Annotated in this window: 52 protein-coding genes and 3 tRNA genes (2 of these 55 running past the window's edge); 45 read left to right on the top strand and 10 right to left on the bottom strand. The window is 43.1% G+C overall.

The window, feature by feature from the left end; translation table 11 throughout:
- The 10 genes from HUU49_02745 to HUU49_02700 form a co-directional block, all read left to right on the top strand.
- A protein-coding gene (locus HUU49_02745) for a type II secretion system protein (protein NUM25523.1) crosses the window boundary here: on the top strand, positions 1 to 30 show its final stretch. 456 nt of this gene lie to the left of the window's left edge; only the last 30 of its 486 coding nucleotides appear in the window; its start codon lies off the left edge, out of view; it ends in the stop codon at positions 28 to 30.
- 107 nt (positions 31 to 137) lie between these two features.
- Positions 138 to 887: a prepilin peptidase gene (locus HUU49_02740; protein NUM25522.1), complete on the top strand. Its 750-nt coding sequence runs from the start codon at positions 138 to 140 to the stop codon at positions 885 to 887.
- On the top strand, positions 884 to 1,489 hold the full coding sequence (locus tag HUU49_02735; protein NUM25521.1) for a type II secretion system protein: 606 nt from the start codon (positions 884 to 886) through the stop codon (positions 1,487 to 1,489). Before HUU49_02740 ends, HUU49_02735 begins: the two co-directional genes overlap by 4 nt.
- The gene (locus tag HUU49_02730) at positions 1,473 to 2,039 is read left to right on the top strand and encodes a hypothetical protein (protein NUM25520.1); all 567 of its coding nucleotides are present in this window, start codon (positions 1,473 to 1,475) and stop codon (positions 2,037 to 2,039) included. The genes HUU49_02735 and HUU49_02730 overlap by 17 nt, the downstream gene beginning before the upstream one ends.
- Complete coding sequence (locus HUU49_02725) at positions 2,026 to 2,781, top strand: type II secretion system protein (protein NUM25519.1); 756 nt, start codon at positions 2,026 to 2,028, stop codon at positions 2,779 to 2,781. Before HUU49_02730 ends, HUU49_02725 begins: the two co-directional genes overlap by 14 nt.
- Positions 2,782 to 2,784: 3 nt before the next feature.
- Positions 2,785 to 3,717, top strand: a complete 933-nt coding sequence (locus HUU49_02720; GenBank protein NUM25518.1) for a hypothetical protein — start codon at positions 2,785 to 2,787, stop codon at positions 3,715 to 3,717.
- Positions 3,718 to 3,719: 2 nt separating this feature from the next.
- Entirely contained in the window at positions 3,720 to 5,756 is a 2,037-nt protein-coding gene (gene ligA / locus HUU49_02715; GenBank protein NUM25517.1) for an NAD-dependent DNA ligase LigA, read from the top strand.
- Positions 5,757 to 5,818: 62 nt separating this feature from the next.
- Positions 5,819 to 6,109 carry an Asp-tRNA(Asn)/Glu-tRNA(Gln) amidotransferase subunit GatC gene (gene gatC / locus HUU49_02710; protein NUM25516.1) on the top strand — a complete coding sequence of 97 codons (291 nt, stop codon included), beginning with the start codon at positions 5,819 to 5,821 and terminating at the stop codon, positions 6,107 to 6,109.
- A 1-nt stretch (position 6,110) separates the two neighbouring features.
- Positions 6,111 to 7,577: an Asp-tRNA(Asn)/Glu-tRNA(Gln) amidotransferase subunit GatA gene (gatA, locus tag HUU49_02705; protein NUM25515.1), complete on the top strand. Its 1,467-nt coding sequence runs from the start codon at positions 6,111 to 6,113 to the stop codon at positions 7,575 to 7,577.
- 67 nt (positions 7,578 to 7,644) lie between these two features.
- On the top strand, positions 7,645 to 8,382 hold the full coding sequence (locus HUU49_02700; GenBank protein NUM25514.1) for a thioredoxin domain-containing protein: 738 nt from the start codon (positions 7,645 to 7,647) through the stop codon (positions 8,380 to 8,382).
- Positions 8,383 to 8,465: 83 nt separating this feature from the next.
- Here HUU49_02700 and HUU49_02695 read toward each other — a convergent pair whose 3' ends face one another.
- From HUU49_02695 to HUU49_02665, 7 genes are all read right to left on the bottom strand, one after another.
- Positions 8,466 to 8,822, bottom strand: a complete 357-nt coding sequence (locus HUU49_02695) for a tRNA-binding protein (protein NUM25513.1) — start codon at positions 8,820 to 8,822, stop codon at positions 8,466 to 8,468.
- Between the two features lie 63 nt (positions 8,823 to 8,885).
- Positions 8,886 to 9,332: a hypothetical protein gene (locus tag HUU49_02690; protein ID NUM25512.1), complete on the bottom strand. Its 447-nt coding sequence runs from the start codon at positions 9,330 to 9,332 to the stop codon at positions 8,886 to 8,888.
- 39 nt (positions 9,333 to 9,371) lie between these two features.
- A tRNA-Ser gene (locus HUU49_02685) sits at positions 9,372 to 9,459 on the bottom strand.
- Between the two features lie 17 nt (positions 9,460 to 9,476).
- Positions 9,477 to 10,031, bottom strand: a complete 555-nt coding sequence (locus HUU49_02680; protein ID NUM25511.1) for a hypothetical protein — start codon at positions 10,029 to 10,031, stop codon at positions 9,477 to 9,479.
- Position 10,032: 1 nt separating this feature from the next.
- Positions 10,033 to 10,827 carry an SDR family oxidoreductase gene (locus HUU49_02675; GenBank protein NUM25510.1) on the bottom strand — a complete coding sequence of 265 codons (795 nt, stop codon included), beginning with the start codon at positions 10,825 to 10,827 and terminating at the stop codon, positions 10,033 to 10,035.
- Positions 10,828 to 10,881: 54 nt separating this feature from the next.
- Positions 10,882 to 13,419 carry an HAD-IC family P-type ATPase gene (locus HUU49_02670; GenBank protein ID NUM25509.1) on the bottom strand — a complete coding sequence of 846 codons (2,538 nt, stop codon included), beginning with the start codon at positions 13,417 to 13,419 and terminating at the stop codon, positions 10,882 to 10,884.
- An 86-nt stretch (positions 13,420 to 13,505) separates the two neighbouring features.
- Positions 13,506 to 13,593, bottom strand: a tRNA-Ser gene (locus tag HUU49_02665).
- A gap of 95 nt (positions 13,594 to 13,688) precedes the next feature.
- Here HUU49_02665 and HUU49_02660 point away from each other — a divergent pair.
- From HUU49_02660 to HUU49_02615, 10 genes are all read left to right on the top strand, one after another.
- Positions 13,689 to 15,476: a DNA primase gene (locus tag HUU49_02660; protein ID NUM25508.1), complete on the top strand. Its 1,788-nt coding sequence runs from the start codon at positions 13,689 to 13,691 to the stop codon at positions 15,474 to 15,476.
- 23 nt (positions 15,477 to 15,499) lie between these two features.
- Positions 15,500 to 16,732: a sigma-70 family RNA polymerase sigma factor gene (locus HUU49_02655; protein ID NUM25507.1), complete on the top strand. Its 1,233-nt coding sequence runs from the start codon at positions 15,500 to 15,502 to the stop codon at positions 16,730 to 16,732.
- A gap of 25 nt (positions 16,733 to 16,757) precedes the next feature.
- Positions 16,758 to 16,829, top strand: a tRNA-Asn gene (locus HUU49_02650).
- A gap of 133 nt (positions 16,830 to 16,962) precedes the next feature.
- Positions 16,963 to 18,348, top strand: a complete 1,386-nt coding sequence (locus HUU49_02645) for a hypothetical protein (protein ID NUM25506.1) — start codon at positions 16,963 to 16,965, stop codon at positions 18,346 to 18,348.
- A gap of 4 nt (positions 18,349 to 18,352) precedes the next feature.
- The gene (locus HUU49_02640) at positions 18,353 to 20,776 is read left to right on the top strand and encodes an ATP-grasp domain-containing protein (GenBank protein ID NUM25505.1); all 2,424 of its coding nucleotides are present in this window, start codon (positions 18,353 to 18,355) and stop codon (positions 20,774 to 20,776) included.
- Between the two features lie 11 nt (positions 20,777 to 20,787).
- On the top strand, positions 20,788 to 22,122 hold the full coding sequence (locus tag HUU49_02635) for an ATP-grasp domain-containing protein (protein NUM25504.1): 1,335 nt from the start codon (positions 20,788 to 20,790) through the stop codon (positions 22,120 to 22,122).
- 4 nt (positions 22,123 to 22,126) lie between these two features.
- Positions 22,127 to 23,446: an alanine racemase gene (locus HUU49_02630; GenBank protein NUM25503.1), complete on the top strand. Its 1,320-nt coding sequence runs from the start codon at positions 22,127 to 22,129 to the stop codon at positions 23,444 to 23,446.
- 83 nt (positions 23,447 to 23,529) lie between these two features.
- Positions 23,530 to 24,288: a hypothetical protein gene (locus HUU49_02625; GenBank protein NUM25502.1), complete on the top strand. Its 759-nt coding sequence runs from the start codon at positions 23,530 to 23,532 to the stop codon at positions 24,286 to 24,288.
- A gap of 5 nt (positions 24,289 to 24,293) precedes the next feature.
- Entirely contained in the window at positions 24,294 to 24,659 is a 366-nt protein-coding gene (locus tag HUU49_02620) for a hypothetical protein (protein ID NUM25501.1), read from the top strand.
- 8 nt (positions 24,660 to 24,667) lie between these two features.
- Complete coding sequence (locus tag HUU49_02615; GenBank protein ID NUM25500.1) at positions 24,668 to 25,579, top strand: DMT family transporter; 912 nt, start codon at positions 24,668 to 24,670, stop codon at positions 25,577 to 25,579.
- Between the two features lie 355 nt (positions 25,580 to 25,934).
- On the opposite strand, the gene HUU49_02610 is transcribed toward HUU49_02615, so the two are convergent.
- On the bottom strand, positions 25,935 to 27,092 hold the full coding sequence (locus HUU49_02610) for a hypothetical protein (GenBank protein ID NUM25499.1): 1,158 nt from the start codon (positions 27,090 to 27,092) through the stop codon (positions 25,935 to 25,937).
- A 187-nt stretch (positions 27,093 to 27,279) separates the two neighbouring features.
- On the opposite strand from HUU49_02610, the gene HUU49_02605 reads away from it, so the two are divergent.
- From HUU49_02605 to uvrB, 14 genes are all read left to right on the top strand, one after another.
- Positions 27,280 to 27,660: a response regulator gene (locus HUU49_02605; protein NUM25498.1), complete on the top strand. Its 381-nt coding sequence runs from the start codon at positions 27,280 to 27,282 to the stop codon at positions 27,658 to 27,660.
- Positions 27,660 to 29,342: a type II/IV secretion system protein gene (locus HUU49_02600; protein ID NUM25497.1), complete on the top strand. Its 1,683-nt coding sequence runs from the start codon at positions 27,660 to 27,662 to the stop codon at positions 29,340 to 29,342. The genes HUU49_02605 and HUU49_02600 overlap by 1 nt, the downstream gene beginning before the upstream one ends.
- A gap of 10 nt (positions 29,343 to 29,352) precedes the next feature.
- A complete protein-coding gene (locus HUU49_02595) occupies positions 29,353 to 30,579 on the top strand; it encodes a type II secretion system F family protein (protein NUM25496.1) in 1,227 nt (408 codons plus the stop codon).
- Positions 30,580 to 30,592: 13 nt separating this feature from the next.
- Positions 30,593 to 31,048, top strand: coding sequence for a type II secretion system protein (locus HUU49_02590; GenBank protein NUM25495.1), 456 nt, complete (start codon positions 30,593 to 30,595; stop codon positions 31,046 to 31,048).
- The gene (locus HUU49_02585; GenBank protein ID NUM25494.1) at positions 31,035 to 34,526 is read left to right on the top strand and encodes a hypothetical protein; all 3,492 of its coding nucleotides are present in this window, start codon (positions 31,035 to 31,037) and stop codon (positions 34,524 to 34,526) included. The genes HUU49_02590 and HUU49_02585 overlap by 14 nt, the downstream gene beginning before the upstream one ends.
- A complete protein-coding gene (locus HUU49_02580) occupies positions 34,526 to 35,026 on the top strand; it encodes a type II secretion system protein (GenBank protein ID NUM25493.1) in 501 nt (166 codons plus the stop codon). The genes HUU49_02585 and HUU49_02580 overlap by 1 nt, the downstream gene beginning before the upstream one ends.
- 4 nt (positions 35,027 to 35,030) lie before the next feature.
- Complete coding sequence (locus HUU49_02575; GenBank protein ID NUM25492.1) at positions 35,031 to 35,405, top strand: hypothetical protein; 375 nt, start codon at positions 35,031 to 35,033, stop codon at positions 35,403 to 35,405.
- A gap of 7 nt (positions 35,406 to 35,412) precedes the next feature.
- Entirely contained in the window at positions 35,413 to 37,239 is a 1,827-nt protein-coding gene (gene pilM, locus HUU49_02570) for a type IV pilus assembly protein PilM (GenBank protein NUM25491.1), read from the top strand.
- 47 nt (positions 37,240 to 37,286) lie between these two features.
- Positions 37,287 to 37,712, top strand: coding sequence for a hypothetical protein (locus tag HUU49_02565; protein ID NUM25490.1), 426 nt, complete (start codon positions 37,287 to 37,289; stop codon positions 37,710 to 37,712).
- A 14-nt stretch (positions 37,713 to 37,726) separates the two neighbouring features.
- The gene (locus HUU49_02560; protein ID NUM25489.1) at positions 37,727 to 37,804 is read left to right on the top strand and encodes a type II secretion system protein; all 78 of its coding nucleotides are present in this window, start codon (positions 37,727 to 37,729) and stop codon (positions 37,802 to 37,804) included.
- Positions 37,776 to 38,198, top strand: coding sequence for a hypothetical protein (locus HUU49_02555; GenBank protein ID NUM25488.1), 423 nt, complete (start codon positions 37,776 to 37,778; stop codon positions 38,196 to 38,198). The genes HUU49_02560 and HUU49_02555 overlap by 29 nt, the downstream gene beginning before the upstream one ends.
- 92 nt (positions 38,199 to 38,290) lie before the next feature.
- Positions 38,291 to 38,803: a DJ-1/PfpI family protein gene (locus HUU49_02550; GenBank protein NUM25487.1), complete on the top strand. Its 513-nt coding sequence runs from the start codon at positions 38,291 to 38,293 to the stop codon at positions 38,801 to 38,803.
- 7 nt (positions 38,804 to 38,810) lie between these two features.
- On the top strand, positions 38,811 to 39,800 hold the full coding sequence (locus HUU49_02545) for an FAD-dependent oxidoreductase (GenBank protein NUM25486.1): 990 nt from the start codon (positions 38,811 to 38,813) through the stop codon (positions 39,798 to 39,800).
- 101 nt (positions 39,801 to 39,901) lie between these two features.
- Positions 39,902 to 41,836 (top strand): excinuclease ABC subunit UvrB, encoded by a 1,935-nt coding sequence (uvrB, locus tag HUU49_02540; GenBank protein NUM25485.1) that lies wholly within the window; start codon positions 39,902 to 39,904, stop codon positions 41,834 to 41,836.
- Between the two features lie 69 nt (positions 41,837 to 41,905).
- Here the strand turns inward: uvrB and HUU49_02535 are convergent, their stop codons facing one another.
- Positions 41,906 to 42,787 (bottom strand): hypothetical protein, encoded by an 882-nt coding sequence (locus HUU49_02535; protein ID NUM25484.1) that lies wholly within the window; start codon positions 42,785 to 42,787, stop codon positions 41,906 to 41,908.
- Between the two features lie 116 nt (positions 42,788 to 42,903).
- Between HUU49_02535 and uvrA the strand changes: the two genes are divergently transcribed.
- Positions 42,904 to 45,729, top strand: coding sequence for an excinuclease ABC subunit UvrA (gene uvrA / locus HUU49_02530; GenBank protein ID NUM25483.1), 2,826 nt, complete (start codon positions 42,904 to 42,906; stop codon positions 45,727 to 45,729).
- A 37-nt stretch (positions 45,730 to 45,766) separates the two neighbouring features.
- Here the strand turns inward: uvrA and HUU49_02525 are convergent, their stop codons facing one another.
- Entirely contained in the window at positions 45,767 to 46,129 is a 363-nt protein-coding gene (locus HUU49_02525; GenBank protein ID NUM25482.1) for a hypothetical protein, read from the bottom strand.
- A gap of 34 nt (positions 46,130 to 46,163) precedes the next feature.
- On the opposite strand from HUU49_02525, the gene uvrC reads away from it, so the two are divergent.
- From uvrC to HUU49_02475, 10 genes are all read left to right on the top strand, one after another.
- On the top strand, positions 46,164 to 47,789 hold the full coding sequence (uvrC, locus tag HUU49_02520) for an excinuclease ABC subunit UvrC (GenBank protein ID NUM25481.1): 1,626 nt from the start codon (positions 46,164 to 46,166) through the stop codon (positions 47,787 to 47,789).
- 317 nt (positions 47,790 to 48,106) lie between these two features.
- On the top strand, positions 48,107 to 49,333 hold the full coding sequence (locus HUU49_02515; protein NUM25480.1) for a peptidoglycan DD-metalloendopeptidase family protein: 1,227 nt from the start codon (positions 48,107 to 48,109) through the stop codon (positions 49,331 to 49,333).
- A gap of 47 nt (positions 49,334 to 49,380) precedes the next feature.
- Complete coding sequence (gene rsmI / locus HUU49_02510; GenBank protein NUM25479.1) at positions 49,381 to 50,046, top strand: 16S rRNA (cytidine(1402)-2'-O)-methyltransferase; 666 nt, start codon at positions 49,381 to 49,383, stop codon at positions 50,044 to 50,046.
- Positions 50,047 to 51,477, top strand: a complete 1,431-nt coding sequence (locus tag HUU49_02505) for a methionine--tRNA ligase (GenBank protein ID NUM25478.1) — start codon at positions 50,047 to 50,049, stop codon at positions 51,475 to 51,477.
- 4 nt (positions 51,478 to 51,481) lie between these two features.
- Positions 51,482 to 51,991 (top strand): CvpA family protein, encoded by a 510-nt coding sequence (locus HUU49_02500; GenBank protein ID NUM25477.1) that lies wholly within the window; start codon positions 51,482 to 51,484, stop codon positions 51,989 to 51,991.
- The gene (locus tag HUU49_02495; GenBank protein NUM25476.1) at positions 51,988 to 52,788 is read left to right on the top strand and encodes a TatD family hydrolase; all 801 of its coding nucleotides are present in this window, start codon (positions 51,988 to 51,990) and stop codon (positions 52,786 to 52,788) included. Before HUU49_02500 ends, HUU49_02495 begins: the two co-directional genes overlap by 4 nt.
- 8 nt (positions 52,789 to 52,796) lie before the next feature.
- Positions 52,797 to 52,916, top strand: coding sequence for an SEC-C domain-containing protein (locus HUU49_02490; GenBank protein NUM25475.1), 120 nt, complete (start codon positions 52,797 to 52,799; stop codon positions 52,914 to 52,916).
- 275 nt (positions 52,917 to 53,191) lie between these two features.
- A complete protein-coding gene (locus HUU49_02485) occupies positions 53,192 to 53,884 on the top strand; it encodes a phosphoribosyltransferase (GenBank protein NUM25474.1) in 693 nt (230 codons plus the stop codon).
- 25 nt (positions 53,885 to 53,909) lie between these two features.
- Positions 53,910 to 54,752, top strand: coding sequence for an orotidine-5'-phosphate decarboxylase (pyrF, locus tag HUU49_02480; protein ID NUM25473.1), 843 nt, complete (start codon positions 53,910 to 53,912; stop codon positions 54,750 to 54,752).
- 258 nt (positions 54,753 to 55,010) lie between these two features.
- Positions 55,011 to 57,671 carry the 5' portion of a UvrD-helicase domain-containing protein gene (locus HUU49_02475; protein ID NUM25472.1) on the top strand. It continues 381 nt past the right edge of the window, so only the first 2,661 of its 3,042 coding nucleotides appear in the window; it begins with the start codon at positions 55,011 to 55,013; its stop codon lies beyond the right edge, outside the window.

Raw genomic sequence — 57,671 nt, 5'->3', positions numbered from 1 at the left:
CACACGGCTACTCCCGATGGTATTCAGTAAATAGCCTGACAATGGTTTGACTTTCCTAAATTAGGGCCTTGCTAGATAGCAAGGCCCTAATTGTTTCTTATTTGCTTGAAAGGTGGTTTTTAGGGTAAAATATGAGTATGTTTGAGTCTATATTATTTATTTTTGGTTTGATTATCGGTAGTTTTTTGAACGTTGTTATTGCTCGGCTTGGCAAAAAAAAATCTTTTTGGTCCGGACGGTCAGAGTGCCCAAAATGCAAATATCAGATAAATTGGTATGACAACATCCCGGTTATTAGTTTTATCATTTTGCGCGGACGGTGCCGAAATTGTCATCAATCAATTTCTTGGCAGTACCCCATGGTTGAATTAGCCACTGCTTTGATGTTTGTTTGGATTTATACAGTGTTTGGTTTGGGTGCTAAATTTTTTATTTATTCAGTTTTCTCCTCTTTTTTGATGGTTTTATTTGTTTATGACCTGAAGCATTATTTGATTTTGGACCGGGTGAGCGTTCCGGCGATGATTGTGGCATTTTTGGGGAATATCTATCTTGGGGCCGGGCTTGCGGATTTGCTATTGGGGTCCGCAATAGGTGCCGGTTTTTTTGCAGCCCAGTATTTTATTTCAGGCGGACGATGGGTTGGTGATGGAGATATCAGGCTCGGTGCAGTAATGGGATTAATGCTTGGCTGGAAATTTGTACTTGTTGCCTTGTTTATTGCTTATTTGACTGGCGCGACAGTTGGCGTCTTTTTAATGATGTTGAAAAAAAAGAAAATGTCTTCGGAAGTTCCATTTGGTCCGTTTTTAACATTAGCAACCTTTATTACCATGCTGTACGGCCGGGAATTAATTAATTGGTATTTTAATTTATTCTATCGATGAAACAGACTACTTCGCGCGGATTTACGCTTATTGATCTGATGGTGGCGGCTGTTATCATCATTATTATGTTTAGCTATGTGCTGGCTAATTTTCGGACAGCGCAATTCAGCGGCGAGATTGACGTTTCAAACAAGCGGCTAGTTAATCTTTTTAAAGTCGCTCGTAACTACAGTTTGGGGGGTCAGCTATTAGCTAATCAGTCTTTTCCTGACGGTGGATATGGTGTTTATTTGAATTTGAATTCGCCTAGTACGGCGCAGATGTATGCAGCTTTAGATCAGTCAGCAAACGGTTTTTCGGATGGTGAATTGATTCCAGCACAAACGCTTAATTTTAAAGATATTACCCTCATTGATTTATGTGGTGCGGTTACTGACGAGATTACGACATTACCGTGTCAAAGCGGCTGGGAAGACGCGGGCAATTATTTGGAAGTAATTTTTGACGAGACTGGCGGCGCAGTCGCCAATTATGACGCCGGCAGCGATTTTAAGCATATTGGAGGGGTAATAAAAAGTTCCCGTACTAATCAGCAGGCATTTTTTATGGTTTCATTGTTGAGCGGGGGCGTAACCGGAAATTTATATGACCGTCGGGATTAAACAGCAAAGAGGCCAGGGATTATTAGAAGCTGTTTTTGCTATTGGAATTATGGTTATGGTTGTTTCGGCGGTATTAGCTCTGACGACCTCAAATGTGATTGGCCAGCGCCAAAGCGAACTGCAAGTTGTTGGTAATAATTTGGCGCGTGAAGGTCTTGAAGTTATTAGAAATATCAGAGATTCTAATTGGCTTTCCGGCACTAATTGGGATGCTGGTCTTGTTGGCGGTTCGGAAGCGCTGGTCGTTTTTAGTGAGGCTAATAACAGCTGGGAGCTAGATTTTAATATTGTGCCAGGTAAAGATCGGCTGTACCTCTCAACAAGCGGTGTTTACAGCCACGATCCGGCGCTTGGTCAACCTTCCTTATTTTCTCGAAGAATTGGTTTACAATCAATTTGTCAAAATAGTGATGGCGAAGATTTAATTAAAACCAGTTGTGACAGCGGCGAACAGAAAATTGGCCTTAAGGCGCGGTCAGTCGTGACCTGGCAGGAAAGCGGTCGAAACCGCCAAGTCGCCGTTGAAGCTTTGATGTATGAGTGGAAATAAACAAAAAAACCAAGGGTTCACCCTGATTGAGATGCTAGTTGTTCTTGGTATTTTTTCGATACTAATGGTGGTGATTGTAAATGTTTTTTTATTGGCGCTTAATTCTCAGCGCCAGTCTTCACTTCGCCAGCAGACCCTGGCAAATTTGCGGTATGTTGCCGAGACGATTGTCCGTAAAATCCGGACATCGGAAATTGATTATAGTTATGTATATGACGGCGATGGTGAAACCGGGATTGCCGGTTTTGAACAAGAATTGTCGTTGATTGATCAGGACGGCAATAATTATATTTTTTATTTATCCGGCGGCGAAGTGAAATTATTAGCAAATGGCCAGGAGTCGGCAATGACTGATGTTAATGAAGTAAAAATTGTCAGCCTGCGTTTTTATATTGATCCGGTGACAAATCCGTTTGCCGAGGAAAGGTGCAACGACTCATTAAAACCGGCGGCGAATGGCTGTTTGAACAATACAATCAGTTGTACGGTCAATGATAATTCCGGTCTGACGGGATTTTGCATTTGTAACCCGGACGCTGATGTGTTGTCTTCATGCGGGACACAAAGCTGCGATGACGCCGCATTGGGAGGCGCCGACGACAACCTCGGTCTTTGTTTGCCGTTTGATGTCCAGCCGAGGGTAACAATGGTTTTGGGGTTTGAATCAGTTGGCGGCAAACCTGAAGATCAAAAAAGAATTTTCCTTCAAACCACGACATCAAGCCGTGTGTATAAGCGTTAAGCTATGGCAAGAACAGAAAAAAAACAATCGGGCATGGTATTAATTCTGGCTATCTTAATTATCGCCTCGGTATTAGCGACGGCGGTTGTTTTTAGTAATTTGATTATTAGTGAAATTCGGCAATCCCGACTGATTGATCAGTCGATTCAATCATATTATTTGGCCGAAAGTGGTGCCGAACGCGCGCTATATGAAACAAGACGCAAGGAAGCGGTCAAACCCGAAGACTGCTCAAAAATTCAGTCCGGCTCCACTTGCCAGATTACCGGGTACTGTTCGTTGACTACGCCCAGTAATTCGGTGCCATGTATTAGTTTAAACGAGGGCAACTTATCCGGCTTGCCCGGGCAGTGGGATATTGCAGTAACTAATGAAAAGCAAGTCTCAATTTTTTTGAATATTGGCGAATCATTCCAAATTGATTTATTCAATCCATATCAGGTGGCTGGTTTTGAAGTCGGAATGGAATCTTTTGAAATAACCGGCACGCCAGGCAGTACGCTGGCAGCTGAATTAAGCAATGTCACCTGGCTAGTCGGCGGGACGCTGGACTGCAATCCAAACGTATTTACGCCGCCTGAGCCGGCGATTACTCGCGGAGATATTATTATCAACAGTAGCGGATCTTCAACCTATTTAGTGAATGTTTATAGCGGCGACCCGTCGATTAATCCGAATTGTTCATATATTCTAAGGGTAAGTAATTCAATTTTGCCGGATGCCGCGGCCGGGCAGTTTAACTTGTCAATTTTTAATAAGGCAACTGATGTTGATCCGATTAGTAATCGGCTTGATATTCCAAGCCGGTTGATTATCAACTCTCAGGCTGATTTTGGCAGTTCGCACCAAGAGCTTAAAGTGCGTACGCCGATTAGGCCGCCGCTTTCCGGACTGTACGACTTTGTGATTTTCTCAGAAGAAGAAATTGTGAAATAAGTATGGATAAACAAACGGCAAAAAAAAGAATTGATAAGCTGGTTGAGCAGATTGATGATTTGCGTTACCGCTATCACGTTTTGGATGATCCGACAGTTACTGATGCAATTTATGATTCATTACAGCGGGAATTGGCAGGATTGGAAAAACAGTTTCCGGAACTCAAGCGTGATGATTCACCGTTATCTCGAATCGGCGGCAAGCCGCTGGACAAATTTACTAAAGTGGAACATCAAGTTCGACAATGGTCTTTTAATGACGTGTTTTCAGAAAGTGAGTTACGCGATTGGGAAGAACGTAGCTTAAAAATTTTAGAGAAATCTGGCAATTCCGGTTTGGAGTTGGAGTATGTTTGTGAGTTAAAGATTGACGGATTGCACGTGGTGTTAACATACGAAAAAGGTTTGTTGAAGGTTGCGGCCACCAGGGGCGACGGTTTGATCGGCGAAGATGTGACTCAGAATATTAAAACGATTCAAAGCATTCCGCTTAAACTTACTAAGCCTGTTGATGTGATTGTTGAGGGAGAAATTTGGTTGAGCGAAAAACAATTGGTGGAAATCAATAAACAGCGCCTTCGCGACGGTCTGCCTGAGTTTGCCAACCCGCGCAATGCGGCTGCCGGAACAATCCGTCAACTTGATCCGAAAGTGGTTGCTCAGCGCAAACTTGATTGTTTTGTCTATGATTGGTCGGGCGGCAAAGAATTACGACCAACAACCCAGCGCGACGAACTTGAGGCATTGAAAAAATTGGGTTTTAAGGTAAATCCACATTATAAAATTTGTAAAAATTTAAAAGACGTTTTGGCGTTTCATGATCAATGGCAGCACCGCCGTGCGGCCGAGCCGTATTGGATTGACGGAGTTGTCGTAAAAATTAACGATGTTGATTTACAGCGGCAATTGGGATATGTCGGCAAGGCACCGCGTTGGGCGGTGGCGTATAAGTTTCCGGCCGAGGAAGTGACTACGGTTATTGAAGACATTCAGGTTCAGGTTGGCCGCTTGGGCACTTTGACGCCGGTAGCTCATTTGCGCCCGGTTAAATTGGCCGGTACGACGGTTAAGCGGGCAACACTTCATAATGAAGATCAAATCAAGCGCTTGGGCGTAAAAATTGGTGACACGGTGGTTATCAGAAAGGCCGGCGATATTATTCCCGAAGTTGTTTCGGTTTTGGATAAAATGAGAACCGGCGGTGAAAAACCGTTTAAGATGCCTCGGCGGTGTCCGGAGTGTGGTTTTGCAGTAGAGCAAAAAAAGATTTCTCAAAAAGGTGAAACTCAAAGCGTTGATTGGTACTGTAGCAATCCAAAATGTTTTGCTCAGCAGCAGCGTCGCATGGTCCATTTTGTGTCCAAGAAGGCATTTAATATTGATGGCCTGGGGGAAAAGATTATTGCTCAGTTAATGGAGGAGGGTTTGTTAAAAACCCCGGCCGATATTTTTCGGCTGGAAAAAGACGATTTGGTTAGTCTAGAACGCTTTGCTGACAAATCGGCTGACAATCTGGTTACAGCAATTAATCGGGCAAAAAATATACCATTAGCTCGGTTCATCTACGCGTTGGGTATCCAGCATGTCGGCGAGGAGACCGCAATTGATTTGGCTAAGCATTTTGGTTCGATTGAAAAAATAGCGTCTTCCAAGCGGCAGGACCTTGAGGCATTGCCGGATATTGGTCCGGTAGTGACCCAAAGCATCTATCAATGGTTTCAGGAGAAAGAAAATCAAAAATTAATTTCTGAATTGTTGGCTTTGGGTGTAAAAATCACTTCGCCGGAAAAGAGAGTAACCGCCACAAAGCTGATGGGTAAAAAAATTGTGGTCACCGGGACCCTCGCTTCAATGAGTCGCGACGAAGTCAAAGAACGAATCAGGGCCGCGGGCGGTGACTGGGTGTCGGCTGTTTCTAAACACACCGATTATGTAGTGGCTGGCGAGGCGCCAGGCTCAAAATTGGCCAAAGCTAAGGCCTTGGGAGTTCGGGTGATTTCCGAGGATGAATTGCTTGATTTGCTTGAATCTAGAGCCTAAAAACAGGCTTGCCAATCCAGGTATTTGTCTATATACTATAGAGGTAATAAAAAGCTTTATTTATGTCTTTAACGGCCCAAGAAGTAAAACACATCGCTCATTTAGCCAGACTTGGTTTGAATGATCAAGAGGTTGAGAAGTTTACTGCTCAGCTTTCTTCGATTTTGGAGTATGTTGAACAGTTGCAAAAGATTGATACAACCGGCGTTGAACCAACCGCCCAGGTGACCGGTCTGGAAAATGTGATGCGCCCTGATGAGGTTAAAGAGTTTGATAAAAAAGCCCGGGGGCAGATGATTCAGTTGGCACCGGACTCTGAAGATAATTTGATCAGAACTAAATCAGTTTTTTAAGATGAAGCTTAACGAATTAACAATTGCTCAAGCAAGCAGTGGTTTGCAAAAAAAAGAATTTAGCAGTGTTGAGCTGACTAAAGCTTGTTTTGACGAAATCAAAAAGACCGATAAAAAAATTGAGGCTTTTTTGACGTTGACTGAAGATTCGGCATTGGCGCAGGCTAAGGAGGCCGACCAGAGGGCAGATTTTTCAAAACCGTTAACGGGAATTCCGTATGCCGCCAAAGATATTTTTTGCACCAAGGGCGTGCGAACGACTTGTAGCTCAAAAATTTTAGAGAATTACATCCCGCCATATTCCGCGACCGTGATTGAAAAAATTCAGGAGCAATCTGGCGTGATGCTAGGCAAGGTCAACATGGACGAATTTGCCTGTGGTTCTTCAACAGAAACTTCATATTTTGCCAAAACGAAAAATCCTTGGGATTTGGAGCGGGTACCAGGTGGTAGCTCCGGCGGTTCGGTTGCGGCAACAGCCTCCCATCAATGTATTTATTCGCTTGGTACTGATACTGGTGGTTCAATCAGGCAACCGGCTGCTTTAACGAACTTAGTTGGTTTAAAACCGACATATGGACGAGTATCGCGCTATGGAGTTATTGCCATGGCTTCTTCACTTGACCAAGTCGGACCGCTAACCAAGACAGTCGAGGATTCAGCGATTTTGTTGGGTCAGCTGGCTGGTCGCGATGAGTATGATTCAACCACTTTGGATGTGCCGGTTCCTGATTACGCTTCAGAAATAAAACGTGATATTAAAGGCCTTAAAATTGGTGTACCGAAAGAATATTTTATTGATGGTATGGATCCAGAAGTGGAAAAAACGGTTCGTAAAGCAATTGATAAGTTAAAAGATTTAGGTGCGGAAATGGTGGAAGTCAGTTTGCCTCATGCGATGTACGGTTTAGCAGTGTACTATATTATTATGCCATCTGAGTTAAGTTCTAATCTCGCTCGGTATGACGGTGTTCGCTACGGGTATTCGGCCAATGCTAAAAATTTACTTGATAATTATTTAGAAACTAGAGCCCAGGGTTTTGGTGCGGAAATCAGACGGCGAATTATGCTTGGAACATATACGTTGTCTTCCGGTTATTATGATGCGTATTATTTGAAGGCGCAGAAAGTCAGAACGCTGGTTAAACAGGATTTTGACCGGGCTTTTGAGCAAGTTGACTGTTTATTGACGCCAACTTCACCGACGGTTGCGTTTAGGCTTGGAGAAAAAACTGCTGATCCACTGACAATGTACCTGGCCGATATTTTTACGGTTTCGGTTAATATTGCGGGCGTTTGTGCTGTTTCGGTGCCGTGTGGATTTGTTAAGCCTAAAGACGGGGCGGTGGAACTGCCGGTTGGACTCCAGTTGATTGGCAAGCAATTTGATGAAACAACAATCTTAAAAGCTGCGTATAATTATGAGCAGGCGTGCGATTGGTACAAGCGAAAGCCAAAAATTGACTAGCTTTTAATGGTTTTGGTACAATTAAGTAACTTATAATTAATTAACTAACCAAGTTAAGAAAAAAATTATGCCAGACAAAAAAGATTTTTTTGATATGTCGTCTAAGCAGAGTTTGGTTTTAGGGCTTGGTTGGGGGATTGCCATTGTTAGCGTTATTGGTTTCGTCGTCCTTTTGGCCGGCGGATCACCAAGCAATAACGCTCCGGCCAAAAATACTAACGTTGCAGTTAACGCCAACGTTAATCCGACCCCAACTCCGACCCCAACTCCAGAGGCTTCTGGAGATGTTTCAAAAACTGCTCCGGTCACAGACAGTGACCATATCAAGGGCAATAAGAATGCAAAGATCACTTTGCTTGAATACTCCGATTTTCAGTGTCCGTTCTGTCAGCGCCACGTGCCGACGCTAGAACAGGTTCTTGAACAATATGGTGATGACGTTCGATTGGTCTACCGCCATTTCCCGCTCAATTCAATTCATCCGCAGGCCCAGAAAGCTGCTGAAGCTTCCGAATGTGCTGCTGAACAAGGTAAGTTTTGGGAAATGCATGATTTAATGTTTGCTAACCAAAGTGCTTTGGATGTGACCAGTCTTAAGGGTTATGCCAAGACGCTTGGTTTAAACCAGTCTCAGTTTGACAGCTGTTTAGACACTGGTAAATTTGCCGGAAAAGTTAACCAGCAAGCCGCTGAAGCGCAAGCCGCTGGTATTACTGGTACTCCGGGAACCTTCGTTAATGATCAGTTGGTCAAGGGAGCTTATCCAATTGCCACCTTCCAGCAAATTATTGATTCAATGCTTTAAACCGTATAAGGTTGTATATCATTAAAGCCCCGCTTGCTAGCGGGGCTTTTTAAAACGAAAATACGTTTGGGTGTCTGATGAAGTCAAGCTAACTTACTTCCCAGCGTTATGGTGTCACTTTTTGGTTCAATCAGAACCCAGCCGTCACCGGCGGTATTTTTAAAGCCAAGAGTAAGGACCTGCGACTGAAACGGACCCACTTGTTTGGGCGGAAAATTTACCACGCAGCACACTAGCGAATTGAGAAGATTTTCTTTCGTATGAGCGCCCACTGCCTGTACACTTGATTGTTTGATCCCGATTTGCGGACCAAAATCAATTTTGAGCTTGTATGCCGGTTTGCGCGCTTCGGGGAAATCAGAGATTTCAATAATTTTCCCAACGCGAATGTCCACTTTTTCAAAATCTTCAAAAGTTATAGTTTTAGTGCTGTCATTCATGGTGATTGATAAGAATTTTCAGGAATAAGGCAGAATAGGTTGGAAATTTTAGAATTTAGACAGCTACTTTTCAAGTGCCTTTTTTAATTCATTTATCACAGCTTTTTCCCAATACTTCATTGAATACCAGCGGATCAATGGCGTCGCAACTATTCTTAGCCATGCCTTATGAATTGAAACACGATAGGTGTAATCAATTAAGGTACCGTCTGGATGTTTGGAAAGCAATAACTCTTCATGCCCAGAAGTTCCAAACTTAAAACTATCATTGTCTGAAATAAACCCTTTGCCGGAAAGGATTTCAGTTTTCATTCTTACTGGAAATTCTTTGCCAAATGACCCCACGATTGCATCCATCTCTAAATAATTTCCCTCTTGTTTTTTGATTTGTATTGATTTGGCAACCTTCGGGAAATGCTTTGGAAATTGTTCGAAGTCTGTTATTAGTCTGAATACATCTTCGACAGGCGCTTTAACAAGCCACTGATTATGAAGCGTAGTTTTTTTCATATGTATAATTCTGCCCCGACTCCTTTTAAAAAATTGTCCTGGCGGAGAGAGGGGGATTCGAACCCCCGAACCCTTGCGGGTTACACGCTTTCCAAGCGTGCGCACTAGACCACTATGCGATCTCTCCAGATTTATTTACTTACACTATTCAAAACGGATTGGGATTATTAATTCATCGTCATATTCTGGTAAACCCGACGGGTTATCTTTTTTTAGTATCAGCAATCCGTTTTTGGTGGTTGGTTTGGTGAACACTACTTCTGACTCAAACGCTACAAAATTTTCAGTCATCCAATCGGTTTTGGCTTGGGCGAAATGCTGGACAACAACATCACCGTTACCATCCAACAGGACAATGGGAAAGCTGGCTTCAAAAAACCAAGTGCCGCGAGCGTCGCCGGAAATTTTTACCGGACTAGTAATAAGATCATTTGGCCGAGGTGAAGAAGCCCGAATAAGACTTTCTTTCTCAAGCGCGTTGCCGATATCTTCGGTGAAACTTCGGCCGTCAGTTGTTTTACATTGTCGGGGGTATGATTCCAACACGATATTGCCGGCCTCGGCGCAAGACGAAAAGTCGTTGACAGTAACGTCATAGCGCATTTCCGGTTCGTCGGCTTCTTTTTTAAGCAGAACAAAACTCGTGATCAGTAGTCCCAGAAAAACGGCAATAAATAGGGCAATCTTATAGATTCTCATATTAGGTCAATAAATAACCGCCGTCAACTACGACAATGCTGCCGGTCATATAACGTGCGGCGTCAGAGGCTAAAAATAAGGTGACACTAGCGATGTCGTCTGGTATACCCATGCGGCCCATCGGAATTCTGGCGGCAAACTGTTTGATCGTATCACTTTGAGCGTCAGATACCTTGATTGCTCCTTGGGTCATTGCTTCAACGCCTTCGGTGACAATCCCTCCCGGAGCAATGGCGTTAACCCGGATATTTTTTGGCGCCACCTCCAGGGCAAAATTTTTGGTGAAACCCCAAACGCCGTGTTTTGAAGCGTCGTAGGCAGAAAGTCCCGGCTGGCTTGGGTGGAGTGCGTCAATAGAAGCAATATTAACGATGACGCCGCCTGATTTGGCGACCATAATTTTAGCAGCTTCTTTACTGCAAAGAAACACACCGCGCAGATTAACGGCTTGAATTTTTTCCCACAGTTCAACATCCATGTCCAGAGCCGGCATCGTCGGAAAGATCCCGGCGTTATTAACAAAGACATCAAGACTGCCAAACCGTTCAACGGTTGTTTTAATTAAATTTTGAACGTCAGATTCTTGGCTGACGTCGGTATGGATGTAGGCAACTTTTTTTCCTAATGATTTTGCTTTGGTTTCACCAGTTTGGTCGTCAATATCGCTGATGACTACATTCGCGCCGGCTTCAACGAAACGTTCGACAATACCATAGCCGATTCCTTTGGCGCCACCGGTTACGACAACCGTTTGTCCTTTGAAATCAAACATTTCCTTGATTGTCTTTAGTTTCATATATTTATAGTTAAATACTCTTTAGGTGATTAAGACTTCATTATTATAAATAATTTAGGCGGTTTTTTCAAGCTGGTTGTTGAAGATTCGCTGGTAAAACAGTTTAACGATTTCGTTAACCATAAAGTAGACGGCGGTTAAAATAAGGATCGTGGCCAGGTGATTAATCGACGGTGAAACAAAGTGGAAGACATCGTGTCCGATGGCGGTAAACGGTATAATCAACGTCGCCATAAACGCCAGGCTTGAAAGCCAAATAATCAACGGTGCGGGACGCGGGGCCGTTAATGCAAATTTTTTGGTCCGAATTGAAAATAAGAATACGAGTTCGGTGATAATGCTGGCGACAAACCAGTTGGTTTGCAGTACGTCGGCGGAAATGCGAAAGTATAGGGCAAAGAAAATAAAATCAAAGACGGTGCTAATAATGCCGTGTAGGCTTGAAGTCATCGCCAACTCTTTAATGTTGTAGCGCTGGGGTCGGGCAACATCCTCAGGGCCGGTAGTGTCAGCGGCAATACTGATCATTGGGAAATCAGACAATAGATTTAACAGTAGGATTTGGACAGGAAGCATCGGTAGAAAATCAATAAAAAGCGAGCTGATAGCAACCGCATAAAAATTACCAAAGTTTGAGGAAAGCGTCGCCCGAATGTATTTAAGAGTGTTGGCAAAGACTTGTCGGCCTTCCTGAATGCCATCAATAATCACCGCCAGACTTTTTTGTAGCAGGATGACGTCGGCGGCTTCGCGTGAAATATCCGAGCCGCTTTGAACAACCAGGGAAACGGTTGCGGCTTTGAGTGCGGGAGCGTCGTTGACTCCTTCGCCCAAAAAGCCGACGCTACGGGTCTGATCCAATAATGAAACAATCTGGTGTTTTTGTTCCGGTGAAATTCGGGCAAAGACTGCGTATGTTTCGGCGGCGTGTTTTTGTTGTTCCGGATCTAAATCATTAAACTGGTCGCCGGTAATAACTTTTGTCGGGTCGTCAATTAGCCCAATATGAACGGCTACGGCGCCGGCTACTTCCGGTGCGTCGCCGGTAATAATTTTAACCTGAACTCCCAAATCACGGGCCTTGGTTACCGCCTGTTTGGTGGTAGATTTGATTGGATCTTCAAAGGCGATAAAGCCAGCCAGATCAAGATCGTGTTCTTGAGCAAAGAGATCAACGGTTTGATTTTCGCCAAGCTCTTTGGTGGCCAAAGCTAAAACGCGGCGACCGAGCTTGCCTTGATCTTTAATCCAAGCGTGGTATGCGCCAGATTTTTTTTTGATGCTGAGTTTGATTAATTCCTCCGGAGCGCCGCGGACGATCAAAAGATTTTTGTTTTCATGTTTTACCAAGACGCTGTTTCGCCTTCTAATCGGATCAAATGGGATTTCTTCAACTAGTTTGCAGGATCTGATAAATTTTTTATCCTCAGCAGTTAACGCCAAACTGAAGGCGGTATCAAATGGGTCGGCTGATTTTTTAGTTTTTAGCTCAGGAGCACTCAGCGCGCCATAGGCCACAAGATGGTTATGATTTTGAGCCTTTAGTTGATCAACGATGGTTAGGCGGTTTTCGGTGATGGTACCGGTTTTGTCGGTACACAGCACATCAATGCCGCCCAAGTCTTCAATCGCTGACAGTCGTTTCACAACTACCTTCTTTTTTGCCAGTAATAATGCGCCGCGCGATAGCGAAAAAGTGGAGACAACCGGCAGTGCTTCAGGGATGACGGATACGGCTAAGGCGATGGAGAAAACCAAAAGCTGGCCAACGTTGACTTGGTCACCTTTGACGATAATGTTTGCCAAAAAAACGATTACAATCGTCAAAGATACTAAGCGCAGGATAAATGAGCTTAGTTTGCCGATGCCCTTAGAAAATTCACTTTCCTTGGCGGTTTCGGCCGTTAGTTTGGCAATGGAGCCAATTGTGGTCGCACGGCCAATACCGACGACTACGGCTTTCACTGATCCGGACGCAATTGTAGTACCGGCAAAAATGATATTTCTTGCTTGATAAATTTCAGTCGGTTTTTGGTCTAAGACTTCCGGAATTTTGTTGACGGTTATTGATTCACCGGTCAGGATTGATTCATTGACACTTAAGCCTTCCGTTTTTAAAACTCGACAGTCGGCCGGAACAATGTCACCTGATTTTAGATCAACGACATCGCCGACGACGAGTTGCCGAACATCAATATTTTCGTGGTGGCCTGAACGAATAACAGTGGTGTGAGCTACTAAATAATTCTTAAGTAGTTTCAGTGATCGATCGGACCGAAATTCTTGGTAGAAACCAAGTACAGTATTAATAAAAATAAAAATAAAAATAAACGCGGCATCAAGCTGCCCGCCCAGTGAGAACGCCACCAGCCCGGCGGCGATTAGTAAGTAGATAAAAGGAGATTTAAACTGTCTGCCTAAAATATGCCACCATTTTGTTTGATGATTTTCCAACTGGTTGGGGCCCGCCTGAGAAGACCTTTTTTTAGCTTCTTTGCTGTCAAGACCTTTGGTTTGACTGGTATTAAGGACACTAAGCAATTCCTTAATATTGATGGTGGCGTATTCAAAGGGCGAGGTGTTTTTTTCCATAGAGTCGTAAGAGTAATACTGATTTAATTTTATCAAAAAACCCGACAGAATGATATCAGTCGGGTGTTTGGAGATCTTCTGCAGGACGGAAGGGGTGGGATTCGAACCCACGGAGACGTTTTGCGCCTCAACGGTTTTCAAGACCGTCACATTCGACCACTCTGTCACCCTTCCGTTCTGCAGGAGATACTAATGTATTAAAGCAAAAAAGTCTTGATTAGTCAATTTCTTGCTTAAATTAGGTCAATTCAGTAAAATGAGTATGCTCTATGCCAGGACAAATTGAAGAAATAAAGGCCAGAATTGACATCGTTGAGCTGATTTCTGAATATATCAGGCTCAAACCAGCCGGGCCGAATAATTGGAGGGCTTTGTGCCCTTTTCATAATGAAAAGAGTCCGTCTTTTATGGTGTCTAAAGATAAGCAGATTTGGCATTGTTTTGGTTGTAATGAGGGTGGCGATATTTTGAGTTTTGTTCAAAAGATGGAAAACATTGAATTTATTGAAGCCCTGCGAATTCTTGCCCAGAAGGCGGGTGTGACGTTGGTGGCACAAGATCCGAAACTGGAAAGCCAGAAAAATAGACTGTTGGATATTTTGCAATCAGCCAGCCGATTTTGGCACCAAACGCTTTTGGAATCGGCCCAAGCTGTTAAGGCTCGCGAATACCTTAAACGCCGCGGGGTGAGCGAACAGATGGTTAGCGAGTTTCAAATCGGGTATGCTGTTGATTCCTGGGACGCGGTAATACAATTTTTAAAATCAAAAAAGTTTACGGATCAAGATATTTTTTTGGCCGGGCTGTCGGTAAAAAAGGAGCGGGGACAAGGATTTTATGATCGATTTCGCGACCGTCTGATGTTTCCGATTAACGATTTGCATGGCAGTACTATTGGTTTTTCCGGTCGGACGCTTAAGGCGGATGAAAAGGGCGGAAAATATATCAATACTCCCCAAACAATAGTGTATAACAAAAGTTTAGCCTTGTTTAACCTGGACAAAGCCAAAAATGAAATTAAAAGCAAAGACTCGGCTATTATTGTTGAGGGACAAATGGACGCCCTGTCGGCGTATCAGGCCGGAACCAAAAACGTGATTGCTAGCTCCGGGACAGCGCTGACGCTTGATCAGATCAGAATTTTAAAACGCTATACTAAAAATTTGGCAATGGCTTTTGATGCCGATGCCGCCGGCCAGGTCGCCGCTAAAAGAGGTATTGACTTGGCTTTGGCAGAAGAGATGAGTGTTAGGGTGATTATTCTACCCAGCGGCAAAGATCCGGATGCGTGTATTAAAAACAATCCGCAAGACTGGTTTAAGGCCGTGACTGAAGCCAGATCAATCATGGATTATTATTTTAGTCAGACTTTTGCGAATTTAAGTTTGGAAAAAGTTGAGGATAAAAAACAAGCAGCCAAAATTTTATTGCCGGTTATTGCAAAAATTGGCAATAAAATTGAGCAAACCCATTGGCTGCAAAAATTGGCCGGCCGGCTTAATGTTGCTGAAAACATTTTGCGCGATTCTTTGACACCTGGTGAACCAAAACCGCAAACTCGAACCATTCAAGAAGCTAAAGCCAGGGTTCGGAGTCGATCATTGATGCTGGTTGAACAAATTATCGGTATCGCCTTAAAGTATCCTGACAACCTTGAATATTTGGTGAATAACCTGAGTCCTGACATTATTGAAGAAGCAACTCTACAAGACCTTTACAAACGATTGATAATTTATTATACTGAAAACATTCAAGGAGATGTTAAAGCATTTGATTATTCCAGTTTTCAGGCAGTGCTTAAAGAGAGTAAACTGGACCAACTAGCAGATAAACTCGTTCTCTTAATTGAGAAGGATTTTTTTGATTTTGATTCTGATGCCATTAGTCGGGAACTTATGACATCAATTAATTTTGCCAAAAAAGCGTATTACTCAGAAAGCTTGAGGCGCATCAGCACCCAGATTAAGCAGGCGGAAGACGATAAACAGGATGAGAAAGTTAAAGCCTTGATGGCGGAATATACCCAGGTGCTCACCAAACTTAATATATTGGGCTAAATTTTAAAATAATTTTTTATTTCATGTCACCTAAAAAGAAGTCGACAATAAAAAAACCAGCTGCCAAAAAAGCAGCCAAAGCAAAACCGGTGGCTAAAAAAGGCAAGAAGGCCGAAAAGGTTTCAAAAAAGAAAGTTGACCTTAAGGGTGTGCGTAAAAGTAAGTCGCGGCCAAACGAGCAGCTTATTGAAAAGCTGCTTAATAAGGGTCGAACCAGAACGTTTATTACGGAAACGGAATTATTGTATGCTTTTCCGGAAGTTGAAGAATATTTGGACGAGTATGAATTCTTTTTGTATAAAGTTGATCAGTTGGGCGTCACAATTATTGAATCAGAAACTGGGCTGCTTGATAGTGATGAAAAGCGAAATGAGATTTTAACTAAGGTGGGCTTGAATAACAAGCAGAAAAAGCGGATTGATATTTCCGATATTTCTGCTGATTCAATCCAAATGTATTTGCGTGAAATCGGAAAAGTGCCGCTATTGAAGCCGGAAGAAGAAATCACTTTGGCCAAAAAAGCCGAACGTGGCGATAAGGAAGCTAAACGCCGATTGATTGAAGCCAACTTGCGGTTGGTTGTTTCAATTGCCAAACGGTTTACCGGTAAGAGTTTATCCTTATTGGATTTAATCCAAGAGGGCAATATTGGTTTGTTTCGGGCGGTTGAGAAATTTGACTACCGTCGCGGCTATAAATTTTCAACTTATGCCACATGGTGGATCAGACAGGCAATCACCCGGGCCTTGGCCGACCAGTCGCGGACAATCCGCATTCCGGTGCATATGGTTGAAACAATTAATAAGTTTAAGCAGGCTGAACGCCAGCTGATTCAGGATTTAGGCCGCGAGCCCTTGCCGGAAGAAATTGCCGCTGAAATGGGTGAAACGCTTGACAAAGTTCTTCATATTATTAAAATAAGTCAAGACACCATTTCCATTGAGACTTCGGTTGGTGAAGACGATGAGGATAGTACCTTGGAAGACTTTATTGAAGATGTTCGAACCGTTACCCCGGATCGGGCGGCGGCATTACAGCTGCTTCGCGATTATGTTAACGAGGTAATCCAGAACCTGACGCCGCGTGAGCAGAAAATCTTGGAAATGCGGTTTGGCTTGAAAGACGGAGTGTCTCATACATTAGAAGAAGTCGGTCAGGAGTTTGATGTTACTCGTGAGCGCATTAGACAGATTGAGGCTAAGGCTCTGGAAAAAATTGAAAAGCATCATTTGATTGATAAATTAAAAGACTACTAGTTATTTTAAAGAAAGAGCCATGTGCTCTGGGGTAGCTCAATGGTAGAGCAGTGGACTGTTAATCCATTGGTTGTGGGTTCGAATCCCACCCCCAGAGCAGATGGCTCTTTTATTATATTTAAATTTGGTAGTCAGGCCATTTTTGGGCCAAAAGCTATTGTTTTATTTTTTAATAACTCTTATAATTTAAGGACTAAAAGCTTTTTATTTCAACGATTGTACAGGTTTTCATGACAACTGATCAGGGTCAACGTTTTGAAGTTGAGGGAACAGACATCTCTTATCATATTGATGAAGATGGTTTTCGTGTTGAAATTTTGGGCAGAGGGTATACGGTTAAATATCCTCTGGCCATCTATCGGACTTTGGACCAAAAGGCTAAACGGGTTTTGGCAGAGAATTTTATTTATTGCCGGACCAAATCGCTTTCATTGCAGACTGACGAAGTTTTGCCTTATCGATTGTCTAGACCGATAAATAAAGAATTGGTCAGCTACGGTATTGTGGGAGACATTCCGCGCTTAGCTTATTTAAGTAATGTTAGCATTGCTGAGCTACTAGACATGTATCGGGATAACGAAGAAAAAGAAATTTTTAAACAAACTGATTTAACCAACGGGACAATTGCGGTTACTACTGAAAACGACAAAGCGATTTTAGCTTTGTCGTTTGGTAAAGACAGCTTGTTGTCGTATGGTCTGGCTCAGGAATTAGGACTCAGCTTCCGATTAGTATACGTTAAAGAAATGGAGGAGTTAAACAGCGCAGAAGAAAAATTCAAGAATGCCATCATAGCTGATTTCACCGCGGAGGAAAATGTTTCAATTGATTTTCTGACTGACAATATTGATGAGATATTTTTTGATCTAAAGTTCGCGCGAAAAGTTGAAGATTTGGAGAACACCAACGGTATGCTGGCATTTGCACTGGAGTTGGCGCCGTTTGCCTGTTACTATCGCGCCAAATATTTATTATTTGGCAATGAGGCTAATTTTAGTGATTACTATCCGGACGGTTCATATAAGATTTATCCGTCATTTGATCAGAGTATTTTATACGCTAAAGAAGAAAATCGTCTTTTTGATTGTTTGACATCCGGCAAGATTCAGATTGCAAGTCTGGTTGAACCAATTTATAACATCGTTGAAATGGCACTTTTGGTGAATCGTTATCCAAAACTGTTAAAGTACATGATGTCGTGTTCGCCTAAAGAAACTGACCCTGACAAATGGTGCTATGGCTGTCCAATGTGTGCCAAAGCATTTTTGTATCTTGTCGCCGTCGGCGGTCGGGCAGAGCAGATTGGTTTCAATCGTGATTTCTTTAAGCAAGAATATAAAGACTTGTACCCCTTATTTAATAAAAATGTTAAACGGGTGTATGAAAAACCGACAGCAGTTCGTGATGAACAGTTACTGTCGTTTTTGTTTGCATATCGCCGGGGGGCGCGGGGAGCACTAATTGATTTATTTAAAGAGGAATATTTGGTTGAAGCAGAAAAACGGGAGCCAGAGTTGCGTGAAAAATTTTTGACTATTCATGAGACGGCCACTATTCCTGAATTTATTAAAGAAAAATTGATTCATATTTATCAGGAGGAGATAAAAAAGCTTTAATCGTATGAAAAATATTTCCACGCTTCAAGATAAGACGATTTTACTGGTGAACACCGGTTCAATCAAAAAGCGATTTATTTTGCAGAAATTAAAAAAACTTGGTTTAAAAATTGTCTGTTTGAATAAAGAAAAAAACTGGGCTCAGCCGTATGTTGATCATTGGATTTTAACCGAAAAAAATAGTTATGCCGAAGTCGCCGGCGCCTTGAAGGCTTTCATTGCCGACCATCCTGAAGTAAAAATTGATGGGGTTGTAACTTTTTGGGAAGATGATGTCTTGTTGGCTTCCCGGATTGCCGACAGGTTTAATTTTATAGGCATTCCTTACGCCGTGGCGCGCAAGGTGCGAAATAAATTCCTGTTCCGAGAATTTTGCCGCGAAACCGGTTTGCCGGCGCCAAAACATATTTTGATCAAATCGGCCGCCGATATTCATAATTTACCTGAAGATTTGCGTTTCCCATTGGTGATTAAGCCGGTATTTGGTGCGAGCAGTGCGTATGTCGTCAAAGTTGAAAACAAAGAAGAAATGCTTCACACCTATGATTACATTCGTAAGAATATGTCTACTCACGTGGAGTCGGCATTGTCTGACGGTTTTGATATTTTAGCTGAAGAATATATCGCCGGAGATGAGGTAGATATTGATATTGTGCTACAAAACGGCAAAATTAAATTTCATTCAATTTCTGACAACTACCAAACTAAAGAGCCGTTTTTTATTGAGACTGGCCAGTCAATTCCTTCGGGGTTATCAGAAAAGATCAAAGCTGATTTGGTTTCGCTGGCGGAAGAAGTGCTGGAAAAAATTGGTGTTCAAAACGGCGTTATTCATTTTGAGGCGAAATCAACGCCAACCGGACCAGTGCCGATTGAAGTCAATTTACGCATGGGTGGCGACGAGGTGTATTCATTTGTAAAGGGTGCCTGGGGGGTGGATCTGATTGAGAATGCCGTCAAGATTGCCTTGGGGATGTATATCCCGAAAATTGAACGGCCGGAAATGCCAAAGAAGTATATGGCCGGTTCATATTTTTTGTCCGATTATTCAGGCATTTTGTCAAAGCTGGAAGTAAAAGCCGAGTTGAAACAGTACAAATTTTTAGAGGAAGTTCATTTCTTTAAAAAAGTAGCAGACGCAGTTTTGGTGCCGCCGGAAGGGTACGAATATTTGGGCTGGGTTACCGTTTCCGGATACAGCATGCCGGATGCTCAAGACAATCTGAAAAAAGCACTGCGCTGCGTGCAGTTTGAAGTTGCGCGATTTGCTTCAGAGTCTTCAATCGGAAAAACATTGCGTAAAAACAGTTTTTCTCAAGCCTCGTTGACCTCAAGTCTTTTGATTCATGCTGCAAAAATCGAAAAATTCCGCCGCATTACTCCTGAAGATAAGCGCAAGCTTCACATTGGCATTGCCTGCAACATTTATGATGAGTCGGACGGCGCGGTTGAAAACGAATTGGCGACTGTTGGCCGAAATATCCAAGATGCGTTGGTGCAGCGCGGCTACAAAACAACTTTTTTCAATTTTAATGATATTGAAAAGGCATTTAAAGAACTCAGCGCCAGCGATGTTGATTTAGTTTTTAATGTCTGCGAACGAATTAATAATTCAAGTCTGCTTGAACCTCATGCCGCTTCATTATTCGATATCCTGCAAATTCCATATACCGGATCAAATCCCTCAACATTAAGTTTGTGTATTGATAAGATTAGAGTTAAAAAGCTTTTAGCATACCATAAAATTCCAACCCCGCGCTGGGATTATGCGTATACTATTGATGACGATATTGATGAAAATTTACGCTACCCCTTAATTGTCAAGCCGGCGAATACCGACAACTCAATCGGTATCAGCAACGATTCAGTCGTGACAACCAAAGAAGCGTTGCGCGAACAGTTAAAAAAAATCATTGTTGATGTCGGCAGCCCCGCTTTGATTGAGGAATATATTGAGGGAGATGAGTATGATGTGTCAATTTTAGGCAGTGAAGACAATGATTTGGTGGTGTTGCCCTTGTCTCGGTCGATATTTAAGAATATGCCTGAGGGGCAATGGCATATCTACACGAATGAAATGAAGTTTGGCCAGAAGAAAGTTGAAGATTTCGGGGTTGTTATTCAACGCCCGCCAAAAAATATCAGCAAACGGCTTGAATCGTTACTAACAGAGATTTCACTTGACACTTATAATATTTTGGATTGCCATGATTACGGACGGGTAGAAATTCGAGTTGATGAGTATGATAACCCGTATGTTTTGGAACTCAATCCTAACCCTTCAATTAATATTAATGATTGTGTTTCCTCGGTGGCACATCTAAGCGGCTTGGAGTATGGTGATTTTTTGGAACAAATTATCACTATGGCAATTAGCCGATATCGTAATCGGCCACCGTACTATCATCTTAAGAGTAATCCGATGTAAAGGTAATCGCGGTGAAACATAAAACAATAAAAATTGGCCTGATGCCCGGCGGAATAGACGGCCTGGTAATTGAGCGCCGGAGCAGGATTCCTGAAATCAGGTTTAAATTTTTAGTTCCGCGCGATAAGGCGGAAGCGGTTTGGGCAAAAAAATTTTTGCCTCAAAAAGACTTTATTTTTTATGATTTGATTAATAGCCGCCTGTCTATGGCGGATCTAGATTTGGCAGGCGTGGCCAAAAAATCAAATTTATCACAACGCTTGAAAACAGCCGGAGTCACTCATCTATTGGTTCACCATGGCATTGAGCCGTCATTTTACCGCTGGGCTCAAGACAACGGCATTACGCTGATTGCCCCTGATTTCAGATTAGCCAAGCAGTTGGAAGATAAAATTTGGTTTGATAATTTTTTAGCCAAAAATAATTTACCAGCGCCGCTAAGCCAAATTATCCGTCCTGGCAAAACCGCTTTGAAACTAAAAGGTAGAGTTGTTTTGCAGGAACCTTCATCTCGGGGCGGTGAAGGGACGTATTTTGTTTCAACTGCCGCTGAAATAAAAAAATTAATTTCAGCCGGGCGGATTATCGGGAGTCGGCGATATTTAGCACGAATGTTTGTGCCGGGCCAATCGTATGGCATTACTATTTTTGTCAGTCCGTCTTTGACAGCATTATCGGCATTGCGCCGTCAGCAGTACGGTAAAAAAAACCGCTACCAGCAAAAAGATTTTTTGGGGATTCAGTGGGTTGGCGCTAAAGAAATCAATTCAAAATTAACATCAGAGATTAATTCGGTATTTTATCATTTAGGGGAATGTTTGCGCCGCCTCGGCTTTGTCGGATATGCTAATATTGATTTTATCGCCACTCGTTTAGGCGTTAAGATTTTAGAAGCTAATCCAAGACTCGCCGCCTCAAGCTGTCAGTTGGTGTTGTTCCCGGAAACTATTTCCCAAATCAATACGGGTCGGTTGTACCTTGAGGCAATGTTATCGGCCTCGCGCAAGCCGGCGGCAAGATCGACGTTTGCGGCGTTTCCTCGCCAATCAAATTTTTATGGTGCAACCGTGTATATCCAAAGCCCCCAAGACAAATTTTTAATTCGTCAGCAGTATCCGGGCGGTGTGTATGTAATCGACGGCAAGAAAATAAGGTTTGTGACGCCAGATATCACAAAAATTAGCCGTGGCGGCAGATATTTTATCTTTTATTCTGATACTCAACCAGGAGAGGTGTTAGCTAAAGGTGTGGTGCTGGGTACCGTAATTTCCAATTTTCGATTATACGATCATCATGGGCAACTTAATAAATATGGTAAGATGATATTACAACATTTCACCTACTAAATATATGCTCACCAAAAATCATGCTGTAAGTAAAAAAGTAGTATCTAAGTATTTGGATCAACACTTAAAATTAAAGCGCGGCAGTTTGGCGCCGGTGGTAAAAACCAGCCTTAAAAAGCGGCAAGCGATTTTGAAACTGGCTAAAAAACACGAAACCCCTTTTTATCTTTTTGACCGTCAGTCGGTTCGAGCCGATATTAAAAAGTTTAAGTCGGTTTTCACTAAACAAATTCCGCGCCTAGAAATTTTTTACGCGGTTAAATCAAATCCCCATCCATTTTTACTCAAAGAGGTTGTTAGACAGGCTTTGGGCTTGGACGTTTCTAGTGGCCGCGAACTTGAGCTAGCCATCAAATATGGCGCTAAAAAAATTATTTTTACCGGTCCGGCAAAAACTGATCGTGAGCTTAATTTAGCGATTAAATACCGAAAGAAGCTGATTATTAATCTGGACAGTTTTACAGAATTACGGCGGCTAGGAGTGCGTTTGCGCCAGGAAAAAACGACTATCCGAGCAGGGGTTAGGATTGCCACCAAATATCATAATACCTGGAATAAGTTTGGCATCCCTTTGACCGACCTAAAGCGGTTTTTAAATGAAGCTAAAAAATATCCGGAAATCCAGCTGCAGGGCATTCAGTGTCATATGAGTTGGAATAAGGGAGTTGAGCCGTATCAGAACCTGATTAAAGAAATAGCTAAATATTTGAAACTGCTTAGTGAAGAAGATCGGTCACAAATAAAATTTATCGATTTTGGCGGCGGGTTTGAAACCTACCAGCTTGAGGGGTATTTTCCCTGGACCACGTCGCAGGGGGAAGTGATTAAGGCGGCCGCTGAACATTTTGGCCGGCAGGCTGATTTTAAAGACAAATACTATTTGACTGAAACGGTGCCGCTGGCCGGTTATGCGCAGGCAATCGCCAAATCAATCAAGTTGCACCTAGACCCTATTATTAAACCAAAATACTATTGCGAGCCCGGCCGGGCGATCTCCACTAAATCAATGCATTTGATTTTGAAAGTTATGGATGTCAAACGCTCAGACCTAGTAATTTTAGACGGCGGTGTGAATATGGTTGGATATGAATTATTTGAATATTTTTATTATCCGGTTGTTAATTTAACCCGACCGGACACCAAAGAGTTGTCGTGTCATTTGTACGGCTCATTGTGCACTCCGTATGATCTGTTCGGATATTACTGTTATGCCAAGGCAATTAAAGAGGGTGATATTATCATGATTCCTAATCAGGGGGCTTATACATATACTTTGGCCCAAAACTTTATCAAGCCGATTCCGGAAACCTACGTTTTGGATTAATTTTCTCCTGTTTATAAAATCTATCTTTTTTTGCCATAAAATGGTATAATAGATTTGCTTGATTTTTTTATTTTGTTTTTTAAATGAGAAAAATTGCCAACAAAATGTCGGGACATTTTTCTTTGATTATCGCGTTGATGGTCGAAGCGGTATTGTTGATTTTGATTTTTTTAGTGATGATTGTTGGGATTATGGGAGTGTTTCTGCCGTTTTTGCCGGGATTATTTATTTTTGGATTGGCGGCCGGCATTTATTCGTTGTTAGTAAAGAAGGGCTACGGCCGAGTAACGCCAAAAATCCACCTTCGGGTTGTACGGATTGGGAATTTTTTAAGCAATTTAGAAATAATCAAAAAAATTATGTTTTCAATCAATATTTTTAAAAAGAAAAGACAGGTTAAGGCTCTTGAGGAAATATTGAAAAATGGTTTGATTTTATTCGGCTTTAATTTAGCGCTGATTCTGATTTTTTTGTTTGGATTTTTTGGAGTTTCGCTTTTAATAAAAATTTTTGATTGGCAGGGTTTAGCGGTGGCATTTGTGCCGTTATTGTCGTTATTTATTTTTGCCGCCAGCAGTGCCCTGGTTTGGTTTCGGTTTGGCCAGCTACTCAGCGGCCATTTTAAGGATAAAAAAGTGGTTAATGGTTCATTAGTAGTTTTGATATCCGTGCTACCAATTTTGGCATTAATTATTTTGTTTTCATCAGCGATCGGTCTAGTTGGTGGTTTCGCTAATGAGTTTTTGGCAGTTGCCTTTTTATCTTTCTTTTTAATGTCAGTGTTAGCAGCAGTGTTTGAAATGCTTGTGGTCAGTTTGGGAATAATTACGACAATTAAGTAATGTTTTTGACGATTACAGGAGAAGTAAAAACCGGACAGCGCCGAGGCAAGAGGATCGGTTTTCCAACAATCAATGTATCTGTCCCCAGGGGTTTGAAAAAAGACCAATGGGGAATTTATTTTTCTTTAGTTAATATTGATGGTAAGGTGTATCCCGGAGTAACTCACCTGGGCCCGGTGAAAACGTTTAGTCTGCGAAACAAAACTTGCGAGACATATTTACTGACTTTGCGTGATGATCTGTACGGCACGCGGGTTCAAAAAAAGCTTATTTTTAAATTTCGCGATATTGAAAAATATCCAACTGTTGCCGCTTTAAAGCGACAGATTAAAAAAGATGTAACGGCGGCCAAGAAATTTTTTGGCCTATAAATAAATTTATGAAACAATTTATTAATTACGGACCCCTGTTTATTATTGTTGCTGCATTTTTTTGGGCGTTAGACGGCGTGGTGTTGCGTCCGGCGCTATACACTTTACCCGTGCCTTTAGTGGTGTTGGTTGAGCACGCGCTGGCGTTTATGTTTATGCTGCCGTTTTTTATCAAGGAGTTTGCTGAAGTAAAAAAGTTACGACGCAGTGACTGGGGAGCGTTTGCCTGGGTGGCGCTTTTTGGTGGAGTAATCGGAACAATGTGCATCACGAAAGCGCTATTTTATGTTAATTTTGTCAATTTGTCGGTTGTGGTTTTAATTCAAAAGTTACAACCGGTGTTTGCCTTGTTGCTGGCCGCTATTGTTTTAAAAGAAAAGCTGCCAAAGAAATTTTTTAGTTGGGCGAGCCTGGCAATTGTGGCCACATATTTCATAACGTTTGACGGTCTGGTGCCGAATTTTAATACCGGCGATAAAACTTTGGTTGCAGCACTGTTTGCTCTTGGTGCGGCGTTTGCCTGGGGATCGTCTACAGTATTTGGCAAGCGAGCTTTGGCACAGGTGAATTTTCGGACCGGGACGTATTTACGCTTTGGTTTGACAACGGTGATTATGCTACTGATTTCTTTAGCAACAAAAGATATTTTTAAATTGCCAGCCATTGCGCCGCAACAGTGGCTAACGTTTTTTATTATTGTATTTAGTTCCGGCGGACTAGCGATGTTTTTATACTACTATGGTCTTAAGCGGGTAACAGCGTCAGTTTCAACCATCTGTGAACTGGCATTCCCGCTTTCGGCGATTATTTTGGAATTTATTTTGCGGGGTAGATTGCTGAGTGTTACTCAGCTGGTTGGCGCGGCAGTGTTGCTGTTTGCAATTTATCGAGTGTCGTTGTTACCTCAACCCCAACAATAATTTTTTTAAATAAAAAAAGCTCTGTGAAATTCCAGGGCTTTTTAGTTTCCACAACCGCAGCAGCCGTTGAGGGGTTTTTTCGCAATGATGGCAAAAACCCGTAGAATTCTGTCGGTTGTGGTCGTTTGGCCTTGGGGCCAGCGGTTGAGGTGACGGTTTGGTTCAAAGATCGCAGTTGTAGCCGGCGCTAGTTTTCGTGGTGCGTTGAGTTTGGCGTCATACATGGCAAAATCCTCCTTACCCTAAAAAATATCACAGTAAAAATTTTGAGTCAAAAAAAAGAGCACCAGGTCTTTTCCAGAGAGGAAATGACTTGGTGCGTGGGGGTTAAGGTACGATGGAGGCGACTGTTAGACTAGTCGCCGAGTTTGCCGCCGTCGGGGTCGCCCAGGGGCGGTTCGTTGGCCGCGACCAGGACGGGTTCGTCGGCCATGAAGGTTCCGGGAGGAACCACGTCTTTGCCGTTGTTTTCGGCGGCCGCGCCTTCGTCGCTGATGGCGTCGGGAGAGGTGATGGGTCCGACCGGCAGTTCATCCGACACCGGCGGCAGTTCGGGAGTATTCAGGCCGAGAAGCTTGGCCACGGCGGGGGGTAGCGCGCGACCGCTGGGGTGATGCTTCTGCATCACGGCCATCATGTCGCGGATTTCCTCGGGCACGCCGTCGGTCTGCTCGTTGATGTCGACCATCGCAGAGATGCCGAGCTTGCCGGTTTCGTCGACGTGGAGGAACGCGCGGTCGGTCATGAGCTGACGCATCAGCTCGCGGTTGCCGGTCTGGCGCAGGTAGTTGAACAGCGCCTCTGTGGCCTCTTCATGCATCACCCTCGCCAGCTCCGGTTGGTGCTTGGCCTCGCGCTCCAGGGTTTCGGCTTCGCGGTTCTTGTCGCGGATGGTGCCACTCATCTGTTCGATGGCGTCTTGCTGGGACATCAGTTGCTGACCCAGTTCGCCCTCCACGATGCAGATGTGGTCGCCGCGGCGGCTGATGCGAACCGTTTCTTCGCCTTCACGCCCGATCTCGAGCTGGTCGTCGCCATAGTAGCGTCCGTCGACCTGGCCCCAGAGCGAATGCTTGAGGCGGGTTTCGGCGCGACGGAGGTTACGCTCCAACAGGGAGACTTCGCGCCGTAGCTCGGATGCCTTGCTGGACTTCTCGTCGACGAGGCGGTCGAAATTGGCCACCTCTTCGAGTTGCCGGATCACGTCCGGATCGAACGCCGAAAGGTCGACTTCTTCCAGGCGCGAGCCGCGCGTCAGGGTCTTGACTTCGCCGGTTTTGGGGTTGATCATCACCGTGGTGGTTTCGACATCGACTCCGGGGATGCCACCGCCAAGCCCGCCGCTCAGCAGTGCGCCCAGCAGGCCCGGAAGCATGCCCATGCCTTTCATCTCATTCGCCGTCACCGGGTTTTCGTGGACCACGCCGCATATGGCGCAAGGTTCAACGTTGTTGCCGGCACCCGAATTATCGTCCTGACGTCCGAATCCGAAAAAACCGCGTTTTCCAAACATGTGTCCTGCTCTCCTTCTTTATTGTGAGTTGTGGACCTTTGCGGACCAATTCCGCAATAATACCGCCTTACTCCTGTTTCAGACGGTATCATTGTTTTATATCATAAATAGCTTTTTTTGTCAATATCTGATAGTAATGGACTAAGAAATGTGGTATAATATAGTTATTAATAATTATTTTGTATTCATGGCTACCGGAAAAAAAGTTCTTATCGTTGAAGATGATAAATTTTTGGGGAAAATGCTCTCCAAAATGCTTGAAGCAAGCAACTATCAAATTTCAATTGCCAGTAGCGGCAAAGAAGGGTTAACTAAGGCAGCTTCAGAAAATCCTGACTTAATCTTATTGGATATTATGTTGCCGGATATAGACGGTTTTGAGGTGTTAGAATCATTAAAAAATCAGGAGATAACCAACAAAATCCCGGTGGTAATTTTGTCCAACTTGGGCCAACCCGAAGATATGCAGCAGGGTCGTAAATTGGGGGTGTTGGATTACATTGTAAAAAGTGATTTAAGTCTTGATGACGTGGTTGATAAATTAAACAAACTTTTACCAAAGAAATAATGAAAGTAACCAACGAGCGTTTAAAATTGCTGGTTGAAGAATTGGATTTAATTCCAAAAGAGCGGCTAGACGCGGCATATCGCTTTGCGGAGCAAAACAATAAGTCGCTTGGCGAAGTGTTGGTGGCAAGCGACTTGATTTCCGATGATCATCTGGGCCAGGTGGTAGCCGGACAATTGGGGTTTGACTTTGTTGACTTGGATCGTCAGCCAATTGACCCGGAAGTATTAAATTTGATTCCGCGCGTCATGGCTAAAAATCAAAAAGTCATTGCCTTTGAGCGCGACCGAGATACTATCAAGTTGGCTATGGTTAACCCCAGTGATTTGCGAGCGATCAATTTAGTGGAGAAAAAAACCGGCCAGCGAGTGATTCCTTATTACACTACTTGGCAAAATATTGAAAACACTTTGCCGAAATATCAAAAAGGACTTAAGAAAGAATTTGCTGATATTATTCAAGAAAATATTTCACAGGCCACCGGCGGTGCTAAGGCGGAAGATGTACCAATTATTAAAATTGTGGACACTATCTTGCAATATGCCTATGAGAATAAGGCGTCAGATATCCATATTGAACCGATGGAAGAAAAAACGCTGGTACGTTTTCGCATCGATGGGATTTTGCACGACATTATTGATTTGCCAAAAAGTTTTCATGAATTAGTGGTGACCAGGATTAAAATCATGTCCCAGTTGCGAACTGATGAACACCGTAGCGCTCAGGACGGTAAAATCAGAATGAAGTTTGAGGCGGAAAATTTGGATATCCGTGTTTCTATTATCCCGGTGGTTGAAGGAGAAAAAGTGGTATTGCGTTTGTTGTCAGAAAAATCTCGCCAGCTAAGTCTGGAGGATTTGGGTTTTAGTAATGAAGATTTGGTAAAACTGAAAAAAGAATATGCAAAGCCGTACGGGGCAATTTTAGCAACTGGCCCGACCGGCTCAGGTAAAACCACAACATTGTACGCCGTATTAAAAAATTTGAATCGTCGGGAAGTTAACATTGCGACGATTGAGGATCCGGTGGAGTATGATATTGAGGGGGTCAACCAAGTCCAGGTTAATCCGAAAACCAATTTAACGTTTGCCCAAGGGTTGCGGTCTTTATTACGGCAAGATCCGGATATTATTATGGTCGGTGAAATCCGTGATCAGGAAACAGCCGATATCGCTATTAATTCGGCGATGACCGGGCACTTGGTGTTGTCGACATTGCATACCAATGACGCGGCGACGGCGCTACCGCGATTTTTAAAGATGGGGATCGAGCCATTTTTAATTGCCTCAACGGTTAATATTATTATTGCTCAGCGCTTAGTCCGCCGGATTTGTTCAAATTGTATTGTGAGTGAAAAAGTGACCACGGAACAACTAGCACAACATTTTTCCCGAGAATTAATCGATAAACATTTTGGAACCGAAAATAAAGAATTTCGGATCTATCGCGGTAAGGGGTGCGAATTATGCGGTCAAACCGGTTATCGGGGTCGAGTGGCAATTTGTGAAATTTTGGTAATGTCAGAAGCAATCAGAGATTTAATTATGAAGCGCGCCAACGCCGATCAAATCAAGCAACAAGCGATCACTGAAGGAATGAAAACCATGATTGATGACGGCATTAAAAAAGTTTTGTCCGGTCTTACGACCATTGAAGAAGTTCTTCGCGCTACCAGAGAATAAAAATAAAAATATGAAATTTAGTTATCGTGCTTTTGATGCGCTTAACCGTGAACAAAAAGGTGTTCTTGATGCCTCATCGCTTCGAGAAGCCACAGAAATTTTGATTAGTAAGGGTTGGTTTGTAAAAAAAATTTCTCCGCGGGGAAAAGTAAAAGAAAACATTCTTGAATTAAATTTCGGCCGGGTAGCACTGGTTGATAAAGTGTTGTTTATTAAACACTTATCAACGATGATTAAATCTGGGATTAATCTCCATGAGGCGTTGGAGGTAATTGCCGAGCAGACCGCCTCGAAGAAATTTAGTTCTGTTATTAAAGACGTTTTAGCCAAAGTGAGATCGGGTCAGAGCCTGGGTGGTTCACTGGCAAAATACCCAAAGGTATTTGATCCGCTATTTGTTAACATCATTAAGGTTGGTGAATCAAGTGGCACCCTGGAAGAAAATCTTGATTATTTAGGAAACGAACTCGAGTCGCGTCTAGAATTACGTCGGACCATCAAAGCCGCTTCATTTTATCCGGCGATCATATTGTTTGCTACTTTCGGCCTAGGGCTAGTGTTGTCTTATTTTGTGTTGCCGAAAATTTCAAAACTGTTTGTGTCGCTCAATTTTGAATTGCCGCTAAGTACCAGAATTTTACTCTGGGCGGCTGATCTAATGGATAAGCACGGCGGTTTGATTGTGCTGAGCTTGCTTGGAACACTAATTGCACTGCGAATTTTGGTTGCCCAGAAATTTGCAAAACCATACTGGCACCGGTTATTAATTGCGTTACCGGTAATCGGACACTTGGTCATTAACTACAATATGGTTTTAATCACCAGAACCTTGTCTATCTTATTGAAAAGCGGACTGACAATTGATCGTAGTTTGGAAGTTGCCATAACCACGACCAATAATTATGTTTACCGGAAACTTTTAAACAACGTATTGCCGGAAGTGCGCAAAGGTAAGAAGATGTCTGATGTTATTAGTATGTTGAATCAATCAAAGCGAAAACCATTGATTTCGTTGCTAGCAATTAAAATGATTGGCGTTGGCGAGCGTAGTGGTCGGATGGATGAATCATTAAATTATTTGGCAAATTATTATGAAAAGGAAGTGGCTAATGCCACCAAGAATATGACCACAGTCCTTGAACCGGCGCTGCTTTTAACAGTTGGGTTGATCGTCGGTTTTGTGGCAGTATCGGTCATTACTCCAATTTACCAAGTAACCTCTCAATTCCAGAGGTGATGAAATTTACCGTATGACATTTCGTGGGTTTACCTTAATTGAAATGCTGATTACGGTCGGGATAATTTTAGTGGTTGCCGGATTAAGCATCCCTTTTTTGTTTTCTTACTCGGTTTCAGGTGATGTCACAACCTATGCTAATGATATTGAACGAACTTTACGGCGAGCACAACTACAATCAATTAATGGCTATACTGGCATGCCCTGGGGGGTTTATTTTGATGAAGCACAAAATAAAATGGTCATTTTTCAGGGTAGTGAGTATGTCAGTCGTGATCCGCATTATGACCAGGAAATTACTTACTCGCCGGCACTTAATGTTGTTCCCACGTTCGGCGCTGAAATTTACTTTAGTGTATATTCAGGCACACCAAGCGCCACTGGCACGGTGACTGTCACTAGTACCGAAGCGCTGTTCATCAAAACAATTAAGATTAATGAGTTAGGTATTATTGATGCCCCAAATTAGCCGTCAAAAATTTTATTCCAAAGGTGTCGGTTTGGTGGAAGTAATACTGGCCGTCGCGCTTTTTGGTTTATTTGCAACGGCATTAATCGGTTTATTAATGAGTTCGTATGGCAGCGATGTCCAAGCGAGCCAGCGTGATGTGGCATTGCTTCATGCCCAGGAAGGTATTGAAGCAGCGTGGTCAATTAGGCGACAAGCTTGGAATTTATTGGAGAATGGCGTTCATGGCCTTGATAACTCAAGCGGGCATTGGACGTTTGCCGGCACCAGCGAAGCGATTGATGATGATTATACCAGAACAGTCAGTATTGCTGACGCTTGTCGAGATGGCGGCGGTGAAATTGTTGATTGTGCTGATCCAGGATCAGTCGTTGATGTGCACACCAAAAAAGTTACCGTTCAGGTTGATTATACGTCGATTAATGGCATCGGCAATTTGGTTGAGCTGGTTTCCTATTTGACCACTTGGCAGACTGACGATTGGATTCAAACGAACTGGGTTGGCGCCTCCGGGCAGACCGTCTGGTCTGACAATACTCGGTATGCTAGCGATGACGGAAATGTTAATGTTGCCACTGCCGGACAGGTGACTTTGGCGCCTCTTACCGGCGGCGGTTGTGGGACAAACGTTTGGTCTTTTACCACAGATGCCGAGTATGTGTATACTCCCGGTGAAATTGAAATTGCCGGCGGATTTGCCCAACTAGTTTCCGCTCCTGGCGGCGTGTCTGATTTGACTATTAATCCGGGGTTTACTACCGATATTTCCGGTTGGTCGTATGCTGATTGGAATCAGGGCGGTGGTGAGGCTGACGTTACTGGCGGTTGGCAATCTGTCGGCGGTAATCCAGGAGGCTGGGTGTATATTACTGTCCCGGCTGGTAGCAATGACGAAGTAGGGGGCTATGGGTATCAGTCGTTTACCACGACTGTTAATAATCCGAGCGCAACAGTAAGTTTTGACTGGCAGGTGAGCCAGTATGATGCAACACCTAATACTTTTAAACTGTATGTTTTTGTTGATTCGTCGCCCGGTGCGCCGGTGATTGGCCAAGAAGTCTGGTCTTCCGGCGAAATAACGTCGACGCAGAGCTGGAATTCTCAAATTAATATTGATGTTTCTTCAAAATTAGCAACTGCCGGAACATACTATTTAAAAATTGCCGCTTGGGTTGAGACTCCCGGAGGCCCATCCAACGGACCCTTTCAGATTGGGTACGATAATGTTGTTTTGAATTGGCAACAGTCGTCAAATTATCCGACTACTCGCCCGACGATTGGTCCAAGCAGTAGTCATCTAGTTAGCGGTATCGATCGTTGGACTTCGTTTACGGAAACGGCGAATAAAAACGGCGGTGAAATTTATTATCAGCTTTCTGATGACAACGGCGCGACCTGGCAGTTTTGGAATGGTGCCAGTTGGACGATTGCAGGTCCGGCTGATTATAACCAGGCCAGCGTGGTCAATTCAGCGATCCAAAATTTTTCAACCACCAGTGCTCAAATAATCTTTCGGGCATTTTTAGAGAGCGATGGTGCGGCGTTTGTTCAGCTTGATGAAATCAGTATCAGTTGTTCCCAGTACTATGACTGGACTTTTTTAGAGCCGGCTGAGTATGTTTATGATGCAAACAATATTGAGGTTGGCAGTGGGATCGCCCGGCTTAAAACGTCGGGTGCAACAGTTAACGGATTTAGTTCGCCGTTTATTGATAGTCTAGAATTTGATACCGCTGAGGGTCTTTATGTTGAGGTGTTGCCGATTTTTGGCAACATTTATGCTGCCGTCTATCAAGGACCGGGAGATGACGGCTGGGTGAAAACTTTTACTATTGACGGTAGCGGTAATATTTCTAACACCACGATTGACCAGCTGGAGTTTGACATGTATAACGGTTTTGAGCCAGACCTGATCCATGTTGCGGGCGATGTGTATGCGGTCGCCTACCGCGGTTCGGGCGCTGACGGTTTTGTTGCAACTCTGACTATTGATAACTTTGGTAATATTTCTAATACCACGATTGACCGGCTGGAGTTTGATACTAACAATGGACGTGAACCAAGTATCGTTCAGGTTTCCGCGACCGTTTACGCCGTAGCCTACCGCGGTCCGGGAGATGACGGCTGGGTGAAAACTTTTACTATTGACGGTAGCGGTAATATTTCTAATACCACGATTGACCGGCTGGAGTTTGATACTAACAATGGTCGTCGACCAGACCTGATCCATGTTGCGGGCGATGTGTATGCGGTCGCCTATCAGGGTCCGGGAGATGACGGCTGGGTGAAAACTTTTACTATTAACGGTTCAGGTAACATTGGCAATTTGATAATTGATAATTTTGAGTATGATACGGCAAACGGTTTTGAGCCAGACCTGATCCATGTTGCCGGCGATGTGTATGCGGTCGCCTACCGCGGTTCGGGCGCTGATGGCTGGGTGCGAACGTTTGCGATTGATGGCGCGGGTAATATTTCAAACGTGATAATTGACAGCTTGGAGTTTGATTCAAGTAATGGGTATGAACCGAGCGTTGTTCATTGGTTTGACGATTACTATGCCGTGGCTTATCGCGGCAACGGTAACGACGGTTTTGTGGCAATGTTTACTGTTGATAACACCGGGAACACCTCGGATTCAGTTATTGCAACGTATGAATTTGATACGGTAAATGCTAATGCACCAAGCCTGATCGCATTGTCATCAGATTATTTGGCCGTTGGTTATACTGGTCCGGGCGCTGACGGCTGGGTAAAGACAATTCAAATTAGTGAGTCGGGCAGCTATTCAACAACAAATCCATCAATTGTCCCTATAAATGCCCTGACTGTAGCGGACTTAGACACGTGGGCTTCATTTACAGAAACAGCCAATAAAAACAGCGGTGAAATTTATTATCAGCTTTCTGATGACAACGGCGCGACCTGGCAGTTTTGGAATGGTGCCAGTTGGACCAGTTCGGGAGTGCCGGTAAACTCCGGTAACACTGCTGTTGAAGTTAATGCTAATATTGCCAGTTTTCCGACTACAACGGGGCAGATTATGTTTAAGGCATTTTTATCCAGCAATGGTGCACAGTCTGTTGAACTGGACAATGTTCAAATCGGCTGGGGCCAGGCGGCGGGTGCTGGAGGAACTGGGTATGCAACTAATGGTTGGCTTGAATCGTCGGCATTTGATATGGGTGGCGACGCATCAGTTAATATCATCACTTGGGAGGAAACAGTGCCGTCGTGTAATCCCGATTGTGACATTAAAATGCAAGTCAGAACGGCTCCAGACGCGGCAGGTCTTCCCGGAAGCTGGACCGCCTGGTACGGTGACAACGGACCAGGTACCTACTTTACCAATAGTGGCGGATCAATTATTCCGGCTGATTTAAACTTCAACCGCTGGGTGCAGTATCGCGCCGAATTAGTGGGTGACGGGGTTAACACGCCAAGTCTTGAATCAGTCAAAATAAATTATTTACCATAATGAAAAAGTCTCAAAAACAATCAGGGTTTACCTTAATTGAATTGATATTGTATTTGGCAATCGTTTCAATTATCTTGGTTAGCATTTCTTATTTAATGCTTGACATGTTAAGCGGCCAAACTAAAAATTATACCAGTCAAGATATTAACCAGCAGTTGCGGTTTATTTCAAATATTATTACCAAAGACATTAGGGCGGCTCAGGATATCACTAGTATTAGCGATGACAATTTAGTGTTAACTATGCCCGGTGATGATATTACTTTGCATTTTGACACAGCTAACAGCACCCTGACCAGACAAGTCGGCTTTAGTAATCTGATTATTCTTCATGACACCTCGGTTAAGGTAACCGGAGTTTTTGCCGATCAATCATACGACGCCAGAACGAAAAATGTTGCCGTGACATTGCGTTTGGAGTACGATAATCCAAGCAATCAGCCTGAATATGCCGCCAGTACGACAGCGATATTTTCTGCTGAATTGCGGGGGAGGAAATAAACAAATGTATACTACTAAACCAAAAGGATATATTGCATTGATCGCGCTTTTAATTGTTGCCGTTGCCGGCTTGGCGATTGGTTTATCAATTAGCTTGTCTGGCGTTGATGAGTTGCAATCTAGCTTTAGCAGTACTCAAGCAGCGATTGCTCGCAACTTGGCCAATGCTTGTATCGAAGACGGACTTGAGCGTCTGCGCAATAATTTTGTTGATTATGTTGGAACGTTGTCAATTGGTTCGAATTCTTGTATACTAACGGTAGAGGTGAGCGGTAATATAGCAACAGTAACCGCAACCGGTACCGTTGATACCTATCATCAAAAAATAGAAATCCAGGTTGATAACAATCTTGCAGTTATCTCTTGGCAGGAGGAATAAAAACAAAATGGTAAAAAAAGAAATTTTTGGTTTGGACATTTCAGATTATTCAATTGAGGCCTTGCAGTTGACGAAGCCGCTTTTTGGTAAGCCTAAGATTACTGCTTACGCTCGTTCAGTTTTTAAAACCAGCCTGGTTAAAGACGGTATTATTAAAGATAAAAAGAAGCTTCAAGACAGTCTGGTTAAATTGCTTGATTCGGCAAAACCGCAAAAAATCAGAACGCCTTTTTGTGTGCTGTCGTTGCCTGATTCGCAGGTTTTTACAACAGTTTTCAAATTACCCGCCGGACTGAAACATAAAGAAATAAAAAATACAATTCCCTTTAAGGCGGAAGAAGTAATTCCGTTTAAATCATCAGAAGTTTATTACGATTTTAAAACCATTACCGTTGAGGGTGCGTCACAAGAAATCTTTTATGCGGCAGTGCCGGTAAAAGTTGTCGACGCCTACGTTGAAGTACTTGAAGCAATTGGCTTAAAGCCGATTGCTTTTGATTTAGAATCATTAAGTTTGGCACGTATTCTGATTGACGTTAATAATAAAAAATCGGCCAAGCTGTTGATGGATATTGGTTCACGAACGACTAACCTAACCATTTTTGATCGCCAGGGCATTAGAGCTAGTGGCGTGGTGAAGGTTGCCGGCGGCCGGTTCACTAAAGCGATTATGGCCGCTAAAAAGATAACTGAAAAGAGCGCCAATGAATTGAAGATTAAAACGGGTTTTGACTCCAAAAAAGATACCGGTAAAGTGGTGGCTATCTTGCAAAACGAATCTAAAAAAGTTGTCGGGGAAGCAAAACAATTGATTGAATTTTATCAAGCTGAAGCTCAGCGTCATGTTGATGAAATTATTTTGGCTGGTGGTTCGGCTTTGTTGCCAAGTATTGATCAGCATTTTGCCAACAGCTTTGGTTTGGTGGTAAATCTTGGCAAACCTTTTGCCAAGATTAAGGATCCGGGAGCTTTAGGCAACGTTAAGGGCAAGGAAATTATTTTTTCCAATGTTTTAGGGCTGGCATTGCGGGGGATTGAAAAAAAACCAGAGACCAGCGACATTAATTTGCTACCGCTAAGGAAAAATCCACTGCTTAAATTTTTGCCTGAAAAAGGCGATCGTAAACACTGGCAGAGATTTTTTACCCGGTTGGCGATTTTAATTTTAATGTTGGCCGGCTTGTTGGCGGTGATTACAACAAAACAGCAAGGTGTGGATTTCTATAATTATTTTTCTCCTGCATCAGACACCGGCAAGTTCGTTCCGGCTGATATTAATCTTGATGTTTTAGATCAGCTCCGAGACCAGGCAATTCAGCGGGAATTGGCGAGTACCACCGAGGCATTAGCGCCAAAAACGATGGTGCGCATCCTGCCTACCAGTGCTGGCTATGCGAACGTTCGTGACGGCGCGGGCGCGGAATTCAGTAAAGTTGGAGAGGCAAAGTCCGGTAGTGAATACGAATTGTTAGAGCGCGGTGAAGAGTGGCATAAGATCAAGTTGGACGACAAAATTTCGGGCTGGGTGTTTAGTACGTTTACTGAACTGTTTGAAACTTCAACGACGACGCCGGCAGCAGAAAGCAGTGCTGAGAATAATCCGGAGGTTTTGGGGGTTTCAAATGAAACTAAGCCAATCAAAATTAGAGTTAAGGAAAATGCTGTTGGTTATCTAAATGTCCGGGAAGGTGCGGCAACCAGCTTTAAGAAAGTTGGCTCGGTGCCGGTGGGGGGTGTTTATGAAGTAGTAGAGGAGTCGGATGGTTGGTATAAGATTAAAGACGCCTCGGTGGAAGGATGGGTATACGGAATTTATTTTGATATTGTAGAATAAAACGATTTTTAGTGATATACTATAAATGAGCTTTTAAAGCAATTAATTTGGCCGCCATTATTTTTGTCGCCGTTGATCCGGCGCGCCGATTGGCCGAAGCCAGAAATGCTGAACGTTGGAGTTCAGTTAATTCAATCTTGAATGCCTATTTGAAATATACGGTTGATAATGCTGGTGCGCCCCCGGCTAATTTGACGGCTGGTACGACCTATATGATTGGAACGGGCGCGAGCGCTACTGACTGTGAAACTGCCGGCGGCGGGACTGCTACAACCACCACAGCGGTAATTGATCTGTCACCATTAGTTGATACCTATCTAGCTTCGATTCCTTACGATTCAAACGAATCGGGAGCTGGTGCGACTAAAACATTTTATTATATTTATAAGAGTCCGAGTGGCCGGGTAACTGTTGGCGCCTGTGGTGCTGAAGAGGTCAACAGCGAAACCCCGACTATCCGTGTCTCACGATAATTAAAAGGAGCCTTATGAAAAAAAATCAAGGGTTTACCCTTATTGAACTGTTGATTGTTATCTTTGGCCGCCATTATTTTTGTCGCCGTTGATCCGGCGCGCCGATTGGCCGAAGCCAGAAATGCTGAACGTTGGAGTTCAGTTAATTCAATCTTGAATGCTGTTTTGAAATATACGGTTGATAACGCCGGTACATTGCCGAACGCACTTGCCAGCGCAACAGTTGGCACTTATTATGTTTTGGGCACTGATGGCATTGGTTGTGATGCGGCCTGTGGCGCTCAAACTACAGCAGGCGCTTGTCTAAATCTTGCCCCTGATATAGTTGACGAATATATTGCTTCAATTCCAATTGACCCTTTGGGAGATTCGGTTGGTGCTGATGCCGGAAATACCGATTACTATATCAGAAAAACTGCAACAGGTAGAATCCAGGTTGGTTCTTGCGATCCGGAACGCGATCAGGACATTGAAGTTAGCCGGTAATCTAAGATTAATTTGAGAAAATCTGACCCCTAACCTTTCAGTCGGGTCAGATTTTTGTTATATTTAATATATAAATAAGTTGCTAAAAATGTATGAAAAAAAGAGTAGTATTTATTGTCGCTCAAAATGCTTTTCGCGACGAAGAGCTTCTTGAGCCTAAAAAGATTTTGGATAATCGGGGCTTCGAAGCGAAAGTAGCCGCCAAAACCCGCAACCGGGCAGTTGGCAAACTTGGTACGGAAATCACTCCGGACATGGCGGTGGCTGAGGTGAAGCCGCAAGATTTCGATGCGGCAGTTTTTATTGGTGGTCCGGGAGCGGTGTCCTATTTCAATGACGGTGAAGTTTTACAATTGGTGCGGGATTTTAGGGCTAAAAGAAAATTAATTGGCGCAATTTGTATCGCCCCGTCCATTTTGGCCAATGCCGGAATTTTAATTAGCAAAACGGTGACGGCATTTCCCTCAGAAGAAGAAAATTTAAAAGATCGGGGAGCAGATTATACCGGAATGCCGGTTGAAGTTGATGATCTGATTGTTACTGCTAAAGATCCCGCTGCTGCTAAGGAATTCGGTGAACGGTTAGCCTATTTATTGGAAGGGTAGCATTCATATGATTTACGATGTAATCATAATTGGCGGTGGACCGGGCGGTGTTGCTGCAGCGGTGTATGCAGCCCGAAAAAAGATGAAGACGTTACTTTTGGCGTACTCATTTGGCGGGCAGTCGGTAGTGTCTGATCAGATTGAAAACTGGATTGGCGAGAAAAATATTTCCGGTTTTGAGCTTGGTAAGCGGTTAGAGGCCCATGCTCGAAATTTTCCCGATGTGGTTGATGTGCAGACGGGTCGAAAAGCTGTAGGAGTAAAAAAGGTGCCAGTTTCCGACAAGCAAAGTGTCCGAGCATTTGATTTTGTGGTTACTGTGGATGATAGGAAGCAGTATACCGCCAAAACTGTTATTGTGGCATCGGGCGCGAGCCGACGTCGCCTGGATGTGCCTGGTGAAGTAGAATTCAACGGAAAAGGAGTTTCATATTGTTCAACGTGTGACGCGCCGCTGTTTAACGGCAAGGCAGTCGCTGTTATTGGCGGCGGTAATGCCGGCGTTGAGGCAGTTATCGACCTTTTGCCATATGCCGACAAGATCTACCTGATTAGTAATACAAATAAACTAAAAGCCGATCCGGTATCTCAAGATCAAATTTCCGGAAATCCAAAAGTAATAAAGATTTTTAATGCCAAAATTATTCAAATTTTTGGCCATACGTTAGTGAGCGGCTTAAAGTATCTTGACCAATCTGATCAGGAGCAGACTCTAAAGGTTGAAGGAATCTTTGTGGAGATTGGTTCAATGCCTAACTCTGATCTGGTTAGAGATATTGTTAAACTTGATAAGTACGCCCAAATTATGATTAATTCTCGCCATGCCAGCACGTCTGAACCAGGCATTTTTGCCGCTGGCGACGTTACGAATGATCCATATAAACAAAATAACATTTCTGCCGGTGATGGAGTTAAGGCAGCATTAGCGGCTTACAATTATATTCTAAATAAGAAAAAACGAACCCCAGCGGCTGATAAGGGAATAATGAAAAAGTAACGGCGCTAAGCAGGATTGACTTTTTGTCTTAAGATTGTTACGATTAATGTGTTAAATTAAACAATTTTATTAAAGGGACTTGCCGGTCCCTTTCGCTTGCTATGCCAAAGTTCCAACTTTTTAGTCCATACCCCCCGCGGGGCGACCAACCTAAGGCAATCAAGAGTTTGGTGGAAGGATATAAAAAACATCCATACCAGACGCTTTTAGGCGTGACTGGTTCCGGTAAGACTTTCACGATTGCGAATGTTATCCAACAGATTCAAAAACCGACGTTAGTATTATCTCATAATAAAACGTTAGCGGCTCAGTTGTATCAAGAGTTCCAAACCTTTTTTCCAAAAAATAAGGTGTGTTATTTTGTTTCCTATTACGATTATTACCAGCCGGAAAGCTATTTGCCGGCGTCAGATACCTATATCGAGAAAGATTCAAGCGTTAATGAGCAGATTGAACGTTTGCGTATGGAAGCGGCAACATCACTTTTGGCCCGTGAAGATGTTATAGTGGTCGCTTCAGTTTCTTGTATTTATGGCTTAGGCCAGGCTAAAGATTTTGAGGGCGAAAGTTTTCATCTGACGGTTGGGCAGAAATTAGAAAAAAAGGATTTCCAGCGAGCGCTGATTAACATTCAATACGAACGTAATGACACTGAATTACGATCTGGCCGGTTTCGAGTTCGGGGCGATACGGTTGATATTGTTCAGGGTTCAGCCAATAGTAATATCGTCCGAATTAAGTTTTTTGACGACATTATAGAAGAAATTTTGGATGTTGATAAAATGTCGGGTAAAAAAATCAATGCCTTGTCCGATATTTTTATTTATCCCGCCAAGCCGTTTGTTGTCCCTAAAGATCGTATTCCCCAAGCCTTAAAGGCGATTAGGGAAGAATTGGCCGAACGCTTGCCCCAATTAGAAACTATTGAATCATACCGATTAAATCAGCGGACAAATTATGATTTGGAAATGATTGAACAGCTAGGGTATTGTAAAGGTATTGAAAATTATTCTCGGCATTTTGACGGCCGTAAGGCCGGACAGCCGCCCTTCACATTGGTTGATTTCTTTAATTATGTTACCAAAGATTGGCTGATGGTCATTGACGAAAGCCATCAGACGATTCCGCAGGTTGGAGGAATGTACCATGGTGATAAGGCCCGAAAAAAGAATCTGGTTGATTATGGTTTTCGTCTGCCTTCAGCGTATGATAACCGACCGTTAAAATTTGGAGAATTCGAAAAACGTCTCAAAAAAACCATTTTTGTTTCGGCAACACCCGGTCAGTATGAATTTGAGAACAGTAAAAATGTGGTTGAACAAATTATCAGACCAACCGGCCTGATTGATCCAGTCATTGAGGTTCGTCCGGTAACCGGCCAGGTTGATGATTTATTGCATGAAATCCAAGCAGTGGTGGCCAAGGATCATCGGGTATTGGTGACAACTTTGACTAAACGTATGGCTGAAGATCTGGCGACGTATTTTATTGATCAGGGGATCAAGGCGGTTTATCTGCATTCGGAAATTGATACGCTTGAGCGCACAAAGATCATTCGTGATCTGCGAATTGGAAAGTATGAGGTACTGGTCGGAATTAACTTGTTACGAGAAGGGCTTGATATTCCGGAAGTTGCTCTGGTGGCAATCTTAGATGCTGATAAGGAGGGATTTTTGCGCAATACCACCAGTCTTATCCAAACCATCGGCCGTGCGGCGCGGAACGTGAATTCAAAAGTGATTATGTATGCCGACCGACAAACTGGTTCAATCAAGGAAGCAATTCGGGAAACTGATCGACGGCGAGTAATTCAGTTGGCATACAATAAAGAACACGGAATAACCCCGACCAGCATTATTAAAGCAATCGCCGAAGAAGAAGTGGTGATTGAGCCAGGAGAAAAAGGCAAGGAATTGACGTTGGATAAAATGATTATTGATTTGGAAGGCCAAATGAGAGCGGCGGCAGAAAATTTGGAATTTGAAAAAGCGATTATGTTTCGAGAAAAAATTGAAAAGCTGAAAAAGAAACTGTAGAATGATCCTTATAAAAAAATAACGACCCCGGAACAGAAATTTTTTCTGTTGGGGGTCGTGATGAAGGCCTTACGGCAATTTGATGTCAAGGTTCTGCATTTCGCCGCCGCCGACTTTGTCGATATGAATCGTCGTCGTGAGTGGTAGTAGGCTGTTGTCGTCTTTTCCAATAAGATGGTAGGCAATGACATTTGCTGATAGGTGATCGCCAGTCGTCTGCCAAACCTCGTTTTTCTGGAAAAAACGAACAACGGTGTAGCTCTGGATGATGGCCTGACCTTGTTCGTCAAAGGGTGTTGCTTGCCATGGAAGTTTCGTGGCGGTCAACTGGATCGTTGGCTCGCTGGTGCCCACCACCTCAACTTTGAAGTCGTAGGGAGTGAAGTACCAAAACGAGATACTAATCAAGATGACCATTACAGCCGCCTGACCCCAGCCATTGGCGTCGATGCGACCGTAGCCGTGGTGAAGCTTGTGAGCGTACCACCCTGGCTGCCAGACAGCGGGAATGATGAATGCCACTAGTAGTAGTGACACCCAAAACTTGTTTGCGCTCGTACCGGCATAGTAGGCGACGATGGCGGTAATGACTAACGCCATATACGCCAAGTGGTACCAGCCGCCAGCGGTCAATTTGTTCAAGCCTTGGTTGCTCGGCTCGACAATATGACCAGACAGGTCGGCCCACTGGACGTATGCTAAGTGCATTACAATACTTGCCAGTATCCCAACTACCCCGGCGAAGACGAACATGCGCGGCGAAACGTCGGAGAGTTGCGGACCAATGAAATACGCCATGGTACTGATTAGTACCAAGTCGGCCCACATCCCGCCGTGAGCAAGCCAAGGGATTGATTTCGACCCAAGTTGGCGGTGTGACAACCGACCTTCAAGTCCGGCGATTGCCGCCCCGACCAATACCAGCGCAATGTTGAAAAGAACGAAGTTCATGACTTATCTCCCTGTTTTCTTTTTCTTTTTGATAGTCTCTGGTCCCAATACTACGTAGTAAAGGGATTATATATTATATCATATTTATTATAAAAAGTCAATAAAAATGTTAAATTATGTCTAAAAATGCTGAAAAAATTGTAATTAAGGGTGCTCGAGAGCATAACTTAAAGAATATTAATGCTGAAATTCCGATTGACCAGTTGACGGTTATCACCGGTTTGTCTGGTTCTGGTAAATCAACATTAGCTTTTGATACGTTGTACGCCGAAGGTCAGCGGCGGTATGTTGAGAGTTTGTCGGCTTATGCTCGACAATTTTTAGGGTTAATGAATAAACCGGACGTTGATAAAATTACCGGTTTGTCGCCGGCAATCTCAATTGAGCAAAAATCAATTTCAAAAAATCCTCGGTCAACCGTCGGTACGATCACTGAAATTTATGATTACCTTCGTCTCTTGTATGCCAGAGTGGGTGTGCCGCATTGTCCGAACTGCGGCAAATTAATTACGCCTCAGTCAGCAGAGATTATTAGTGAAATAATTCAAAAAGAGAAAGCGGGCTCAAAAATTCAAATTCTAGCGCCGATTATCAGGGGCAAAAAAGGAACATACGAAAAGTTATTTTCTGATTTGCAACAAAAAGGTTTTAGTCGAATTAGAATTAATGGTGAGGTAAAAGATCTTGATGACTGGGAAGATTTCAAGCTTAATAAACAGACCAAGCATGCCATTGAATTAATTGTTGATCGCCTGATTATTAAAAAAGGAGTAGCTAACCGTTTAACTGATTCGATTGAGGTTGCGCTTTCTGAAGCGGACGGCCTAGTCCTAGTGATCATTGGCGACACTGAACGATTGTTTTCTCAGCATAATGCGTGTCTTGATTGCGGTATTTCAATTGAAGAATTACAGCCAAGAATGTTTTCTTTTAATTCGCCATTTGGTGCCTGCCCTCAATGCCATGGGTTAGGTTTTTTGCAGCAGGTTGATCGGGATCTGGTAATACCAAACTCCAGCTTGTCGCTGGCCGAAGGGGCGGTTAAGCCGTGGCAGACTTATGGTGAAGGCTGGCGGCAGCAACTTTTAGAAGGCCTGGCTGAACACTATAAATTTGATTTATGGACACCATTCAAAGATTTGCCGGAAAAAATTCAAAATATTATTTTATATGGTTCAACTGAAGACATTGATTTTCATCTGACGTCAAGCAAAAAAGGATCAAGCTACAGTTGGATTGGTGAGTTTGAAGGTATTATTCCTCAGATTGAGCGGCTTTATAAACAGACTGATTCTGAATATCGTCGTCGAGAAATGGAAAAGTATATGCGAATTGGCAATTGCCAATCGTGTCAAGGTAAGCGGTTAAAGCCTGAAACTTTAGCAGTTACTATAAATGATCAGAACATTTGGGATGTCGGGCAGGTTTCAATCGGCAAGCTGGTTGATTTTTTTGCTAGCCTAAAGCTCAATAAAGAGCAATCAGAAATTGCCAAGTTGATTTTACAGGAAATTAAAAATCGGCTGCAGTTTTTGGTTGACGTCGGGCTTGATTATCTGACTCTGTCACGTGAAGCAAGAACACTTTCCGGGGGAGAAGCTCAACGAATCAGATTGGCCACTCAAATTGGTTCTGAATTGCGAGGAGTTTTATATATTCTTGATGAGCCGTCAATCGGTTTGCACCAGCGTGATAATGAGAAGCTTATTAAAACGCTGCGTCATCTTAAAGACCTTGGCAATACGGTGATTGTTGTTGAACACGATGAAGACACTATTTTAGCAGCCGACTATGTTATTGATTTGGGTCCGGGGGCAGGAATTCATGGCGGCGAGATAACCTTTGCCGGGACTCCAGAGCAGATCAAAAAGAGCAAAAAATCAATCACGGGCCAGTATCTGACGGGTGAAAAGAAGATTGAAGTTCCCGATAAACGGCGTCGGGCGTTTGATTACCTTGAAATTATCGGCGCCGCTCAGAATAATTTGAAGAACATCGATGTTAAAATTCCGTTGAAAGTGTTTACTTGTGTCACCGGGGTGTCTGGTTCCGGCAAAAGTAGTTTAATTAACGATATTTTGTACAAAGCACTGTATAAAATATTTTGGGCCAGCACGGATAAGCCGGGAAAACATAAGGCATTGAAAGGGTATGGCAATTTAGACAAAGCTATTATTGTCGATCAGTCGCCAATTGGTCGGACGCCACGCAGTAATCCCGTGACATACATTGGAGTTTTTACGTTAATTCGTGATTTATTTGCCCAGACTCCCGAGGCAAGGTTGAGGGGCTATAAGCCGGGGCGGTTTAGTTTTAATGTCAGCGGCGGTCGGTGCGAGGAATGCGAAGGAGACGGTGTAAAAAAAATCGAAATGCATTTTTTGCCGGATGTTTATGTTGAATGTGAGCAATGTAAAGGAACACGTTATAATCATGAAACACTTGAAGTGAAATATAAAGACAAAAATATTTCGCAAGTGCTTAATATGACCGTTGAAGAAGCGTTGGAGTTTTTTAAGAATGTCACGGCTATCAAAAATAAACTACAAACTCTTTATGACGTTGGTTTGGGATATATTGCCCTTGGGCAGAGTGCCACTACGCTTTCCGGGGGTGAAGCTCAGCGAATTAAGCTAACTTCTGAATTGTCGCGCAAGGGTGGAAATACGCTATATATTCTTGACGAGCCAACAACCGGGCTTCATTTTGACGATGTTGCCCGACTGCTTGGAGTCTTAAACAGATTGGTTGATAAAGGGAATAGCGTTTTGGTTATTGAACATAATTTGGATGTCATTAAATCAGCCGATTGGATTATTGATTTAGGTCCGGAAGGCGGTGATCGGGGCGGTAGAATTGTGGCCGAGGGTACGCCGGAAAAAATTGCGAAGTGTGCTAAGTGGAGTTATACCGGTAAGTATTTAAAAAAAGTTTTAGGATAAAAAAATAAGGCAGTTGTTGGAAACTGCCATGAGAAAATCACTGTTGTTGCAAAAGCACCTTTTGCAGATCGTCGCGATTGCGAACAGGAATGATTGTTGCGGTGTTGTTGCCGCCGTGTCCGATTGAAACGCCGAGTTCGTCGTTGATCGGTTCACGACTGGCATTAAAATGGATTGATCGGACCGGACAGGACGAATCTCTCCAGGGGTCATCGATTTTTTCTCTGACCTCAATTTCTTTGAGAGAAACTTCAATGCCGTGACCGGGCCTAACGTTGATTTCGCTGATTGTTCCCGAGAACTGATGGTTGTCTTCGTGCCAGACAAGCAGCTGCCCTCGGTAATTGTTTTTGTTAAAGGTCGACCATGGTATGCTGTTGGTCTTTGTCTGTGGAGGCATCTATATTCTCCAAGTTGCCAGATGAGTGAAAACCATGAAAAATGAACTATATCATGGTACTATATTATTGTCAACGAAAATGTCTAATTTAAAGCAAAAAATTAAAGATTCACCACAAAATCCCGGTTGTTATATCTTTAAGGATAAAAACGGGAGAATTATTTATATTGGCAAAGCAAAAAATATCAGTAAACGGGTTAAGAGTTATTTTCATAAATATGATTTAGATTCTAAAACTGTCGAGCTGGTGAAAAAAATAAGTGACGTTGATTTTTTTATTACTGATAACGAACTTGAAGCATTTTTGTTAGAAGCCCGATTGATTAATAAGCACCAGCCAAAATATAACATTGAGTTAAAAGCTGGAAAGCGCTATGCCCATCTGCTGATAACCAATGAAGAATACCCCAGACTAGTCGCCGTACGATCCTTTAAAAATAGTGATGAAGTCTACGGTCCCTATGCTTCCGGCCAGGCTCGGCAAGAGTTAGTGAGAATCGCAAATCGATTATTCAAAATGAGAGTCAATAAACGGATGACCAAGAAAGAGATTCAACGAGGACGGATTAAATTGGCAACCTCGCCGTGGTCTGAGGAAATTAGCCAGATTGAATACCGACAGCGAGTTGACCGAGTGCGACTGCTTTTAAAAGGTCAAAATGAAGAGTTGATTAAAAAATTACAATCGGAAATGCATGAGTATGCCGCTCAGAATAATTTTGAGCAAGCTAAAATTAGACGTGATCAGATTATGGCTCTGGAGAACATTGCTCAAAAACAAAAAATTGAACTGCGCCGTAACTATGATCAGGATGTTATAAACTATATTCAGACGCCGAACAAATTAGTTGTTCAATTATTTAATATTAATAAAGGAATTATTTCCGGCCGTAAAGAGTTTACATTTCAAACTCCTTTAAGCACAGAACCGGCAGTAAACCTGGCTGATTTTCTTTCCCAATATTACTATACACAAGATATCCCGCAAGAAATTATTCTGCCGATTCAGCTTGCTGATCAAAATATTTTAGAGCAGTATTTTTCTAACCTAGCAGGACATCGGCTTAAGATCATTGTTCCCCAAAAAGGAGACAAGCTAAAGCTCTTGGAGTTAGTTAAAAAAAATATTGAAATAAATTTGCAGACAGGCGAGGCCAATTTGTTTGAATTGCAGAACGTTCTCGGGCTAACGAGTTCGCCAAGAATAATTGAAGCGTTTGATATTTCTAATTTAGGGCCGTCTGATGTTGTTGCTTCAATGGTTCGGTTTGATCAGGGCAAACCAGACAAGGATAATTATCGGCGGTTTAAAATAAAAACTTTTCAGGGACAATCGGATTTTGACGCTATGAAGGAGGTGGTGTATCGTCGGTATTACCGAATTACCAAGCAGCAGGAACAACTGCCGGATTTAATTATGGTTGACGGCGGCAAACCCCAACTTTCGGCCGCACGTCAGTCGTTGTCGGCATTGGGTTTGGATCAAATACCGCTTATTGCTTTAGCAAAAAAAGAGGAAGAAATTTACACCCTGAAGAGTAAATATCCGATTCGTCTTTCAAAGCGTTCATCGGCCTTAAAATTATTGCAACGCATTAGAGATGAGGCTCACCGTTTTGCCATTACTTATCAGCGTTCTTTGAGGCTAAAAAGACAATAAAAATGGGCTATTCATCCTTTAAAATCATTTGATTTTAATATAAATACCTCTAAAATAACTGTTGTTGTGGTGTGTTATGCATTATTGATAACCCCCTAAGTAATGAATAAAAACCTTCCCTGTCGGAAGGCTCATTTTTTATCAGAATAGACTAGGTATTTAATAAAAAATTAAATCTCCGCGCAGGATGCTTGATTAACAGCAATGGATTACTAATAGTGGTTTGGACAATTCATGTGTGTATTTTGAAGAGCTTGAAATAAACGTCAGTTTTTTTGGTATAACATAGTAGGTGATTTGTGATATAATAAAAATCTATGAAATTAGTCAAGAATATTTTACTGTTTGCAGCTATTTTAGGTTTGGTGTCATTCTTTGTCTGGCAATCCGGCCGTTTAAAAACTGCTGAGCCGGCGCCTGAAGACAGCACAGTAGTTAATCCGAAAGCTGAAACAACATATGTTAAGAATATTGAAGTAACCGAAGGTTCAACTTTTGGAAAATTAATGGAAACAGCAAGCGTCAGCCCGCTGATCAGTCAGGCTATTTTTGATGCGGCTCAAAACGTTTATGATTTAACAAACATTCGGTTGGGCAGAGTAATTAATTTAGTTTATGACAAACAAACTGATGAATTTAAACAATTGATATATCAAATTGACAGTGAAGAAGAGTTGTTTGTGACCCGCGAGCAGAATAGTCAGGCTACAACCACAGTGAACGTTTGGGCGGCCGAAAGAAAGATGATTCCCTATGAAATAAAAATTAAAACAGTTGAAGGTACAATTGATAGTTCGATGTGGGAGTCTGCTTTAAGCCAAGGTATTGATGAGCGGGCAATCATTGCTTTTGCGGACGTGTTTCAATGGACAGTTGATTTTGCTTGGCAAGTTAGGTCGGGCGACAAATATAAGTTCATTTATGAAGAGCGCTATTTAAAGGGAGAATATATAATGCCAGGAAAAATTTTAGCCGGTAAGTTTACCAATGAAGGTAAGGATTTATTTGCTTTTTATTATGCCAAAGATCAGATTGAAGGTTATTATGATCAGGATGCCAATTCAACCCAAAAGATATTTTTAAAAGCGCCGTTGTCTTTTAAATATATTACTTCCGGATTTACGACCGGCTCGCGATACATTTCAGCATTTAATATTTCAACCGGCCATCGGGCGATTGATTATGCCGCTGCGGCCGGAACGCCGGTTCGCGCGGTTGGCGACGGGACGGTAAGCTTGGCGGGCTGGGATGGTTCATATGGAAATAAGGTAAGTATCAGACATAATGGGACATATTCAACCAACTACGCACACCTTTCACGCATTGCCGTTAAACGTGGTCAAAAAGTTACTCAGGGACAAATAATTGGTTATGTCGGTTCAACCGGTCTTTCAACGGGTCCACATTTACATTACGAGATGGTAAAAAACGGCACTAAAATTAACCCGCTTCTTGAAGAGTTGCCGTCCGGGGAGGCTATAAAGGAAGAAAGCAGACAGGATTATTTTGAAACAATTAAAAGCTGGCAAGAGCAATTACGTTAAGTAAATTAAACTTGAAAAACGATGATTTTTGTGGTATTTTTAAGTATATGGGAATTCTCTACGTGGTTTCAACACCAATTGGTAACCTTAAAGATATCACCTTGCGGGCCTTGGAAATTTTGAAAACGGTTGATGTTATTGCCTGCGAAGATACTCGGGTAACCAAGAGGCTGTTAGACCATTATCAGATTGTTACGCCCACGGTGAGCTATCATCAACACAGTAAAGTCGGTAAGGTCGACTTTTTAATTTCAAAATTACAATCAGGAAAGCACGTTGCGCTAGTTTCTGATGCCGGCACGCCGGGCATCTCAGATCCCGGTGGGTTGTTGGTGGCCTCGGCAGTCGCGGAAGGCATTACGGTTGAATCGGTTCCTGGTGCTAGTGCTTTGACGGCCGCCTTGGCGTTGTCGGGATTCCCAACAGATCGTTTTACCTTTTTTGGTTTTTTACCTCACAAAAAAGGTCGGGAGACTTTGATCAAAAAAATTATTGAGTCTGATCATACGGTCGTGTTTTACGAATCAGTTCACCGGATCATAAAGGCGTTGGAGCAATTAATTGCAGCAGGGTTAACTCGCCAGATTGTTGTGGCGCGAGAATTAACCAAGAAGTTTGAAACGGTTTATCGCGGCACTGCCCAAGAGGTTTTAAATAATATAACAAATGAAGAGACTAAAGGAGAATTTGTTGTCGTTATAGGAAATAAATAAATGCCAAAGAAATTTTATATTACTACAGCTATTCCGTATGTTAATGCCAGTCCGCATATTGGTTTTGCTTTTGAGTTAATTCAAGCTGATGTGGTCGCTAGATATCATCGCCAGATTGGCGAACAGGTTTTTTTCTTAACAGGTGCCGATGAAAACAGTTTAAAAAACGTTCAGACGGCAGAAAAAGAAGGAATTTCAGTTAGGGCGCTAGTTGATAAAAACACTCAAAAATTTATTGATCTTGCAAAGGCTTTAAATATTTCCAATGATGATTTTATTCGAACAGTCTCGGATAAGCATTTTGCCGGCGCTCAAAAATTATGGGCGGCCTGCAAGCCGGAAGACATCTATAAAAAAAAGTACAAGGGACTTTACTGTGTTGGCTGTGAACAATTTTATACGGAAAAAGAGCTTATTGACGGCAAGTGCCCGGAACATCAAACCAAACCGGATGTAGTTGAAGAAGAAAATTATTTTTTCAAACTTTCTAATTACCAAAAAATTTTGGAGCAATTAATTGAGTCAGATAAATACCAAATCGTACCAGAGTCTCGCAAGAATGAAGTTTTAAGTTTTATTAAAATGGGGCTTGAAGATTTTTCAATTTCCCGATCTCAGGCTCGGGCGAAACATTGGGGCGTGCCGGTACCCGGCGACCAAAACCAAGTGATGTATGTTTGGTTTGACGCGTTGAGTAACTATATCACTGGTATTGATTATGATACATCCGGCAAGCTGTTTAAAAAGTTTTGGCCGGCCGATGTCCATACCGTTGGTAAGGGCATTATCAGATTTCATGCGGTGTACTGGCCAGCGATGCTACTCTCCGCTGGTTTGCCATTGCCGGAAAAGTTATTTGTTCATGGTTATATCAATATTGACGGGGGCAAGATGTCTAAGTCGCTTGGCAATGTTGTTGATCCATTTAGTCTTATTCGACAGTATGGAGTTGAGCCAGTCCGCTACTATTTGTTGCGCTATATCCACCCGGTCCAGGACAGTGATTTTTCCGAGAGCCGCCTCAAGGAGGCATATAATTCCGATTTGGCTAATGGTTTAGGGAATTTGGTCAACCGAATCGTCGGGTTAATTGAGCAAAATAATGTCAGCGTTAGAATCAAGACTAAGTATCAGGCTCCGGAAGAATTCTACCGCTTAATAGACGGATTCTTGTTTGATCAGGTACTAAAGTTCATTTGGGATAAGATGGCTCGCGTTGACGGGTTGGTTTCGGAAACTAAGCCCTGGCAGTTAGCTAAAGAAGGAAAATCGAAGGAAGTCGAAAAGATTCTTCAGCAGTCGGCTCAGGAAATTTACGAAATCAGCCAGCTTTTGTCGCCATTTTTGCCGGAAACTGCTGCTAGGATTGAACAAATTATAACCGCTAAAAAAATAACCAAAGGCGAGCCATTATTCCCGCGCCTTGATTAACTATATGTATTTAAGCATTCTTGATTTAGTTTTAATCCTTGTTATTTTTGCATTTGTCGCATTTGGATTTGCTCTGGGGTTGGTACAGAGTATCGGCGCATTGGTGGGAGTCGTGGCGGGTACATGGTTAGCGGGAATGTACTATGAGCCGGTTGCCGGTTGGTTGGAGATTATTCTTTTAGGCAATGCTGTCGCCGCGCGAGTGATTGCGTTTATTTTGTTGTTCACGATTGTCAATCGCCTGGTCGGCTTAGCTTTTTGGCTAGTTAATAAAATTTTTAATTTGATTTCAATTATTCCGTTTGCCAAGAGTTTCAACAGAATTCTTGGTGCCTTGTTCGGTTTAATTGAAGCCGTATTGGCGATTGGTACGATAGTTTATTTTACGGTTCAGCTGGCGCCGATAGATTGGTGGCAGACGGCCGTAGCTGGCTCCCAGGTTGCTCAGCTATTGATTCAATTAGCGTCAATTCTAACTCCGTTATTACCGGAAATAATTAAAGCGGTTGTATGATCATTGATACTCATGCTCACGTAAATTTTGAGGCGTTTGAATCGGATTGGCAGGAAGTGATTGCCGACTGTCAACAGCATGAAATATGGATGATCAATGTGGGGGCGCAACTAGCAACGAGTCGTCGGGCCGTAGATATTGCCCAACAATATGAAAGGGGTGTTTATGCGGCAATTGGGCTGCACCCGATTCATGTCTCTGGCAGTGAATTTCATCCGGAAGCTTTTAATGTTGATGATTATCGAGCGTTAGTGTTAAGTTCTAAAAAAATTGTCGCAATTGGTGAGACCGGTATTGATTTTTTTCACAGTGACAGTAATTTTGAAAATCAAAAAAAAGTTTTTACTAAACAGATACGGCTGGCTAAAGAATTTGATTTGCCGATAATTATTCATGGTCGTAACAGCAAGGATGGGACCAAAGATGCATATCAGGAAATTTTAAATATTGTTAAAACTGAAAAATATAATCGAGGAGTGGTGCATTGCTATGGTGGTAATTTAAGTCAGGCTTTGGAATTTTCAGAATTAGGTTTCTACGTTGGCTTTACCGGTATTGTTACTTTTGACAAAACCGGCAAGTTGCCGGAAATCGCCAGTAAGATTTCTTTAAGTTCAATGCTGATTGAAACTGATTCACCGTACCTAGCACCGGAGCCGCATCGCGGCAAACGAAATCAGCCACAATATGTGAGACAGGTGGCGGAAAAGATTGCAGAAATTAAGAGTGTTTCTTATACTACAGTAGTGGAGGAGATGACTAAAAATTCATTTAATTTATTTAAATTTAATTCATAACCTACAATATGCCACATTTGGGTGACGATTGCCCTTGCGGGTCAGAACGTCCGTATGGCGAGTGCTGCGGTGCGGCAGAGCCATGCGACTGCGGTTCCGGAAAACCGGCTGGCGAGTGCTGCTACTAGTTTTTTAGATATTGATTTCGCGGTTGAAGCGAAAGAATCCTAGTATAAAAAAATCTAAAGATTTGTTTTAGGTTATTTTGCCGTTAAAAAATTCCTGCATATATAGCAGGAATTTTTGATTGATTCAGGCCTATATTTTAGCTTAATTGAGATAAAAATTATCCTTGACTTTATTTTTAATACTAACTAAAGTAATTAGGCAGTTGGGGGGCTGTGTACCTTCCAATCTATTTATTCTGGCGAATAAAACAACCGGTTACAGGAGGAAAAGTCGTATGGAGATGAGTTTGGCTGAAATCCTTGAAGCTGCCAAAGCTCGAGGAGCGATTTTGACCGACGACCATGTCGTGTTAACTCCTAAGCCCGCCGGGCATTTTCATGCTCCCGGGTACTTTGACAAGGATCGACTGTTGTCCAGCGGTCGGCTGCTTTCGGCAGCCGCCCGAATCATCGCCTTGCGTTTCGTTGATCACGACATCAGCGTTGTGATCGGACCGACGTATGGTGCGGTTGGTCTGGCAGCGGCGACAGCGTGTTGGCTGAGCCGGATCACTGGTCGGGAAGTTAACTGGGTGTTTGCCCAGGAAAAGACAGGCGACGGTGTTAAAAAGGGAGAACGTGTCATCGGCCGTTATTTCCCGACAATTGTCGCTGGCCAAAACGGGCTCGTGACTGAAGACGTGTTTGCCAGCGGTGGTTCCGCCGTGGCGACGATTAACGCTGTTAATGAGGTTGGTGGCATTGTCGCCGGAGTGGCGGTGATTTGTAACCGCGGCGGCATTACTGCTGAACAGCTTGGCGTTCCGGTTCTTGAAACGCTGTATGATATTCCGATGGTGATGCACCCGGAAGAAACCTGCCCACAGTGTGCTGATCTTGTGCCGATCAATATGATGGTTGGTCACGGCAAGGAGTTTTACGAGCGTCATCCGCAAAGTTCCGTGCCGCGCGGTGTGTTAGCACTCTAGCGCCGGGACGAAAAAAGGAGATTTCGTGATGATATCTTTTCTGGACCGATTGTGCGAGATTCAGGCTCAGCACCAAACTCGCGTCTGTGTTGGGTTGGATCCCGACCCTGATAAACTGCCAGTGCTCAAAGGCAGTCTGCGGGAACAGTTGATCCGGTTTGCAAGCGATATTGTCGAGCGGACTGCGCCGTACGCATGTTGCTACAAACCGAATTTGGCTTTTTGGCAAAGCTGCGAAGCCGAACCGGAGCTGGCAAAACTGATCAGCTTTATTCAGTCGGAGGTTTGCTTGCCGGTTATCTTGGACGCCAAGTATGGCGACATTGGCAACACGGCCGAGAAATATGCCGTCGCGGCATTTGAACGATTCGGCGCTGATGCCGTGACGCTCAATGCCTACCTGGGTACCGACACATTGGCGCCGTGGTTGAGGTGGGGCGCGGCGAAAGGACTGTACGTTTTGTCGCATACCAGCAATAAGGGCGCGGCCAAGTTTCAGGAGGACTGCGTTGGCGGCGGCAAACCGTTATTCGTTTATCTGGCTCACGAAGTTGCTGCATTGCAAACCGAGGAAAGTACCCGGATTGGGTTTGTGATGGGAGCAACATTTCCGGGTCAGATTAAATTTTTGGGGACCGACAACCCCATTTGGCGGCCCGCGGAAATTCCGCTCCTGATTCCCGGCGTTGGTTCCCAGGGAGGTGAATTACTGGAAACCGTCAGATACGCCAGGACATATCCGTTTGTCATTAATTCGTCACGAGGCATTATTCACGCCTCGTCTGAGGCTGATTTTGCGGAAGTCGCCGGGCAACGAGCCTGTGAGCTACGCGATCAAATCAATGCTGCTCTGGAGCAGACTGCATGAGCAAAAAGCCAAGCCATAACTATGACGGTGGTGGTAAGGCTAAATATCCGGGGCGTCCTCATAGGTGCGATATCGTGCCAGACACTAAGGCCTGTAAGAAGTGTCGAACAAATGGGGGCATGTATTGTCGAGACTGTGTGGCCTGGTTGGGGGCTGCAAAAAAGAAATAGAACCTTGACTTAAGAGTTTAAATAGTCGATGCGTCGGCCTATTTTAAACTCTTTTTTATTTAATCATTTTTTATGTTAAAATGGGGGCATGGAAATTAATCTTAAAAGTTTAAATGACGAACAAAGGCAGGCTGTAACTCATGATGCCGGGCCTCTTTTGATTGTCGCCGGTGCGGGAACCGGGAAAACGACGGTAATTACTCAACGGATTGGCTGGTTGATTGAACAGGAGAAAGCTAAGGCGGACGAGGTTTTGGCTTTAACGTTTACGGAAAAAGCGGCCACCGAAATGGCAGAACGGGTTGATCGACTGTTGCCGTATGGCTATGTTGATTTATGGATCTTAACTTTTCACGCCTTTGCCGAAAAAATTTTGCAGCAACATGCGCTTGAGATTGGTGTGCCTAATGATTTTAAAATGTTAAACCAAACGGAACAGTGGATGCTGATCAGGCAGAACCTAGATAAATTTGAACTTGATTTTTATAAACCGCTTGGCAATCCGACTAAATTCATTCATGCGTTAATCAAACTTTTCTCGCGGGCAAAAGATGAAGTTATCTCAGCCCAGGATTATTTGGAATACGCTAAAAATTTACAACTAAACGCCGACGGGGCTGATTTTATTAAAGATTTTTTGAGTCAGGATGAAATTAAAACATTAAGTAAGCAAGAACGAAAAGAATTAGTAGCACAAGAAATTAAAAAAGTACAGGAAGTGGCTAATGCCTATCACGTCTATCAGCAATTGCTGCTGGAAAATAACGCGCTTGATTTTGGCGACTTGATTAACTATTGTTTAAAACTGTTTAAAACTCGGCCGGCTGTATTAGCTAAATATCGCCAGAAGTTTAAATATATTTTAGTTGATGAATTTCAAGACACCAATTATGCCCAGTATGAGTTGGTAAAATTATTAGCTGAACCCAATCAAAATATTACTGTAGTCGGTGATGATGATCAGTCAATTTATAAATTTCGCGGGGCGTCGGTTTCTAATATTTTAGAGTTTAAAAAAGATTATAAAAATTCCAAAGAAGTTTTTCTGACAAAAAATTATCGTTCAACCCAAAATATTCTTGATTTATCATATAGTTTTATTCAGCAGAATAATCCAAACCGGCTTGAGGTAAAATTGGCAAAGAATAAAAAAGCGCCGGCCGCCTTAACAAAAAAATTAATTTCTCAAAATAAGGAGAAGGGAGAAATTTGTCACTTTCATTTTGAGACGGCCGACGATGAAGTCCGGGCAGTGCTTAAGCACATTGCTGATCTGAAAGAAAAAAATCCGGATGCCAGTTGGGGCGATTTTGCTATTTTGGCCCGAACAAATGAAGTCGCCAACTTTTTTTCTCAGGCATTGAGTCAAACTCAAATTCCGTACCGCTTTGTGGCGTCGCGCGGCCTTTATTTAAAACCAGTGGTATTGGATATTTTGGCTTATCTGAGGTTGCTGGATGATTATCATGAAAGCAGCGCGGTATACCGGATTTTAAATTCACCAATCGTTGGTTTGCCAGACCGGACAATTGTTCAGCTTAATTACTGGGCGCGTCGCAAAGGCTATTCATTATTTGCAACAATACAGCAACCAGAAGTGGTTCGTCAGGCCGACATGGATACCAGATCAAAAATTCAGAAATTTTTAGGCTTAGTAGAGCGTCACACTCAAATTGCCCGTGATAGATCGGTGACAGAAGTGGTTATGGCCTTCTTGGAAGACTCTGGTTATCTGCAACATATGACTAAGGATGAGAACGCGGAAATGATTCAAACGACGGCATATTTAAATCAGTTTTATAAACGAATTAATGATTTTGAACAGTCGGCGCAAGATCCGTCAGTCAAGAATTTTTTGGAATTAATGAATCTTGAGTTGGAAGCCGGTCAGACGGGGGATTTGGAACAAAATATGGATGAGGGTCCGGACGCGGTTAAAGTGATGACGATTCATGCTGCTAAAGGGCTGGAATTTCAGTATGTGTGGGTAGTCACGATGGTTGACCGGCGATTTCCGACTGATAATCGTCCCGATCCCATTAGTCTGCCCGATTCTTTGGTGAAAGAAATTTTGCCTCAAGGCGATGTACACTTGCAAGAAGAGCGCCGGCTTTTTTATGTGGCCATGACGCGGGCAAAATCCGGATTGTATTTAACGAGCGCTTCAGATTACGGTGGCAGCCGGCAAAAAAAGATTTCTCGGTTTTTGGCGGAGTTGGCAACGCTCGGGTTGCCGCTTGACCAGCCTGAAGAAAAAACTGTTAAACATAAGCTCAAGTTGGCACCGTCCGCCTCGGAAGTTACGGTCAGAAAAATCGAGTCTGACGACATTAGCTATTTGTTGCCAAAAAAGTTTTCTTTCACTCAGCTAAACTCTTTTGAAAACTGTCCCTATCATTATTGGTTGGAGTATATCCTAAAGATTCCGCAGCGCGGTAAAAACTTTTTTTCGTTTGGTTCTTCAATCCACGCCACTTTGCAGAATTTCTTTTTAAAGGTGAAAGAACGTTCAGATGTTGGCCAGCAAGATTTATTTGGTAGTAAAAAGGGCTTAACGGCTGTCAAAAAACCACTGGTTAGCTTGGAAGAGTTGTTGGAAATTTACGAACGGGTTTGGATTGATGATTGGTATGGTACTCGCCGAGAGCATGACGAATACAAGGCCAATGGCCGACGAATGCTTAAAGATTTCTATCAGCAGTATGAAAAAGAATTAACAGTGCCAAAATTTTTAGAAACGCCTTTTAAT

The organism is Candidatus Buchananbacteria bacterium (assembly GCA_013359225.1).
In the GTDB taxonomy this organism is placed as follows: domain Bacteria; phylum Patescibacteriota; class Patescibacteriia; order Buchananbacterales; family UBA6539; genus JABWCG01.
Note: the sequence above shows the minus strand (reverse complement) of the source record. Positions and strands in the feature narration are given on the sequence as shown.

Excerpts from the sequence above, each read along its gene's own strand:
- HUU49_02740 (NUM25522.1), top strand. The coding sequence starts at position 138 with ATGTTTGAGTCTATATTATTTATTTTTGGTTTGATTATCGGTAGTTTT.
- HUU49_02735 (NUM25521.1), top strand. The coding sequence starts at position 884 with ATGAAACAGACTACTTCGCGCGGATTTACGCTTATTGATCTGATGGTG.
- HUU49_02730 (NUM25520.1), top strand. The coding sequence starts at position 1,473 with ATGACCGTCGGGATTAAACAGCAAAGAGGCCAGGGATTATTAGAAGCT.
- HUU49_02725 (NUM25519.1), top strand. The coding sequence starts at position 2,026 with ATGAGTGGAAATAAACAAAAAAACCAAGGGTTCACCCTGATTGAGATG.
- HUU49_02720 (NUM25518.1), top strand. The coding sequence starts at position 2,785 with ATGGCAAGAACAGAAAAAAAACAATCGGGCATGGTATTAATTCTGGCT.
- ligA (NUM25517.1), top strand. The coding sequence starts at position 3,720 with ATGGATAAACAAACGGCAAAAAAAAGAATTGATAAGCTGGTTGAGCAG.
- gatC (NUM25516.1), top strand. The coding sequence starts at position 5,819 with ATGTCTTTAACGGCCCAAGAAGTAAAACACATCGCTCATTTAGCCAGA.
- gatA (NUM25515.1), top strand. The coding sequence starts at position 6,111 with ATGAAGCTTAACGAATTAACAATTGCTCAAGCAAGCAGTGGTTTGCAA.
- HUU49_02700 (NUM25514.1), top strand. The coding sequence starts at position 7,645 with ATGCCAGACAAAAAAGATTTTTTTGATATGTCGTCTAAGCAGAGTTTG.
- HUU49_02695 (NUM25513.1), bottom strand. The coding sequence starts at position 8,822 with ATGAATGACAGCACTAAAACTATAACTTTTGAAGATTTTGAAAAAGTG.
- HUU49_02690 (NUM25512.1), bottom strand. The coding sequence starts at position 9,332 with ATGAAAAAAACTACGCTTCATAATCAGTGGCTTGTTAAAGCGCCTGTC.
- HUU49_02680 (NUM25511.1), bottom strand. The coding sequence starts at position 10,031 with ATGAGAATCTATAAGATTGCCCTATTTATTGCCGTTTTTCTGGGACTA.
- HUU49_02675 (NUM25510.1), bottom strand. The coding sequence starts at position 10,827 with ATGAAACTAAAGACAATCAAGGAAATGTTTGATTTCAAAGGACAAACG.
- HUU49_02670 (NUM25509.1), bottom strand. The coding sequence starts at position 13,419 with ATGGAAAAAAACACCTCGCCCTTTGAATACGCCACCATCAATATTAAG.
- HUU49_02660 (NUM25508.1), top strand. The coding sequence starts at position 13,689 with ATGCCAGGACAAATTGAAGAAATAAAGGCCAGAATTGACATCGTTGAG.
- HUU49_02655 (NUM25507.1), top strand. The coding sequence starts at position 15,500 with ATGTCACCTAAAAAGAAGTCGACAATAAAAAAACCAGCTGCCAAAAAA.
- HUU49_02645 (NUM25506.1), top strand. The coding sequence starts at position 16,963 with ATGACAACTGATCAGGGTCAACGTTTTGAAGTTGAGGGAACAGACATC.
- HUU49_02640 (NUM25505.1), top strand. The coding sequence starts at position 18,353 with ATGAAAAATATTTCCACGCTTCAAGATAAGACGATTTTACTGGTGAAC.
- HUU49_02630 (NUM25503.1), top strand. The coding sequence starts at position 22,127 with ATGCTCACCAAAAATCATGCTGTAAGTAAAAAAGTAGTATCTAAGTAT.
- HUU49_02625 (NUM25502.1), top strand. The coding sequence starts at position 23,530 with ATGAGAAAAATTGCCAACAAAATGTCGGGACATTTTTCTTTGATTATC.
- HUU49_02615 (NUM25500.1), top strand. The coding sequence starts at position 24,668 with ATGAAACAATTTATTAATTACGGACCCCTGTTTATTATTGTTGCTGCA.
- HUU49_02610 (NUM25499.1), bottom strand. The coding sequence starts at position 27,092 with ATGTTTGGAAAACGCGGTTTTTTCGGATTCGGACGTCAGGACGATAAT.
- HUU49_02605 (NUM25498.1), top strand. The coding sequence starts at position 27,280 with ATGGCTACCGGAAAAAAAGTTCTTATCGTTGAAGATGATAAATTTTTG.
- HUU49_02600 (NUM25497.1), top strand. The coding sequence starts at position 27,660 with ATGAAAGTAACCAACGAGCGTTTAAAATTGCTGGTTGAAGAATTGGAT.
- HUU49_02595 (NUM25496.1), top strand. The coding sequence starts at position 29,353 with ATGAAATTTAGTTATCGTGCTTTTGATGCGCTTAACCGTGAACAAAAA.
- HUU49_02590 (NUM25495.1), top strand. The coding sequence starts at position 30,593 with ATGACATTTCGTGGGTTTACCTTAATTGAAATGCTGATTACGGTCGGG.
- HUU49_02585 (NUM25494.1), top strand. The coding sequence starts at position 31,035 with ATGCCCCAAATTAGCCGTCAAAAATTTTATTCCAAAGGTGTCGGTTTG.
- HUU49_02580 (NUM25493.1), top strand. The coding sequence starts at position 34,526 with ATGAAAAAGTCTCAAAAACAATCAGGGTTTACCTTAATTGAATTGATA.
- HUU49_02575 (NUM25492.1), top strand. The coding sequence starts at position 35,031 with ATGTATACTACTAAACCAAAAGGATATATTGCATTGATCGCGCTTTTA.
- pilM (NUM25491.1), top strand. The coding sequence starts at position 35,413 with ATGGTAAAAAAAGAAATTTTTGGTTTGGACATTTCAGATTATTCAATT.
- HUU49_02560 (NUM25489.1), top strand. The coding sequence starts at position 37,727 with ATGAAAAAAAATCAAGGGTTTACCCTTATTGAACTGTTGATTGTTATC.
- HUU49_02550 (NUM25487.1), top strand. The coding sequence starts at position 38,291 with ATGAAAAAAAGAGTAGTATTTATTGTCGCTCAAAATGCTTTTCGCGAC.
- HUU49_02545 (NUM25486.1), top strand. The coding sequence starts at position 38,811 with ATGATTTACGATGTAATCATAATTGGCGGTGGACCGGGCGGTGTTGCT.
- uvrB (NUM25485.1), top strand. The coding sequence starts at position 39,902 with ATGCCAAAGTTCCAACTTTTTAGTCCATACCCCCCGCGGGGCGACCAA.
- HUU49_02535 (NUM25484.1), bottom strand. The coding sequence starts at position 42,787 with ATGAACTTCGTTCTTTTCAACATTGCGCTGGTATTGGTCGGGGCGGCA.
- uvrA (NUM25483.1), top strand. The coding sequence starts at position 42,904 with ATGTCTAAAAATGCTGAAAAAATTGTAATTAAGGGTGCTCGAGAGCAT.
- HUU49_02525 (NUM25482.1), bottom strand. The coding sequence starts at position 46,129 with ATGCCTCCACAGACAAAGACCAACAGCATACCATGGTCGACCTTTAAC.
- uvrC (NUM25481.1), top strand. The coding sequence starts at position 46,164 with ATGAAAAATGAACTATATCATGGTACTATATTATTGTCAACGAAAATG.
- HUU49_02515 (NUM25480.1), top strand. The coding sequence starts at position 48,107 with ATGAAATTAGTCAAGAATATTTTACTGTTTGCAGCTATTTTAGGTTTG.
- rsmI (NUM25479.1), top strand. The coding sequence starts at position 49,381 with ATGGGAATTCTCTACGTGGTTTCAACACCAATTGGTAACCTTAAAGAT.
- HUU49_02505 (NUM25478.1), top strand. The coding sequence starts at position 50,047 with ATGCCAAAGAAATTTTATATTACTACAGCTATTCCGTATGTTAATGCC.
- HUU49_02500 (NUM25477.1), top strand. The coding sequence starts at position 51,482 with ATGTATTTAAGCATTCTTGATTTAGTTTTAATCCTTGTTATTTTTGCA.
- HUU49_02495 (NUM25476.1), top strand. The coding sequence starts at position 51,988 with ATGATCATTGATACTCATGCTCACGTAAATTTTGAGGCGTTTGAATCG.
- HUU49_02490 (NUM25475.1), top strand. The coding sequence starts at position 52,797 with ATGCCACATTTGGGTGACGATTGCCCTTGCGGGTCAGAACGTCCGTAT.
- HUU49_02485 (NUM25474.1), top strand. The coding sequence starts at position 53,192 with ATGGAGATGAGTTTGGCTGAAATCCTTGAAGCTGCCAAAGCTCGAGGA.